Source organism: Zarconia sp. (assembly GCF_057467645.1).
Genome location: NZ_JBRJXU010000134.1, coordinates 1 through 47,217, shown reverse-complemented (window position 1 = coordinate 47,217; position 47,217 = coordinate 1). Strand labels below are relative to the sequence as shown.

Genomic DNA, 47,217 nt, shown 5'->3' with positions numbered 1-47,217 from the left:
TGGATGAGCGAGTTGGGTCTGGAGTGGGCTTACCGGTTGGCGAGCGAACCCCAGCGGTTGTGGAAGCGTTACTTGCTCGAAGATTTGCCCATCTTTGGATTGTTGCTCCAGCAGAAGTTGGGATTGTATCAAGCGCCTTTGGCGGCTCCTATGCAAGCTCCTATGCAAGCTCCTTTGGCGACTCAAGCCGGTTAATTGACCGATCGCATGCAAAGCATTTACCGAACTGACCTTGAGCCGAACATCCGCAACCATCAAAGCTAAAGACAGACTCAACGTTTGAGATCGCCGAGAGTTAATAGAATCAGGGTGAAACTCTCCTCGTTAACGCTAAAATATCTTGATTCACTCGCAATGCGCATCAGTCGCGATCGTCAAACCGGGTCCCAATGGACGAGACTTCCTACCCTCAAACATCTACCCATACTGCCAACGTCACACACACATTTACCGCACTGGCTCTGCAACTGAAATGCCAGGGGGTGAATCGAGCCAGAAACCGAGAAGAAGCGCGATCGACGATTCGCAAGACGATCGAATCCCTGAGTCCGCAACTGGCTGCTGCCCGAGCTTTTATTGGAGACGACTGTCGATTGGTGCTGCTACCGGAGCATTGGCTGGCGGGGTTTCCCATCCACGAATCCTTTACCGAATGGGTCGACAAAGCCTGTTTGGCGATGGACGACCCCCTCTACGAGGCATTAGGAGCGATCGCTCGAGAGCAGAATATTTTTCTGGCGGGGGATGCCTACGAACTCGACCCGAATTTCCCCCGGCTGTACTTTCAAACCTGCTTTGCGTTCGATCCGTCTGGGGAGATGGTTTTGCGCTATCGGCGCATCAATTCCACCTTGACGCCAACGCCCCACGATGTCTGGGATGCGTATCTGGAACAGTATGGTATTGAGGGGGTGTTTCCAGTAGCCGAAACCGAGATTGGCAATTTGGCGATTCTTCCGGCTGATGAAATTCTGTTTCCCGAGGTGGCGCGATGCCTGACGTTGCGCGGGGCGGAAATTCTCCTGCATCCCACGTCGGAAGTCTCTGGGGATGTGGCTCTGGAGGCGGCAAAAATTGCTCGAGCAGTGGAAAATAGCGTCTATCTGGTGTCTTCTAATACGGCCGGAATTGCCAATACTCCCATTCCCGAGGCTTCGGTGGATGGGGGTTCTAAGATTGTCGATTATCGAGGATTGGTTGTAGCGCAAACTGGTTCCGGGGAGAGTATGGCGGCCTATGGGGAAATTGACCTGGCTGCATTGCGCCGCTATCGACGTCGTCCCGGCTCGAAAAATCTCCTCTCTCGCCAACGGGTGGAGGTGTATGCCGAGTTGTATCGTCAGTCATCTATTTATCCGGCGAATACGATGTTGGAGGGGAAGATAGAACGAAGTCACTTTCGCCAACATCAACAGGTGGCGATAGAACGGATGAGGAATTTGGGGATGATTTGAGGTTTCTATTGCCTTGGGCGAGCAGGGGGTGAATCGATCCAGAAATTGAGAAGAAGCGAGATCGATTATTGACTCGCTCATCACAATCAAGGTAGTAGTCTGTCAAGATGCAAAAAAAGACTAATTTGGATGGGGAGACACTCGAGAAAGTTATCCCTCAAAACTAAACTGGCACAGTAGTCGGAAAAACCTTTATATATTAAGGGTTTCAGGCATTTACGAGCGGCGTTGTGAATAACTAGAGTTTAGACAAAATCTCGCTCGAACCGGCTACAAGCCTTACAGGGTAAGCGTTTTATTTTTTCGAGCGTCTCCTCACTCGTTCAACTCTCAAATCGTCTCGGAATAAGGGTTTGACGGTTTGAGCCATTAAATTTGTCTAAACTCCAATGAATAATCCAGGCTAAGCTTCTGAGAAATACCCGAAGCCTCCGAAACCCTCCGAAGCTTCCAAAAAGCCTCCAAAACCTCTCCCAAATACCCGACTCGAGGTACGATCGGGACTTGAACTTATCGCGGATGGGAGTGATGCTGCGGGCTTTAATTTTTGATGTAGATGGAACCCTCGCGGAAACGGAACGAGATGGTCACCGCATTGCTTTCAATTGGAGTTTTGCCGAAGCGGGACTGGACTGGAATTGGTCGAGCGAGCTATATGGGGAGTTGCTGGCGGTGTCGGGGGGGAAGGAACGGATTCGATATTATCTCGATCGATATCGACCCGATTTCCAAACATCCCTTCAACCCCCGATCGATTTAGATACGTTTATCGTCAACCTCCACGCCGCCAAAACTCAGCATTACCGGAACTTACTCGATCGAGGGGCGATTCCGTTGCGGTGGGGGGTGCGGCGACTGATTGACGAAGCCCGCAACGGGGGCATACGATTGGCGATCGCTACCACCAGTGCTTTACCTAATGCCATGGCACTGCTCGATCGCACCCTCGATCCAGCTTGGTTTGAAGTCATCGCCGCGGGAGATATCGTTCCGAAGAAAAAACCCGCACCGGATATTTACTATTACGTCCTCAACCAGATGCAACTTGCACCTGAGGAGTGTTTGGTTTTTGAGGATTCCCATCACGGCTTGCAGGCAGCAGCCCAGGCTGGGTTAAAAACCATAGTCACATACAACAATTACACTCAAACTCAAGATTTTTCCGAGGCGGTACTGGTGCTGAATCACCTCGGAGAACCCGATCGACCTTTTACGGTTCGGGCGGGAGATGCGGGCGATTGTCGTTACTTCGATCTGGCGTTAGCCATCCGTCTGGGGGTATAAATAGGGTTTTGGGTTCGAGATGAAGAGGATGAAAAATGTGAGGTGAGTTTCTAGGCGGTGAAGTCCGCATCCGGACTTCACGCAAACTCGAACGAGTCTTCCTAGCGCCGAAGCTTGTCCTGCTGGCTGATAAAAATCAGACCGACTGTAGCTGGGATAACGACAATAACCGTACCGGCTAGCAGACTGTAGAAAAAGTTCGTTAAAGAAGGTGTAAGAGCTGCTAACAAGCTGTAACAGTTGGTTAAATCGGGTGTCATAATTGGTTTTCTTTCAATCCCTAAATGATTCTTTAGATAATTTTAACGATGAGCTGCACGCTTGAGAAGTCGATCGGGAGATTCAATGGGAGAGATCCGACGAAACTTCCACCCACCAACCCTTAGAATAAAGATGAAATTCAGTTACAAAGCTTCATAAACCATGAGTACTCTAATAATTTCCACTTGGACTCTGGGCATATTTTTTACCTTAATGACCCTGCTATTCATCTTCCGCATCGTCCTGACTTGGTATCCTCAGGCAGAGTTGAGTCGATTGCCCTTCAGTTTGGTCGCTTTCCCCACCGAACCGTTTTTAGCTCCCACCCGCAAACTCGTTCCTCCCATTGGCGGCGTGGATATTTCCCCCATCATCTGGGTGGGCATTTTTAGCTTGCTGCGCGAAGTTCTTTTGGGTCAGCAAGGTTTGTTAACGCTGATGATGCATTAGTTTGGAGCATCGGAAACTTGTGGTGAATGGAAGGCTTCCGGGGCCGCAGAGGTCTGGGAAAAGTCGACCGTACGGAGTGGGAGTATCTTGCTCCCGTTTCTGCTAATCTCCCCCTTTCATCACCCCATCACTCCATCACTGCGTCTTCCCAATTCCCAATTCCCAATTCCCAATTCACTTCCCTCACGAATTCGCCATCATTTTCTCGACGAAATTGGTATAGACATCACCCCGAAGAAAGTCGGGATTTTCCAAAATTTTCTGGTGGAAGCCGATGGTGGTGGGAACACCGGTAATGGCGAATTCCCGTAACGCTCGCTTCATTCGGGCGATCGCGCTAGCCCGGTCGGGGGCCCAGACGATGAGCTTGCCAATCAGGGAGTCGTAGTAGGGGGGAATATCGTAGTCGGTGTAGACGTGGGAGTCCATGCGCACCCCAATCCCACCTGGGGGTAAGTAGCCGTTGATACGACCGGGGTGGGGGGCAAAGTTACGATCGGGATCTTCGGCATTAATCCGGCATTCGATGGCGTGTCCTCGAAGTTGAACTTCATTTTGGGTAAAGGGCAATTTCTCCCCTTGGGCGATCCGAATTTGGTGGGCGATTAAGTCCAATCCGGCGATGGTTTCGGTGACGGGATGCTCGACCTGAATCCGGGTATTCATTTCCATAAAATAGAAATTCCCAGTGCGATCGAGCAAAAACTCTACCGTCCCGGCCCCAACATAATTAATGGATTTTGCCACCTTCACCGCTGCTTTCCCCATTTTTTCCCGCAGTTTCGGAGATAGGGCCGGGCTGGGGGCTTCTTCGAGCAATTTTTGATGGCGGCGCTGGATCGAGCAGTCCCGTTCCCCCAGATGGACGGCGTTGCCGTAGCTGTCGGCGAGAATCTGAAACTCGATGTGGCGGGGGCGATCGATAAATTTTTCCAGATAGACCCCTGGATTGCCGAAGGCTGCTTCTGCTTCCCCTTGCGCCGATCGAAAGAGTTTGGGCAGTTCGCTTTCTTGATGCACTAACCGCATCCCCCGGCCCCCTCCCCCTGCCGTGGCTTTAATCATCACCGGGTAGCCAATTTCATCGGCGAGGGGAATAGCATCTTCTTCGTTTTGAATCAATCCCTCGCTGCCGGGAACCGTCGGCACGCCAATGCGCTTCATGGTTTCCCGTGCCGTCGATTTATCCCCCATTTTCAACATCGCTTCGGGGGTCGGTCCGATAAATTCAATCTGGTGATCGGCGCACATTTCCGCAAATCGGGCGTTTTCGGCAAGGAAGCCATAGCCCGGATGGATGGCGTTGGCGTTGTGGGTGAGGGCTGCCGAAATGATATTGGGAATATTCAGGTAGCTTTTACTACTGGGGGGTTCGCCAATGCACACCGCTTCATCGGCTAATTGTACGTGCAGGGCGTGCCGATCGATGGTGGAGTGAACCGCAACGGTGGCAATCCCCATCTCCTCGCACGTTCGGAGAATCCGCAGGGCGATTTCTCCTCGGTTGGCAATCAAAATTTTGGAAAACGGCATTTTCGGACTCTTACGAGGATACTGGGGAATTTTCTGGGGGAAACTGAAAACCCCCGTCATTTATAGGGGAGAGTCTCAAGTAACAGGTCGGTCGCTATCCCCTTTGACCTTAAAACTTTGCAACTTTTAGAGATTTGATAGCTTCAAAGGTCACCATTATGCTAAATTACCATAAGACAGCGATCCGACGCGCGCTTAACGCGGATGTGGTGGAATCGGTAGACACGCACGCTTGAGGGGCGTGTGGAGCAATCCTTGCGAGTTCGAGTCTCGCCATCCGCATCGTTAAATCGAAAACCCCAGAATTTCTATCAGAGGTTCTGGGGTTTTGTATTATTTGCAGGTTTTTAACTGCGATTGAGGTGGAGACGCTCCGGACGTGGCGATCTCAAATCCGGTTGACTAACCATAATTCTGGTGGATGTGAGCGGGCAATCGCGGTGGGAGAAAGTGACTCGTGGGGTTTGTATATTATGGCTAATTACCCAGATCTGATATGAGATGGAGAATCGTTTTGACTGACCCATTGTTAATTGTTCATTGTTCATTAACAAAGATCGTCAGCAAGACCGAACTGATGAGATACTGATGCTGGAGTACCGGTAGTCCTGCGTCTCGTCCCAGACGATCGCGGGCTGAATGACCGTAAAGGGTAACCCCTCCTGGAGTTAGGGAAATTTTAACCGAATCCGGACCGTAGCGAGAGGGGGCAGCATCAACCCAATGAAAGCGCCCTCCCGGCTTCAAAACCCGCTGGATTTCCGAGAAAACCGCTTCGGGTCTGGGGTAATGCAGGAAGCTGACGGTACTGAAAACCCCATCGAATTCCCCAGCATTGAAGGGTAGCGACTCCGCAGAACCGCTAACGTAAGTCAGCCGAGAACCGTAACGGTTGCGCTGTCGGGCCTGGTTGAGCATCTCGGTCGAAAAATCTAAACCCGTTCCTTGGAGTTGTGGCATCGCTTCGGCAAGGCGGGAGAGCAAGCGCCCGGTACCGCAACCTAAATCGAGAACGCGGGGATTTTCGGGCAGTTCGACGTACTCGAGCAGGCGCTGGTGTAGGGCTTGGTAAAAGACTGAGGGCAACAGCAAATCGTAGGTTTTCGCCCACACATCAAAGACTTGCTCTTTGTTTAATCCGAAGGAAAATTGGCTTAGGGGACAGTTGGGGGATATAGGGGACATGGGGTGTATTGCAAGGAGTTAGATTCACGCTCGCCGATCGAATGTGAGTTCGGGTGATTCACCTCTTTGAGCATCAGGGTTCTCTAGGAACCGGATTTGGGATGAGAGGTTTGTTTGTCTTCTCAGTTTTGAGGGGGTTTTGAGTCGAGCAACCGTCGAAGAACCTGCCCGACGATCGCGATCGCTCTATTCCCGACACCCGACACCCGCTCGCCCCACCCTAACGAGACATAGTCTGATTCCGAACGGAGGTTATTGAGGTTGTTGGCTGAAGAAAATATCGTAGTCGTAGGAGTTACCCCAGTCCCCAACCCAGATTTTGTAGCGTCCGGCGGAGTAAGCACCGGAGAGTTCCGGCAGCACCCCATTTTCATCGTCGCCACACAACTGCTCGCCATTGGGTTGCTCCACGAGCAGGGTTACATCTCCGGGGGCATCGACCCAAATCCGCAGGAAGTCAAAATCCGATTCGAGATCTAATCGATGATCGGGGGTATTATCGATTTCTCCGCATTCTTCGGTGGTGGTAGGACCACCAGATTTGCCACTACCAGCTTGGGGGTCGGGTTGAAAGCCTGGAGAGAGTTTAAAGTCTTCAAATTGAGCGTGTTGGTGGGCGTGGGAGGTTAGCTCTTGGGGAATACCCGCTCGAACGGCTGTCGGAAATAAGGCGATTAAACCCAAGCTCGTGCAACAAAGGTGCCAAGCAACAACAGATTTTGCGGCAGATTTTGCGGCAGATTTTGCGGTCGCGTTCATGGGTAACAAGTCAGAGATAAGGTTAACTCTACTAGGATGAAGGTTATTATAGCTAAGTCTAATTTTCGAGAGCATAGCTATTGTCTCTTATAGAGGATTCAGTTCCGACATGGCCATCGAAGGCGCTCGCAAATTATTCTGGCACAATCGAAAAGACCTATTATTCGTTTTCAATTATGGCTTCGACGGTGTTGATTACCGGTGCATCTCAAGGAAGCGGTCGTGCAACGGCGTTGCGCTTTGCACGGGAAGGTTACGATGTGGTGTTGGCCGCACGAGGGCGCGATCGATTAGAAGCCGTGGCCCAAGAGGTGCGCGCTCTGGGGAGGCAGGCTTTGGCTCATTCTACCGATGTGGGGGATTCCCAACAAGTGAAGGGGTTAGTAGATGCAGCTCTCGATCGCTTTTCGCGGATTGATGTACTGGTCAACAACGCCGGCATTTGTCTGAGGGGAAAGATGGAAAAAACGACGTTAGAGGATTGGCATCAGCTCTTTCATACTAACTTTTTCGGCTACGTCTATACTATCGATGGCTTGCTGCCTCATTTTTTAGAACGCGGTTCTGGGGCGATCGTCAATGTTGGCTCTTTTGGCGGGAAAGTGCCTTTACCGAATATGACGGCTTATTGTGCGAGTAAGTACGCGGTGACGGGATTGACGGAAACCTTGCGTTTGGAATTAGAACCCCAAGGGATTACCGTTTGTGCGGTGCATCCGGGGGTGATTAATAGCGATTTCCTCGAACGGGCGATGTTTCGGGGGGACGATGGTGCGGAGTCTGAAGAACGCCGCCAGCAAATGAGCGAACTGCTCAAATCCTCTTGGGTCTCTCAGCCGGAGGACATTGCGAACGCGATTTGGAAAGCACTGCGGAACCGCCAGGGGGAAGTTGTTGTCGGTCCGGTTGTTTTGGCAACAGAAGCCTATCGACTGTTGCCAAAAGCGGTGGAGTGGTTATTTAAAATGCAAAGCTAGTGCTGCTACGCAGAATTAAAAATGCCCAATTAAAAATTTAAAATGCTTACTCTACATCGCTTTGCTGCGTTTGAGAGCTAGGTCGTTATTTCTGGGGCGCTGCACTAGAAAAATCGCGATCGCCAGGCAGACAATGAACCCTGAAGGCGGATACTGGGAGCCTTGGATGTAAAGAGGCCGGTGTTCGAGCGGACTTTCATAAACAGTCGTGGCGACGACTACAATTGCAATTTCGATCGAACTTTAGCCGGCCGAAAACTTGGTAATCAGTGCATTAATAAAATTAAAGCTCAAAAAAGATACGAACAGAAATAAGAACACAAATAAGGTAATGCTAAAGGTTGCTCTTGCTCGACCGATTGCGCGACTTTTATTTCGGCTCATCAGAAACATAACTCCAACTAATTAAAACACTATATTTTTTAAAATACAGATTCTGAAATTATATTTCTTCTCTCGAATCATCAGTTTCGTTCTTTACATTTTTTCTGGTTTTTGGCAATATTTCTTAAAGTTAGGATTCAGAGATGGGTCATCCGTCGTCAGCGATACTCCTTTGAAGTCGGCTTACGAATGGCTTTAGATTCTGAGAACCAGCTACAATTTCAGGAATTTTGGCTTGGAAGAGGTGCAAGCTATAAGCTCGATCGAAGTTTTAAACGAACGACTGATGATTGCTCGCTAAATACTTAAACAAAAACGACCTACTCTATAAATTTGTAGTGCCTAAATGATTAGACATAAAAATAATAAAAGGAGATCGAACAAATCGACCGCCTTTTAAATAATTATCTCAAAAATTGAATTAAAAATTGAGAATTTATTTCTTTTAGGGTTACTTTTTGCGGGCAGATTTGAGCATGTCGACTAAGGTATGGTGCGCATCTTCTGCATCTTTAAGATCGCGTTCGAACTTGACGCGAACCGGGAGAGTTTCACCATTCGCCTGCACTTGTAAATTCATCCCCTGAGAATCGATCGAAACCATTGTCGCTTCTGTTGCTTCAGCACAGTTTCCATATGCCGTCGCATAGAGAACCAAGGCATCGGCATGATCTTCATTCATATGCTTGCAAATGCGATCGCTGACGGCTTCAGGAATCGTATTGGTCATGGCAAAGCACTATCCTTATCTATGAATTTTCAGAGTTTCCGTATTGTACACCGTTGGAGTCTTGTCATAACTCTACCTGTTGAAGTCAGGCACAAATCCAGCAAAAGTCAGGCACGATCGATCGCTCCACCGTCACGAACTCCGACAGAGATTCACGAAGATATAGATATCGAATTCAACGCAAAACAGATGAAACTCAACAACCGACAAACCAATGGCTTTCAATTCTTTACCGGTCGTGCCATCGTCGATGAAGCCATCGAACCGGGCAAGCGGGGACGGGTGCGATTCCGGGGTTCTTTTTGGTTCGCTTTGTGCGACTGTACCCTAACCCTGCGTCCGGGTACCACCGTACAAGTAGTGGGTCGCAATAAAACCACCCTACTGGTCGAACCCATGCCCGTGACCCACTTTCCCTGTGCCGGATAAATGGCAGTTCGTTCGGTTTCTCGAGACAGGCGGTTGCCAACAATCGCCCCCAGAAAGACTCTAACGAGGGTCATTGATTCTGTTTCATTCTAAATCTCTAGCTTCTGACCCCGCATCGATAAATCTAACAATTCGATCGGGTGTTTTAGGGGAATCTCTTTCCCTTGCAACTGTAAATGTTTTTGAATTTGCAGAGAACAACCGGGATTCGCCGACGCGATTAAATCTGCTCCCGTATTCGCTAAGTTGTCCACCTTTTGTTGTCCGAGTTCGTCGGCCACTTCCGGCTGCAGCATATTATAAACCCCCGCACTGCCACAACACAGCGATGCGTCGATGGGTTCGCGTAATTTCACACCGGGAATTTGCCGCAGGAGTTGGCGCGGTTGGGCGCTAATTTTTTGCCCGTGCAGCAAATGGCAGGCATCTTGATAGACAAGGGTTAAATCCCGATCGCAAATGGGGTGTAACTGGGCGGTTAATCCCGCTTCCACTAAAAATTCATTCACATCTTTCACCTGGGCGGAAAAGGCAATCGCTCGATCTCGATACGCCTCGTCATCCTGTAAAATATGACCGTACTCTTTCAGGGTATGCCCGCATCCAGCGGCATTGATAATCACCGCATCCACATCAGTTCCAGCGAAGCTATCGATAATTTGACGGGCGAGGGCTTGGGCTTGTTGTTCTTGCCCCTGGTGGGCGGGTAAAGCAGCACAACAGCCTTGGCTTTTGGGAATCACAACTTCGCAGCCATTCGCCGTAAGCACTCGGACTGTCGCTTCGTTCACTGGGTGGAAGAAGAAACGCTGGACGCAACCGAGCATCATTCCCACCCGAAATCGTTTCTCCCCTTGTGCTGGAATTACCTCGGGAAAAGTGGCGTTCATTGCCCCCGATGAAATTTGCGGTAAAATCGATTCCATTGCACCTAACCGGGCAAAAAGTTTGGAGAGCAATCCACTCGATCTCACCAGTTTTTGCAACCCAGATTTCTGATAGAAATAGAGGGGAAGCAGGGTTGCTTTCAGGCGGTTAGGATAAGGGAATAAATTGAAAATAAGGGTGCGCAAAAGACGATCGTCTGTCGAGCGAGAAACGTTGCGTTCGACCTGGGGGCGGGTGGCGGCAATCAGCTTGTCGTATTGTACCCCCGACGGGCAGGTGGTGACGCAAGCCAAACATCCCAAACAGGTATCAAAATGTTCTGATGCCGTCTCTAAATCTGCCTCCCCTTTATTGATGGCATCCATCATATAAATACGCCCCCGAGGGGAATCCATTTCTGTCCCCAATACTCGATAACTGGGGCAAGTGGACAGGCAAAATCCACAGTGAACGCAAGTATCGATTAAGGATTGTTTGGGGGGATGTTGTGTATCGAAATTCGTGGTTGCCAGGTCTTCAAAATGGGGGTTTTGCCCGAGAAAGTTGCTCTCTTTAGCGGGCTTGAGAGAGTTTGTGGCAATTTTATTTTCAGAGGATTGCATTTTTGTCAAGAGTTAATCTCGTTTTTTCGATTTTTTTTAAACTGAATCTGATTTCGATCGCATGATGCATTTATATTATTGAGTCAATGCGATCGGCTATATAACAGTTCGTACCCTTTTGATTACAAATGTTCAGTCATGGGGAATAGGAAATAGGGAATAGAAAAAACTATTTTTTCCATCGTGTAAACAAACCAGTGCGAAGCGGTACAGATTGTCAGGTTTGAGCTGAGAGCTGACAGCACGAAAAATTTGCCTACACTAAAAATCGATCGGGATTGAGAATGTTTTGCGGATCGAACTTCTGTTTGATGGTTTTCATGATACCGATCGCATTCCCGCTATAGCCCCAAAGATCGAGTTTTGGCTTAACAGAAATTGGAGCTTCCAGAACGCTCAAAAATCCCCTTTTCCCCTCCAATGCCGATCGCAACCTGGAGATTCGATCGAGATAAAATTTCCCGTTCTTGCCGTTCATTTGTACCCGTCCCAACCCACACCCGCCATGAACGATGCCAATGGCATTTTCGGGTAAAATCTTGTCGAGTAAGGTCAAAATAGAAACCGCTTCAGTGGGGATAACTCCTATTTTGCCGGTAATTTGAGTGTCTCGATCGCCCGATTCCATTAGAATTCGCGATCGCTGCCATAAGTCCGTCTCCGCATCATCCCGAAAAGTTTGATGTTGCAACTCTAATTTGTTAGCAACTTCCAAAACGCGATCGGACTGTTCCGTTACGCTTTCAGGTAAACTTTGAAAGCGCACCATCAACCCCATGGCATTGCCTACCCCCAAACCAGTTGCAAATCCGGTGGAAAGGAGGTCAACGGCGGTGGGAGTGAGGGCGGAGGAAAGAATCGTTTGCGCGGCAGAAGCGATTGCATTACCCGTTCCCGTCAGTACCAACGTTGCCGACGCTTCTGGAATCGGATAAACCCGAAACGTCATCTGGGTGACGATTCCCAGGGTGCCGTAAGACCCCGTCAGCAGCTTCATCAAATCGTATCCGGCAACGTTTTTCACCACCCGTCCCCCGGCTTTGACAAGTTCGCCATCGTGGCGGCAAAATGAAATCCCCAGGAGTTGGTCTCGGACGCTGTTGTAGCGATGTCGCCAGCTTCCGCCGTCCCCCGTCGCCATGATGCCGCCAATGGTAGCTTGGTGTGCGTAGGCCGGATCGATGGCTAAAAATTGGTTGTTCTGTGCCAGCAGGTTCTGAATATCGGCAAACTTCATCCCAGCTTCCACCGTCAGGGTAAACTCCTCCACGGCATAGTCGATAACCCGGTTCAACCGCTGAGTACTGACGACCAGATTGGCACCTTCCGCCAATCCCCCCCAGTGGAGTTTGCTGCCTTCCCCCGTGGGTAACACCCGCCATCGATTGCGATTCGCCAGTGCCATCACTTTTCCCAGTTCCGCTGGGGTTTGGGGAGAAACCATCAGTTCCGGTTGTACTCCAGGGGTAACAGCTGCCAAAATCTGCTGGCGTTTCTGTAATGGCAAGTCTTCCCAATAGCAGAGGCGATCGCGATCGAGAATTTGTGTCAGTTCTGTCAGTTCTGCGGCTATGGCACCCATGCTGTCCCTTATCCGATGTCTTTGAAGCTAATACCATCATCCTACAGGTTTTGGGTGGTTCGGGGTTTTGGGGAAGCTTTGGGGACGATCCCAGAACCGTGAATTTTTAATTGTTAATTCTTAATTCACGCGGTGTGCGCTCTTTTTGCACTCGAAAGGATGGTGAGCGAGTTGAAAAGTCTCCCTTTTCCCCTTTCCCCCGTGGGAGAGGATTTTGGAGAATTAAGTTGCACATGGCGTTAATTCTGCATTCTCAACTCTCGGGAAAGATCGAATGGATCGAGCAAGATAATGTCAGCATTCAGCTATCAGCCGTCAGCTATCAGCTTGTTTCACCTCTCAACTTCTGGGATTTCAATGGGTTCAGCTACCACTGAATCCTAATTCCGCTCTGATAACGATAACTCTAATTCCACCCAGGCGAGGGGGCGTTTTCTGACCATCGCCGATCGCTGATAGCTAAGTGCTGAATGCTTACAAGATAATGATAAGCTAGAGCGAAGATAAAGGGGGGTTTCAAACCGTTGTTTCGGATTAAATTCAGACCCCAATCCCGCCCTCAGAGTCGCGCATCGCATTCTTGTCCACTCAATTCTCTCAATCGCAAATTTGGAGTTCGCAAATGAGCATTCGCTTTGACGTTTCCGAAGCATTTATGGCCGTCGGAATTACAATTATTTCCGCAGACGAGCGCTGTACGGCTAAAGAAACGGCGATGATGCTGGAAATGTTTAAAAGCCTCGATCTTTTGAGGGTTGACCCCGACGAAGACTATGAAGAAGCCTGGGAAGCCCTATTCGATCGCACCTTAGCAAAAATCGATCGTTTGTTTCCCAATCGCGATCTATCCCTGAGCGATGCTCAACTCACCCTACTCATTTCAGTCATTTATCAGTCCGTCCCTAAAGATCATGCCGACATGCTCTTTCGCCTCGCCGTTGCCGTTGCCGTTGCCGATGGTATAGAACCCCGAGAACTCGATATCATCAAGCGGTTGAAAAAAGCGTTTAAAATCGATCCGGAACTGACGCGGAAAATTGTCGCCGAGAGTAAGGCGATGGCATTGAAATCTTAGCAGGAATTTGGAAAGGAGAGGGGTTGAGCCAGGATTGATTCAGACTTCTACTTAAGCATTCAGCGATTGGCCGCCAGCCATCAGCTTCAAAGGGGTCTGAAGAGCTGACTATTTAGCTCTTCGAAGCCGCACGATGCGTTATTGAGGTGAGAGAACTTCAACGAATACTGACGGTGTTGAATTCAAACGTCGATCGCTGACGGTTCAATGCTGACCTTCGACTCATCCCCTCCAATACCCGGTACTTTTTAGAGTTGTTCGTCGGTATTCTCTAAATTACAGCACTCGACGAACGGTTCTCGAGCAATCGTTGCCAAACCCACATCTTCCGATTGAAGTAAGTCTTCCCACTGCTGTTGAAGCTCGATGTTATTGGGTTGAGAATCGATGAGGTCGGCGAGAATGGCGATGGTTTCGTGCCAAACCCCTTTCGTACCGTATGCGACCGCTTGTTCGAGGGGAGTGGCATTTTCTAAATTCCCCACCAGTTCCGAATCCGCTTCCATCCGTTGGATGCTTCCTGCAGCAAAGGGGAAGCGCACGTCGATTTCACTCGACTCATCCAATGCCAAACTCACATACCATGAATAAGTCTGACCCACTTCGAGCGGGGGTCGATCTTCAGGTAGTTCTAACTTTACAATTCCCGGTGCGTTCGGGATTGCAAATCGGGTTTCGTACACGATTTCCTGGTCGCCATCCTCTTCATACAGACTGAACTCGGCATAATTGCAATCCGAGTCGGGAACGTAAACGAAAAAAGCCGGATGAGAGTCAACGGTCAATCCCACACCATTTTGAGGAAGCAGGAGCGTTAGTCCGGAACTCGAACGCCGGTTGCAAACCTGAGAACTACGGGTTCCTCCACCGACTGAATTACTCGGCACGCTGTCACCGCCATCAGGAGACTCAAAAACCACTTGGTATGCTAACTCATCGAGATGCCGTTCGAGTCGGCCATTGGGAAGCGTATCGAGACCACCCGCAGACACTGGGAAACCCATGGTTCCCCCTAATGCTAGAACGGCCAAACCCATTGGCAAGTGCAAGCGAATTTTTTCGATCGACATAATCTTACTTTTCTCCCTAGTGAATCGTCACGGTTCTAGAATTTAGGATGTAGATGGTCTTTGTTGGGGTTTACGGAATTTGTTGAGTCCGAACCAATGAAACTCTAAATTATCCGTTATCTGTGCACCTTCCCCCCCATTCTCAGTTTACCGATAACAACTCAGTCTTCCAACCGGGTTGATAATAAGTCCGGTGTAAAATGATCACTGCAAACAGACAAAAAATATTCCTCAATTCGATTCTATCAGCTTTATTTTTCTCTAAGGTACCCGACCGGGGTACTATAAAATTTAAAACTTTCAATCGCGATCGATGTTCTGGAGCGTCAAACCCAAGAAAAATCGAAATTGCAAAATTTACCAGATTATTCTGGCGGTTTCGGAATAAAAAAGATAAAATGTTCCCTCAAATGAAAAAAATAAATTTCAATCGTTATATTTAAAGTCTAAATCAAATTAATCCATTCACTTTCTGGGATTAAAGTGCACTGGGCAATCGTCAATTTAGTCAGTCCATCACCTCGCATTTGAGAACGACTCTCCTTCGATTTTCCAACAATTCAGATCCACTCCGCTTTAGACATCCCACAATCGGTCATGAGATAGCAGTTGCCAGCAGGGGGAGGACTCTCCTCTTCACAAGTGTAGGTTTTTTACTCAGGGGTGAGTCGGTACTTTCTGAGTGGGCAGAAACGATGCTCAAACAACCATGATTCGATCGCCCTCGAATAATTCACGGAGAAAATGTCAATGGGAAGCGAATGAAAAACCTTGATTTGAGCGACTTTGGTAAAAAATCTACACTTGTCAGGGACTCTCCTCCCCCACTCCCCTTGCAACCCCGGCTCCCCCTGCTCCTCTTGAGCGTCTATCAATTCGTAGAACTATGGCCATAGATGGGGGAACGAAAAAATTTTGGAAATTACGCTCTTCAATGTAAGCAAACCGAGGCGATTGTGAGACACTATCCACAAGGGAATTGCCAAATTCCTCGCGAGCCGTTTAGATTGTGCGTTCATGCAACTAAAAACCCCCCTGCGTCGAACCAAAATTGTCGCCACCATCGGCCCGGCAACCAGTAGCCCAGAAGTCTTGAGGGCGCTGATTGGCGCTGGAGCAACCACCCTGAGGCTAAACTTCTCCCACGGGACTCACGAAGACCACCAGCGCAGTATTCGCTTAATTCGCCAAACCTCCTTCGAGCTAAACCAACCCGTCGGCATTCTCCAAGACCTGCAAGGTCCGAAAATTCGTCTGGGACGCTTTGAAAACGGCTCCATCCAACTCAAAGAAGGAGATCCGTTCACCCTGACCAGCCAATCTGTTGTCGGCACTCAAACCATCTCCTCTATTACATACGAACCCCTGGCCCGAGAAGTTCCCGAAGGGGCGATGATTCTGCTCGACGACGGACGGGTGGAAATGCAGGTGGAAAAAATCGATCGCGCCGCCGGAGAACTCTACTGTCGGACGGTGGTTGGGGGGAAACTCTCCAATAACAAAGGGGTCAACTTTCCCAAAGTTTACTTGTCGGTGAAAGCCCTAACGGACAAAGATCGTAAGGATTTGATGTTCGGACTCGATCGCGGCGTAGATTGGGTGGCCTTGAGCTTCGTGCGCAATCCCCAGGATGTCCTCGAAATTAAAGAACTCATTTCCAGTGCCGGGAAAAACGTGCCGGTGATTGCCAAAATCGAAAAACACGAAGCCATCGAGCAAATGGAGGAAGTTCTCTCCCTATGCGACGGGGTGATGGTGGCACGGGGGGATTTGGGGGTCGAACTCCCGGCAGAAGATGTCCCCATCCTACAAAAACGGCTGATTCGGACGGCGAATCGTTTGGGAATTCCGGTGATTACCGCCACCCAGATGCTCGATAGCATGGTCTCCTCACCCCGGCCGACGCGGGCGGAAATTTCCGACGTGGCTAACGCCATTCTCGACGGTACCGATGCGGTGATGCTCTCCAACGAAACCGCCGTCGGGTCTTATCCCATTCGCGCCGTAGCAACGATGGCCCAGATTGCCGTGCGCATCGAAAAGGAACAAATTACTCAAAATATTACTAACGTCGATGATACGGGGCGATCGGTTCCCAACGCCATCAGCCAAGCCGTGGGTCAAATTGCCTCTCAACTGGAAGCCTCGGCAATTATGACCCTCACCAAAACCGGTTCGACGGCTCGCAACGTCTCCAAGTTTCGACCCGATCGCCCCATTCTAGCAGTAACGCCCCATATGGACGTGGCGCGACGGCTACAACTGGTTTGGGGAGTCAAACCGTTGTTGGTGTTAGATTTGCCCTCCACCGGGCAAACCTTCCAAGCGGCACTCAGCGTCGCTCAAGAAAATGAGTTGCTCTCGGAAGGGGATTTGGTGGTGATGACGGCTGGAACTTTACAGGGGGTCGCCGGTTCGACGGACTTAATTAAAGTCGAAGTGGTGACGGCGGTTCTGGGTCAAGGCATTGCCCTGGGTCAAGGCTTAGTCAGCGGTCCGGCACGTATCGCTCGCAGCGTTTTGGAAGTCGGAAGCTTCAATCCCGGCGAAATTCTGGTAACCCCCCGCACCAGTGCGGATTTTGTGGATGTGATTCGCAAGGCCGCTGGAATCATTACCGAAGACGACAGCCTCAAGAGCCATGCGGCGGTCATCGGCTTGCGGTTGGGGGTTCCGGTGATTGTGGGAGTGAAAAATGCCACCCAACTGATTCGCGACGGCGCGATTCTCACCCTGGATTTGGAGCGAGGATTAATTTATTCCGGTGCCCTAGGGGGGTAGGGAATTCGGAGGCGCGGAATTATCGCCATATTCAGTGACCTTAGGACAATTTAGTGCGAATGCGTGCGCGTGTGCGGAGCATACAAACATCTTGCTCGCATTTCCAATCGATCTGGCCAAAAAATATCCTAACCCGTCTGAGTACCGCGATAAATTAGAGATGGGGTGACATTCCAGACGGGGTGAATCGCGAGTCGTCAATTTTTTACGATCGATTCACTCTCCCTAATGCTCCCCCTGCGTCCCCTGCCCCCGCAACCTCCATTGCCGATGATGAATTTAGAATTCGATCGCGCTGAAGCATTTATGGCATTGGGTTTAGCGATCGTCGCTGCCGATGGCGAAATTTTGGCAGCAGAAACGGGCTGTTTGCAAGAGGTCTTTGAGATGCTCGCTCCGATTTCTGCCCAAGATAAAACAGAATTTGAAAACAAGTATTTAGAAATATTTGAGTCAACATTTGAAAAGCTTTATAGTGCCTTTCCAAACGAAAACTTAATCCTCAACGAACCGGAACTCGATCGCTTAATCTTGGCAATTCTAACGGTGATTTCCGAAGCAGAACGAGGTCAATTACTCGAACTAGCCATGCGAGTGGCTCTAGCTGACGGTTTAGATCGGCGAGAAGAAAAGATTATCGATCGACTCCAACAACATTTAAAAATATCACCGGAAGTCATTCGTCAGATCCGGGAAAACTGTGAGTATCCAATTTGTTAAAAATTCCCGATTTTTCGGTAAATTCTGTTAAAAATAATAGTAATACACTCAAGAGACAATTAGTCCGCAATCGATGACCGAAGACGAACGAAAGATGGCTCCCTACGGAGCCTGGAAATCTCCCATTACCTCAAGCTTAATTGTATCGGAAACCATTGGTTTGGGGGGAGTGGCAACAGATGGAGAGCGGGTCTACTGGCTTGAAGGCCGACCCGCAGAAGGGGGACGGAACGTGTTGGTAAGCCGCACCCCAGACGGTCAGACCCAAGATATCACCCCAAAGGGTTTTAACGTGCGAACCCGCGTTCACGAGTACGGTGGCGGCGCGTTTGCCATCAAGAACGAAACGGTTTATTTTTCTAACTTTGCTGACGGTCGACTGTACGCCCAAACCCCGGACAGCGAACCTAGAGCAATCGTTGGGGACGCCAAACTGCGCTACGCGGACATGCGGATCGATACCCCGAGAGATCGCCTCATCTGCGTGCGAGAAGACCATACCGGAGACGGGGAAGCACTCAACACCATCGTTAGTATCGATCGGGCAACTGGCAAAACCGATGTTCTGGTTTCAGGCAACGATTTTTACGCCTCCCCCTCCTTGAGTCCCGACGGATCGCAACTAGCGTGGTTGACCTGGAACCATCCCTGTATGCCTTGGGATGGCACCGAGTTATGGGTAGCGACCATTGGGGAGAATGGGACAGTTGAGAACCCGCAAAAAGTCGCCGGTAGCAAGACCGAATCGATTTTCCAGCCTCAATGGTCTCCTGATGGGGTGTTGTATTTCGTCAGCGATCGCACGGATTGGTGGAATCTCTATCGCTGGAGGGACGGGGCGATCGAACCCTTGCATCCCATCGCCGCGGAATTCGCCACTCCCCAGTGGGTGTTCGGAATGTCAACCTACGCCTTTGCTGGAGACGGGCGTATCGTTTGTACCTATACCCAGCAAGGATTGTGGCATCTGGCAACGATCGATACGACAACGAAAGAATTTCGCCCAATCGAAACCCCTTACACCCAAATTTCCGGCATCACCGCAGCGGGCGATCGGGTGCTGTTCCTGGGGGGATCGGCCGATCGGGCGACGGCGATCGTTCAACTGGATTTAGCCACCCAGACAAGCGAAATTCTGCGGCAATCGACGCAAATCGATCTCGACCCCGGCTATCTTTCGACGCCCAAGCCGATCGAATTTCCCACGGAAAACGGTACCACGGCCTTTGCCTTTTTCTATCCCCCCACCAATCGAGACTACAGTGCCCCCGAGGGAGAAAAACCGCCGCTGCTGGTGAAAAGTCACGGCGGCCCCACCGCGAGTACTTCTACCAGTCTCCGTCTCTCGATTCAATACTGGACCAGTCGCGGCTTTGCCTTCCTCGATGTCAACTACGGCGGCAGTACCGGCTACGGACGGGAGTACCGCCAGCGGCTGCAAGGCAATTGGGGAATCGTCGATGTCGATGACTGTGCCAATGCGGCGCGGTACGTTGCCAAACGCGGATGGGTCGATGGAGGACGACTGGCGATCGCCGGTGGCAGTGCGGGGGGCTACACCACCTTGGCTGCCCTCACCTTTCGAGATGTATTTAAAGCGGGGGCAAGTTACTACGGAGTCAGCGATTTGGAAGTTCTGGCAACCGATACCCATAAATTCGAGTCGCGCTACCTCGATGGTTTAATTGGTCCTTATCCGGAACGCCAAGATTTGTATCAGGCGCGATCGCCGATTCATTTTACCGATCGCCTCTCCTGTCCGACGATCTTTTTCCAGGGTCTCGAAGATAAAGTGGTTCCCCCCAACCAAGCCGAGATGATGGTGGCAGCTTTGGAGAAAAAAGGGCTACCGGTGGCTTACGTTCCCTTCGAGGGGGAACAGCATGGATTCCGCAAGGGGGAAAATATCAAGCGTGCCCTCGATGGTGAGTTTTATTTCTACTCCCGCGTCTTCGGTTACCAACCGGCAGAGGATTTAGAACCGATCGAGATTGCCAATGGTTAATTGAGGTGAGTGAAAATCTACGGAATCCGTGTTCGAGAAGGTAGATCCCAGCTGAAAACGGAGTAGATATTTTCAGGGTGGGTTGTTTTTGGTGCGGGGATTAGACTTGCCATGACTAACGACCCACCTACTTCGGGCTTGCTGAATAAGTCAGCCGCCCCTTGCTCACTAGCTCATAAATCATCCCGCTCCCTAGCTCCTATGGTTATGTGTAGGTTGAGGGTGCAAAAAAACGATTTTTGCGGAAACCCTTGATACATCAAGACTTCGACTGAAAATAACTGTGATGACCTGCCGAACCTGGCTTTCAAGGGTTGTTCAAGGCACGATCTCCAAGTTTTGTCCTGTACTCAGGTCGGGGGCGATAATTTCTCCAGAACCGGAATTGTCAGTATTTCACCGAACTCGATCTTACTTCTGCCAAATCACCAAAATCACCCCGCAGATAATGAACCCCAACCCCACCAAACGAATCGGGGGAATGGTTTCGTTGAACACAAAAAACCCCAGCAGCACCGAAATCACGTAAACTAAAGCGATCGCCGGTCCTGCCACGCTGAGGTTCACCTTTGTCAGCAAGAGAATATAGGCGAGTGCCCCTACCCCATAACAACACAAACCACTGACGAGTTCGGGGGTCGTGACGATACTCCAGATATAGCCGATGGCATCGCGGGCGTTAACGGTTCCTAACTTCAAAGCCCCGGATTTGAGAAGATATTGCCCCACAGCGTTGGTTAATATTGAAATGAAGAACAAACCAAATTCTTGGGGGGTCATATCATATCAGGATAGCGACGGGTCTTGGGGTGGATGAAGCGATCGCACGGGAAGGCAGCCCGATCGCAGTTTAATTTTGGCGATCTCCTCGACCGTCTTCGGCTTGCCCGCCAGACAATCGCAGTATCTTTAAAAATACACTTCACAAAACATCATTATAGTTGAGACCCACGAAACTTTTATGACCGGTACCGTTAAATCCTCTTATACTGACGAACAAACTGCGGCATGGCTGCGGGGCTTGCTAGCGATTGCCTGGGCAGATGGCAACTTCGACGAAGAAGAGCAAAAAGCGATCGCTGCTCTCACTCAAGAAGAGATTCCCTTTGACCTGGCCAATCTCAAACCCATTTCCCCCGAAGATTTGGCAGCCGTTCTCGGTTCGGATGAAACGATCGCCCAAAACTTCCTGAGAACGGCGGTGATGGTAGCCCTGGCCGATGGCATCTATACCGCTTCTGAGGACGAAGTGCTGCACCAATTTTGCGTCGCCCTCAACCAAAAAGTCGATGCGATCGATTCCCTGCGCCATACCCTCGAAGATATTCAAAAAACGGAGGCAACCGATGCATCTTCGAGTGCTGCAAGTCCTCTGCGCCCCCCCCAGGACGGACCCAGAATCAACGTTTTAGCGCCGGTTCGGGAATGGCTGGATCGTCTAGAGATGGAAGATCCCAAGGTTGCCCGATTTTTGTGTAAAATGATACCCTCTCAATGTCCGTTCGAGCGGGATGTCAAGCTGTTCGGTCGCAAGATCGTTCACATTCCCCCCATGTGTAAGCTCAATCCCCTTTACGAACAGTTAGTGGGTTTGCGCTTTCGGGCCCTGTCCTATCTCGCTGATGAATGCGAGGAAGATGTTACGCCTTATCTGTAACGAGAGGTCGGGGGAACGCTCGTTATCCCTCTCAAAACGCTGACGGGTTACCCCATAACGCCACGTGCTACTCAATTCTCCCACACCCCATCGAGCGGGAAAAGGGGGAATCGATCTGCTCGGTCACTCCGTGACTTGGCATTCAGTTGTACGTGGGGTCAACAAGAATAGACACATTACCGATCGCAGACCGTTGAATCCAAACCATAAGTTCGCCGTACTGCGCTCGGTAATTTAAGCGAGAAAACGATGCAATTTATCGATCGGGTTGAAGTTGAAGTCGAAGGTGGAAAAGGCGGCGATGGCATCGTTTCCTTTCGCCGCGAGAAATACGTGCCTGCTGGCGGTCCTTCCGGCGGTAATGGCGGGCGAGGGGGGTCTGTGGTTCTGGTGGCAACCGAACGCCTGCAAACTCTCCTCGATCTAAAATACGCCCACCGCTTCAAAGCCGATGATGGCAAACGGGGAGGTCCGAGCAATCGTACCGGGGCCTCGGGAAACGATCGCATCCTCGAAGTGCCCTGCGGAACCATGGCCTATAATGCCGAAACCGGCGATGTCATCGGCGATCTAGTCACACCCGGTCAGTCGTTGTGCGTCGCGGCTGGGGGCAAAGGGGGGTTGGGCAACAAGCATTTCTTGAGCAACAAAAATCGAGCACCCGAACATGCCCTACCCGGACTTCCCGGCGAAGTTTGCCAACTGCGTTTGGAGTTGAAACTCCTGGCAGAGGTGGGGATTATCGGACTGCCGAATGCCGGTAAATCGACGCTGATTGCCGCTCTGTCTGCCGCCCGACCGAAAATTGCCGATTATCCTTTCACCACCTTAATTCCGAACCTCGGTGTGGTGCGCAAGCCTACGGGAGATGGAACGGTGTTTGCCGATATCCCCGGACTGATCGAAGGGGCCCATTTGGGTGCGGGGTTGGGTCACGAGTTCCTGCGCCATATCGAACGAACGCGCCTGTTATTACATATAATTGACGTCACCACTAAAGATCCGATCTCCGAATATCAAGTGATTCGAGACGAACTTGCATCTTACGGTCGGGGGTTGACCGATCGCCCGCAGATTATCGCCCTCAATAAAATGGATGCAGCCGATCGCGACGAAGAAGAAATCGATGCGATCGCGACCCAGTTGCACGAACTCACCGGCGATTTGGTGTTTCGAATTTCTGCTGTTTCCCGGCTGAATCTCGATGCTCTGTTAAACGAAATTTGGCAAGGTCTCGATGCATTGGCTGAGCGAACTACTGTTTAAGGACGCTCCGGAGGCTCAGAGGGGGAGATGGGGAAAAGCATCGCAACAGACCCATTGTCAATTGTCAATTGTCCATTTCCCCGTAGGAACTCCGCTGCCGATAATCACCGCAATCGATCGCATCTTCCGACATGGCAATCGTCGGGTTCACCGGGCACTTGAGGCGATGGTCGTTGGTGAAGAAGATACAATTCGCACAAGGAATTTGGTGCATCTGTTTGGCCTGTTCGACTCCCGAGGAAATCGCCGAGTGCAGGTTCATCACCAGGGTGGCGATCGCCACCCAAGCACAGACAAAGCAGATGGGAACCAGGAAGGGTTCGAGGGTCTGAAGAAGCGGATGTAGCATTAAGAGAAACTATCGGTAGGAGTCCACAGCGATCGTCGTTGGGTTTTCGACCGATACGGTTGGCTTCTGAGCCGCAGTACTTTATCTTGTTACTCGATCGGCAACCCATCAGCAATTCTAATACACCCGATTAATAAATTCGATGAACATTAAAAAGAGCTAAAACCCGATCGGTGAACCGTAGTTTTGTGAGATCATTGAAAACTGCAACTAAAAAATGTTCCTAATTTTACAATTTTCGGAGACCTAACTTATGGCCCTTCAACTCGGCGATAAAGTCCCTGATTTCACTCAAGACTCCTCTCAAGGCACCATTAATTTTTATGAATGGGCTGGAGATAGCTGGGTCGTTTTATTCTCCCATCCCGCCGACTACACCCCCGTCTGCACGACGGAACTCGGGGCAGTTGCCAAACTCTCCTCGGAGTTCGAAAAGCGTGGCGTTAAAACCATCGCCCTCAGTGTCGATAGTGCCGAATCTCACCAAGGCTGGATTGGAGACATCAACGAAACCCAGTCCACAACAGTGAACTATCCGATTTTGGCAGATCCCGATCGCAAAGTCTCGGATCTTTACGGTATGATTCACCCCAACTCCCTCAACAACCTCACGGTTCGTTCTGTTTTCATCATCGATTCGAGCAAGCGGCTGCGTTTGACGATTACCTACCCTGCGAGCACCGGACGCAATTTCGATGAAATTCTGCGCGTCATCGACTCCCTGCAACTCACGGACAACCACAGCGTTGCCACCCCCGTGAACTGGAAAGATGGCGATGATTGCGTCGTCGTGCCTTCTATCTCTACGGAAGATGCGAAGCAGAAATTCCCCAAAGGTGTCGAGGAAATTAAGCCCTATCTGCGCATGACTCCGCAGCCGAACAAGTAAGACTGGGCTGACGCTAGTCGTACCGATAAAGCATGATGGGTCGGGGCGAATTGTATTCGCCCTTTTGTTTGAAAAACTTTTCGTCCGAGTGCGCTTAAATACTGGAGTTTAGACTAAACGATGGGATCTCCGTCGGAATCCACCTCGCCTGTGAGTAAATAGACACTCTGGGCAGTTGCCGATCCATTCTAAACAGCCGAATCAGGGACATCTTGCCCAGATGCCCCTAGAAAATTCAATTCGAAGATTCAACCAGCCCTAACCCTTCGGCTTATTCGGTTTAAACGTCGAAGCCACGTGCAACTCCTTCAACTGCTTGGCATCTACGCTAGCCGGCGCATCTGTAAGCAAACACCGGGCTTGCTGCGTCTTCGGAAAGGCGATCGCGTCCCGAATCGATTCTTCCCCTGCCATCAGCATCACCATCCGATCCAAACCGTAGGCAATACCGCCGTGGGGTGGGGTTCCGTACTCGAAAGCTTCAAGCAAGAATCCAAACTTAGCGTTGGCTTCCTCTTCCGATAATCCGATCGCCTCAAATACCCGTTCCTGGACCTCTCGCTGGTAAATTCGCAGGCTGCCGCCCCCGATTTCCGTGCCGTTGTAGACTAAATCGTAAGCTTGGGCGCGGGCGGTTTTTAGGTCGTCGATATCTTCGGGATAGGGGGCTGTGAAGGGGTGGTGCAGGGCTTCGAGGCGCTTCTCGTCGGCGTTCCACTCGAACATCGGAAACTCGACGATCCACAGCAAATCGATTTTGTCATCGTCGATTAAGCCTAACTGCCGGCCGATAACCAACCGTAAGCGATCGAGGGTTTTATTCGCCGTTGCTGCATCTCCTGCCGCAAACAGTAGCAAATGACCGGGTTGCGCACCGGTTCTGGCGAGCAATTCATCCTTTTGTTCGGCACTTAAATTATCTTTAATCGCCCCGATGGTATCGATTTCGCCGCCTTCTTTCACCCGAATATAAGCCAGTCCCCGCGCCCCGGCTTCGCTGGCTTCTTTAAATAAATCCCCACCCGGTTTAATCCGCACGTTGGAAATAACCGAATCCGCGCCGGGAATCGGCAGAATTTTAACGATGCCCCCGGCTTTCACCGCATTGGAAAATACTTTAAATCCGGAATCCTTCATCAAATCCGACACGTCCACCAGCTCCAACCCGAACCGAGTATCCGGCTTATCGGAACCGTAGCGATCCATGGCTTCGGCGTAGGTGAGGCGGGGGAAGGGACGGGGAATATCAACACCTTTGACGGTTTTGAACAGATGACAAACCAGGGCTTCGTTGAGTTCGAGAATTTCCTCCTGGGACATGAAACTCATTTCCATATCCAACTGGGTGAATTCCGGCTGGCGATCGGCCCGCAAATCCTCATCCCGGAAGCATCGGGCAATTTGATAGTAGCGATCGACCCCCGACACCATCAACAGTTGTTTGAACAGTTGCGGCGACTGCGGCAGGGCATACCATTCCCCCCCGTTGACTCGCGACGGCACCAAATAATCCCGCGCTCCCTCAGGAGTCGATCGGGTTAGAATTGGAGTTTCCACTTCCATAAACTGGCGATCGTCTTCTAAAAAGCGGCGGATGGATTGAATAATTTGGTGGCGCAGTTGGAGATTTTTCGCCATCCTCTCGCGCCGCAAGTCCAAATAGCGATACTTCAGGCGCAACTCTTCTTTAACCGATTCCCCCTCAGCAGTCGAAACCTGGAACGGCAATTGTTTGCCTACCCCGTTGAGAAGTTCGAGTTCGTCGGCATAAACTTCAATTTCCCCGGTGGGGAGTTTGGGGTTGAGGGAGTCTTCAGGCCGCTGGGTCACCCGTCCCGTCACCCGCACTACGTACTCGTTACGTAGGGCTTCGACTTTTGCATAGGACTCGGGGGTGCGTTCGGGATCGCCGACGATTTGCACCACTCCCGCGCGATCGCGCACATCTACGAAAATCACCCCCCCGTGGTCGCGACGGCGATCGACCCAGCCACAAAGGGTGACGGTTTCGCCGATATGTTCGCTTCGCAGTTGTCCGCAATAGTGGGTTCGCATGGGCCGTGCCAATCTTAAAGAATTTCGATATCGTTGGGGTCAAACCTATTTATTATGTAGCATTTTCGATCGAATTCGATCTTCGATTGGCGACGCCTCGTAACGCTTCGGTGCAACTTGATTTCTGAAACCCTTGATTTTCCGTTTTCACTCGCGAGAATTTCCCAATATCGAGTCGCTCGAACCACGTGAATTCAAGACCTCAGCAAAAGTTGCACCAGCCGTTAGTATTTATTGAAGTTTGGACTATTCGATAAACAGCAACCGCAGCACGTCGGCGGTAAATGGATCTTCTCCCGCTTCGAGGGCATCGATCCAGGATTGACGTTGAAATTTGCGAGTATCGTTTTGGGCTCCTTCAACAAAGGTGGTGAAGTCGTCGATGGCACCTTCTCGATCGCCGCTCAAAGCCCGCGCTAAACCGCGACTGTCGATAATATTAATATTGTCTGGAGCCAGCGCTACCGCACTTTCGCAGGCATCGAGCACATCGCTCGCATAGCCCCAAAGACTGCCGTACCAACACAGCTTGTTCCAAGAATTCGCGCCGATGCCAAAAAATCCGTTGAGCATTTGCACTTCTTCGTAGGCAGCCAGCGCCTGTTCGATTTCTCCAAGCAGTACCAGACGCTCCGCTTCCGCCAGCAGTTCCGTCGGGGTGCGGTATCGTGCCGTGCGCGCGAGTTCTCCTTCTGGTATCTCTCCTCGTTGTCCCCGATTGGAGTCGGGGTTTTGGATCTCCTCGACGGGAGAAATTTCCCCATCTGTGGCGAGAGTTTGACTCCACGGTACCAGAGCCATCCCCGGAGCGGCTAACATTGACAGCACGATCGCGCTAAATTTTTGACGGAAACGATCTACACGAATTGCAAATGGAATTTGAAGCAACATTAAAACTGTTTCCCACATCACACCAAATCTAGACTAACGTAATGCCGCTTGGAGCTGCTTTACCCAAATTTCGGATGTCGAAGAGTTATCTAAAATCAAATTGGCTCGATCGCATTTGTCGACCGTTGGCATCTGCGACTCGATTCGGGCAGTGGCTTCTTCTAAGGTGAGGCGATCTCGTTTCATCAGTCGCTCTTTCTGCTGGTTTAGCGAACAAGAGACAACCCAAATTTCGCTGACTAAATCGGTCATTCGAGCTTCAAATAATAGCGGAATTGCCAACACGATCGGCTTTAGGGAATCACCGGCTTCGCGACGTTGGCGGTCATCGGCGATCTCCTCTAAAAACCGCCGACGCACGTAAGGATGAATCTGTTCTTCAAGCCACTGACGTTCCTGGGGATGCTCGAAGACAATACGACCGAGTTGACGGCGATTGAGAGTTCCATCAATCTGTAAAATTCTATCGCCGTAGTGCTGATGAATTTGCGCCAAAATTGGAGAAGGCGGTTGTACGGCTTCGCGAGCGTAGATATCCGCATCCAATATGGGTAAGTGATAGGTTTGGGCTAAATAATTAGCAACCGTAGATTTTCCGGTGGCAATTCCCCCCGTTAAACCGATAATCCGATCGAGGCGATCGTCTTTGCAACCCGAATTAGGTTCTAAATCGATTCTGTTCATTTTTGGCGAATAGTCAATGACGAATTGGGAAAAAGTCAATGGACAATTGACAATGAAAAATCGGTGATTCGTTATTCTCCACGTTCCCCCAATTCCCCCAATTCTCCCCTTTCCGAATTCCGAATTCCAAATTCCGAATTCCAGAGTCCCCCTTGAAGTAAGATCGTTTCAGTTAAGGTTTCGGGGGTGCGTCATATGTTTCATCACAGAGGAGAAAGAAGAGTTTTATGTGGGTATTAATCTTACTGGCAATTTTCATGGTCGTGTTGGTTGCTCTGGCTTTGGGAAATATGTTCCGAGGCAGCGATCGGCAAGACGTACGCCGTCCTTTACCCACTCCTCCCTCACCGCCACGACCTCCGAGACCTTCATCACCGCCAACATCGCCAGTCAGACCGGAAGGCTCCTCAGAGGAAAACCGTCCTAGCTCCCCTTCTTCTGGAGTCGATCGCATCCCCACATCTACCCCCGATCGATCGCCGGCACCCTCTCCAGGGCAACCCCTGCCCTCTAACTTTAACGATAATTCTACTGCCTCTGAGCCGAGGCAACCCCTGCCCTCTCCCTTCGCGGAAAATCGCCCGACATCGGGTCAGAATTTTCCCATTCCAACACCAACTCCATCAGTTCCCTCTCCGGTACCGGAACCAACCATTGAAGAAGTTCCACCGACTCCAGTCGTTCCCACCCCGGAACCGGAACCGGTGGCACAAATGGAGGAAACCCCATCCACTGAAGCGGTAACTCCGGCACCGGAACCGGAAGCAGAAGCGCAAAGCGAGGAAACCCCATCCACTTCACAACCAGCAGTTCCCACTCCGGAACCCGAAGCAGTAGCGCCAATCGAGGCAAAGCCATCAATTCGAAAACCGGTAACTCCCACCCCGGAATCGGTAGCGCCAATCGAGGCAACGCCACCAACTCGAGAACCACTCACTCCGGAACCAGAACCGGAATCGGTAGCGCCAATGGAGGAAACCCCATCCACTCGAGAACCACTCACTCCGGAACCGGAATCGGAACCGGTGGCACAAATCGAGGAAACCCCATCCACTCGAGAACCACTCACTCCGGAACCAGAACCGGAATTAGTAGCGCCAATGGAGGAAACCCCATCCACTGAAGCGCTCACTCCGGAACCGAAACCGGAACCGGTGGCACAAATCGAGGAAACTCCTGCACCAGAACGGGTAACTCCCACCCCGGAACCGGAATTAGTAGCGCCAATGGAGGAAACCCCATCCACTGAAGCGCTCACTCCGGAACCAGAACCGGAATTAGTAGCGCCAATGGAGGAAACCCCATCCACTGAAGCGCTCACTCCGGAACCGGAACCGGAACCGGTGGCACAAATCGAGGAAACTCCTGCACCGGAACGGGTAACTCCCACCCCGGAACCGGAACTCATAGCGCCAATGGAGGAAACCCCATCCACTGAAGCGCTCACTCCGGAACCGGAATCGGAACCAGTGGCACAAATCGAGGAAACCCCATCCACTCGAGAACCACTCACCCCATCACCGGAACCGGAACTCATAGCGCCAATGGAGGAAACTCCATCAACTTCACAACCAGTTGTTCCCACCCCGGAATCGGAAACGGTGGCGCAAATAGAGGAAACCCCATCAACGGAACAATCAGCAGTTCCCACAGCAGACACCGAATCCCTCATACCAGAAACCCAACCCACCCCAGAACCCGATCGCATCGCAGTTGCTCCCAGCTTTCCCCAATCGGATTTCAGCGATTTGGCAAGCGAGATGGGGGTGGACTATACCAAGCTGCGAGACTTACTCGCCGCACAAAATTACAAAGAGGCAGACGGTGAAACTCGGCACCTGATGGTGAATATCATCCGTGCGATGGAGCGCGATTATGACGGAAATCAAACCTTCGAGAATTTCCCCTGTACCGATTTGCGGACGATCGATCGCCTATGGGTACAATACAGCGAAGGGCGCTTCGGGTTGAGCGTGCAAAAGCCAATCTACGATGAAGTCGGGCAAAGTTACGAAGCTCTCGGCGATCGGGTCGGATGGCGAAAAGACGCTCAGTGGCTCAACTACCACGAACTAGCCTTTGACGCGCAAGCACCCACCGGACACCTACCGCGGGTGTTGTGGGTGAAAGTTTATGGCTATTGCGGTTGGGAACCGTCATCCCTAGCCCAAAGGCTGGCTAGTTGCGATTTTTAGGCAGCGATTTCCAAGACGCTTTCTTAGAATAAAAACTCTGAGAATAAAAAAAGCGCGATCGCTTCCGGGTTCGGACGAAAAGGCGATCGCGCATCTTTAAGCTAGGGTAGAAAGTTTATCGGGTCGAAAAAAGCCTGTGACTCCTCAAAGGTGAGTTTCAATTGACTTGCAAGAAGCACGTACTCAGGGTTCGGACGAAGGTTTAGGCGTCGTAGACGACGTTCACCACCCCCGCATTGGTAATGGTGTTGCCACCATTGGTAATGTCTTCAAAGGGCACTCCGACGCCGAGGTCGTCAAAACCGTCACCGTTGTAGTCTCCAGCCGTCAAGCTGTGTCCGAAGTTATCGAAGTTCTCTGCCGCTTCGCCGCTCAAATCCAAGGTATTTTGGGAAATGAGGCGATCGTTCTTGTTGCTCAGACGACCGGAGGAACCGCGCAGGATATTCACGCTGCCAGCATTTGCAATGCTACCCACATTCTCGAAAGGAACTCCCACGCCGAGGTCATCGAAACCATCGCCATCAAAGTCGCCTGACGTTAAACTGCGTCCGAAGTTATCGGAGGACTCGGCAACCCCTTGAATTCCGAAACTATTCTGATGCCAGAACTGGTCGTTGATGTGACTCGGACCCGTGATGGTTCCGTAGAGAACGTTAACGGCTCCCGCATCTCCTGCATTGCCGATATCCTCTAAAGGAACTCCAATGCCAAGGTCGTAGAAGCCATCGCCATTATAGTCGCCCGACGTTAAACTGCGTCCGAAGTTATCGAAATTTTCTGCGACATCGATGACGCCAAAACTATCTTGGTGCCAGAATTGATTGCCCGTTGAAGTCAGCCGACTCGTCGAACCTTTAATCACGTTCACCGCACCCGCGTCGATAATGGCGGTGGTACCGGTTGTAATATCTTCAAAGGGAACGCCAATTGCTAAATCGTCGTCGCCATCGTTGTCAAAGTCTCCGGCCGTCAAGCTGAAACCAAATTGGTCGAATGCTTCAGCGCGATCGAGAATGCTACCGGAGTCTTGAGTCCAAATCTGGTTGCCCGTTGCATTCAGACCGTGGGTGGTTCCGTTACCCAGATTCGAACCGTAAATGACGTTGACTGCTCCGGCATCTGTTATTGTTCCCCAGTCTTCCGTCGGCGTACCCACTGCTAGATCTTCGAAGCCATCATCGTTGAAATCACCGGCAATTAGACTACTACCAAAGGCATCACCGGTTTCGCTCGAAGACCCCGATAGGAGATCTTGATACCACAGTTGGTCGTTAGTAGAACTCAAGCCGCTCGCACCTCCATAGAGGATATTCACCGCACCGGCATCGACTATCGTTCCAATATCTTCACCGGGAACCCCGATCGCTAAGTCCTCGAAGCCATCATTATTAAAGTCACCAGCGGTGAGGCTGGCCCCGAAGCGATCGCCATTTTCTGCTCCACCAGCGACTCCCGGACTATCCTGAGTCCAAAGCTGGTTGTTCGTCGAAGTCAAACCACTCGCGCTGCCGTAGAGAACGTTTACCGCACCCGCACTGAAAATCGAACCGCCTCCTCCGAGTTCGATGTCCTCGTCGGGAGAACCCACTGCTAAATCCTCATAGCCATCGTTATTAAAGTCTCCAGTGGCGATGACGGTACCGAAATTATCGAAGGCTTCTGAAACCCCTAAAATGCCAGGGCTGTTCTGAGACCAAAGTTGGTCGTCGGCCGGGAAGCTAATCGTCGGTAAGGCCAGATCCGGATCGAGAAGTGTGGGGTCTGGAAGGACGATCGGGGTGAGGTCGGGGGCGCTGATTTCTGTAACTGGGAGTAAATTGGTATCGAGTGTGGGTTCTTCCCCCGTTCCATCGGCAATCGTCAAGCCGGTAAGAGGATCGCCGCTCGCACTATCTGTGGTGTCGGTGACGAGGGCGACACCGGGATCGTTTCCGAGGATAATTTCGTCAACATCTTCGCTGGATGCGTTGGTCTCGTCCGTTCCTCCCGTATTGCCTGCATCTGTTGGTAGAGGCATCGGTTCCATAACCGGATCGATGGCTCCACCGGTCATTTGGGCGTTGGGGGTTGTGTTTTGTAAGGGATCGTTCTGAGGAACTGAAGTGGGATCGAGAGAAGCACCGAGATCTAGAGAAGTTTCGTTCGGTAGAAGTTCCATTCTGAAATACTCCAACGAATTTTAGACTGAGACTAACGACGACGGTTGAATTTAACTTTCCGTCTTTCTACTTCTTACTCAATCCAAAATTGCCTCGATTATGCAAAATCCCAAAAATTAATATTTGTAAATTTATGCATAATCAAGCGTAAAAACGATTGCAACAAATATTACTTTGACAAGAAATGGTATGGAAATAGACCAGCGAGCTCGTTTAAACCCAAACTGACGGTTTTAAATTGAGGTGCGATCGATAGTCTTGCAGAGTCAGGCTTCTCTTCATGGTGAGTCCCGTCAGGTTAACGATGTGAAATCGTATCCTTTAAAAATCTGACCACCTTACGAGTCCGATCGATATTATCTTCAAGTTCCTCGATCTTTCGTTGCACAACCTGTTTGCCGTTATCGCAACCCCCTTGCAGCGCCTGAAATATATCTCGCAGGTCAGCCACAGACATACCAGCATCGCGAGCCTGGCTGATGAAGTTTAACTGCTCGACTAGCTCATCCGGGTAGTTTCGGTATGAATTGGTACCGCTTTGACTGGGTTCTGATGAAATCAAGTGATTTCGTTCGTAAAAACGGATGGTGTCTCGACTCAACCCTGTTTTTTTTGCAAGTTCGCCAATTTTCATTTTATAAACCATTGACCATTGTCCATGGTCTTGTGTTAGATTGTTGTTTGTAACGGTCGTATCTAGCATAAAACTCAATCTAATTGTTGAAACAACAAGGGATTACATGATGCAAAAACGCATTGTTATTGTTGGAGGAGGGGCATTTGGGATGGATCTGGCATGGGCGCTGGAGAAAAAAGCAGATGTCACGCTCATCGAGCAACGCAGCCACTTTGTTCACACACCAGCCATGGTACGTGCGGTGCTCGATCCTTCGTTGCTGGACCTGGCACTCATCCCTTACGACAACGCATTGAACCATGGCCAGATCGTTCGCGGGCGAGCCACCAGAATCGATGGTTCGGGTGTCGATCTCGCGGATGGATCGCGCCTGAGTGCGGATTTCATCGTGGTAGCCACTGGGTCGGCTTATCCGACTCCGTTCAAAGCCAAAGGTGATGACATTGACGGTCTGCGTGCCATTAACGAACGCACCCATAAAGCCGTCCTGGATGCAAAAACCATTGCCATCGTCGGAGCGGGGGCAGTTGGCATCGAGCTGGCTGGGGAAATTGCCTATGCCATGCCAGACAAGAAAATCGCGATCGTCTCTAGTCAAACAACGCTTTTCCCGGATTTGCCGCCAAAATTTGGTCGCGAATTGCTGCGGAAGCTCAAAGAGATCGACGTTGAAGTGATTTTGGGGCAAAAAGCGGAAAATCTAGCCCACCTCGATATGCCCTATGCGGGGACTCTGACACTTTCCAATGGACGGAACATTAAGGCTGACCTCATTTTCCCGGTCATTGGCGCGCGGGCGAACTCTCAAATTCTTTCAAGCTTACCGGGTGTTCGGATTGGACGTTCCAACCGAGTCAAGGTCGACCCGTGGCTGCGTCCCTCGGAACTCCCCAATGTGTTTGCGGCTGGGGATGTAGTCGACACCGGCGATCCGATGACCATCAGCAGCGCGTCTCGTCAGTCCCATTGGCTGAAAAAGGCGTTATTACAAGTGACGACCGGAAAGCCGGTTAGAACCCTAAAACCCTATAAACCTTGGAAAATCGCGCCCATCGGTATTCCGCTTGGACCCAAGAAAGGGAACTCATACATCTTTATGACTTTCGGAGACAGAGTCACCTCATTGCTCAAAGGGCGACTGTTTCTCGGTCATAAGAACAAAGCATTTGGACGGATTGTATCTGAGAGGGATGAAAGCTCCTACAAATACCAAAAGAGTTCGTTGGGAGCGAATAAATAACATCCTGACTAGCGTTTCGTAACGAACTGTTGCGATCGCACAGAGCACTCATCTAGCAACCTACTCTGGAGTCATATAATGAGCCTCGAACAAACCACTACTTCCAAGAAACTCCCTCGTCCGCGCATCCAAAATCCAAGAGTGCTTAAGGATGGCATCGCTTGGCTCAGAGTTTTTCAGCGTCGAGTGGAAGCGTTCGAGGCACCTTTCTATGGCGTCAACATTTGGCGGGTAAAGAAGAAGAACCTGCCCCGTTCCATCGGTAAGATGATTCAGTTAGCAGGTCCGGGCCTGACTGGAATGTTCGGGCAGGTTCACTTCTTAGAGTTCTATCGGGATGATGATGATAAGACCTTTACCGTTGTCCTTATCTATAAATGGAACAGTCTCCCAGTAATCAGGACCGGAGTGCCTCCGGTGTCGATTATCCCGACGCACTTTTCATTCATCGGAATGGTGGAGGCGTACAACTGGAATCTTTTTAATACGCTGGAAGTGGAGCCGTCAGCGTACGCATTGAAGTTAAACGACCAATTTTACGAGGACCTCTGTGAAGACGGATGATTATCCTTTTGGAACTCAATCATTTTCTAATCTAACGTTAGTTTTGGATAAGACTGTTTCGGGTGAGAGTGGGGAATGGGGAATGGGGAATGGGGAATGGAGATAGAGTATCCTCTGAACCCGCAAGAAGATTTACCTCTGTGTTGTACGCTCGCTCTCGATATGCCCACCGATAGATATCGTCTCCTCGAATTTCTAGCCTGCCGAACGTCACCGAGAGTCAGCATTGGGGCGAGTATATTGACAATCAGAAAAAGCGCGACAACGCGGTCTTGGGGGTTTCCCCCATGAGCGATTTTCGTAAGAAGCCGTCCTAGAAGAACGGGGCTTGTATCCCATTGTTTTCGGTCAAAAGTAACAATTAATAGAAAAGGAACTACATTTGATTATGGTTTCTATCTCCAAAAAATATGCAGTCTGGATTGTCGCCTTATTCCTGACTATCGTTATCGTTGTTTGTTTCTACGTCAGTATCTCAGTGATTAGCAATAGTAGTATTAGACCATCATCAGACTCAGAAAAAATATCAGAAGGATTTACTTGTCCTCGCATTCAACATCCCAACTTCTCTGATTCATTTACATGGTCAAAAATATTTAATGTGCGATTCAATGAAATGGGAACGCCATTATATGGTGTAAATATCTTCCAAGTGCAAGAAAAAAATCTAGCTGCAATAATCAAGAATGAAGTCGACCAAGGAGTGATAGGTCTACTTCAGAGATTTGGTCAGATCCACGCCATCCAAACCTACCCAGTTGAAAACAGCGATCTGTATACAGTTGTATTTATTTATGATTGGCAGAAAAATCCTTGGGACCTTATCGCATCGAAATATACAAAACTCGTACAAACTTGGGAAGTATTTAACTTTTTTAGGATGGCAGAAGCCTTCAACTGGGTTGGCACAAAAAATATCGAATCAGACTTATCTGTTTATACTGGTATGCTAGATCGAGAATTTCACGCAGATCTATGTAGCGCAGAAATCTAACTCAAATCATGTAACTCTTTTCCGGGCTTTGCAAGATGTTCGATCGTGAAGTTGCACTGAAGAGTTATTACTGATTCCGTTCTTTCAAAAGTGGCTTGAGGGTCGAACCCGTATGACCCGTCGTCACCCATAATACAGCCCTCGCACCATCGCGAACGGTTTTAAAGATCGGTTCTGGCGATCGCCCCGAAGGAACGGAGACGGAGCGAAAACTAATACCTCGACTCCCCAGAACGATTTCGCCGATAACGCTAGCGCGACGCATGTGATCGTCCGAGGTAATGAGATAAATATTCTGAATGCCCCTGGCTTTAAATTCATCGGCTAGGGTGGTGAAATTGGTGACGGTATCGACAGCTTGATAGTCCAAATACAGGCGATCGAGTTCGATTTGAGCCTCCTCAAAAACCCATTCGGAATACTCCGGGTTGCTACCACCAGAAACCCAAATGGGCAAGTCGGGATGCGATCGGGCAAAATTCGCCGCAAAAATTTCTCGGGTTCGAGCGCCACCCAACACTAAAACAGCTTGTGGAGTCAACAGTTGCGAGCGCACCTGCCGATACCCAGACCACAACACGATTCCCCCTAACAGACATAGCAAAATTCCGGCAATCGGGCGCATCCGCGTCAACGCTCTCCTTTTTTCCCTTGAAGGGGGATTCCACAGCATGTACTCACAATGGCAACATCACAGTACGGAAGTCACTGCCACCAAAGAATGTACCGCGCTCGGTGACGGGCAGCAATGTTCCTTACTATAAGCAAATTCACCCTGTAAAGAAAGGAATCGGGATGACAAATCGGATAAATCGATCGCACCTTGCACGAGCAACCGGTCGAGCGGTAGGTTGTTATTTGCATCAACTTAAATCGGTTTGTATCCAAAAATACGGACAAAAAAATTATGGAAGCGCTGCCAGAGACCCAACAACGCCTAAAAGATAAAGTCGCTATCGTCACCGGAGCCTCGAGAGGCATCGGTCGCGCCGCAGCTTTAGCCCTCGCCGCAGAAGGTGCGAATCTCGCCGTCAACTACGCGCGCTCTAGTGTGGCAGCCGATGAGGTGGTCGCAGAGATTACCGCAGCCGGTGGCAGCGCGATCGCGATTCAAGCAGATGTCTCCCAAGCAGAAGATGTCGATCGCCTCGTGGGGGAAACCCTTGAAAAGTGGGGTCGGGTGGACGTACTGGTGAATAATGCCGGGATTACTCGCGATACCTTGCTCCTGCGGATGAAACCCGAAGATTGGCAGGCGGTCATCGATCTCAACCTGACGGGGGTATTCCTCTGTACGCGGGCGGTTAGCAAGAAGATGATGAAGCAGCGCTCGGGGCGTATTATCAATATTGCATCCGTCGCCGGTCAGATGGGTAACCCCGGTCAAGCCAACTACAGCGCCGCCAAAGCGGGAGTGATCGGCTTTACCAAAACCGTCGCCAAAGAATTGGCCAGTCGCGGGGTGACCGCCAATGCCGTGGCCCCCGGATTTATCGCCACGGATATGACCGAAGATCTCAAAGCCGATGAGATTCTCAAGTTTATTCCCCTCGGGCGCTACGGACAGCCTGAAGAAGTCGCCGGCACGATCCGATTCCTGGCCGCCGACCCCGCTGGGGCTTACATCACCGGACAAACCTTTAATGTCGATGGCGGCATGGTGATGGCGTGATGGCGTGATGGCGAATTCGGAGTTCGGAAAATTGAGAGAAACGGGGGAATCGGGAGCTTGGGTAGATCGGGAGGATAAGGAAGATAGAAACGCAGTCACGCGGGATGGGAATGCGGTAACGCGGGGACGCGGTGAGCAGAAGAGAAACGAGAGAAGATTTAGCCCCCGAGACCTCCGATGACCCGATGCCTCCGATGCCCCCGAGAGCTACCGTGATGTGCTAGCTTAAATCCCATCTCTTTGATTTTTCTAGTATCATTCATGCCCAAGCAGCCTATTGCGATTCCCCTGTCAACAATTTTGCTGATTGCGGCGAGCGTCTTAGCGGTCTTTGTTCTGTGGCAGCTCCAAAGTCTGATTGTCGTCTTGATGATTTCGGTGGTGCTCGCAGCAACCATTGCCCCCGTCGTCGATTGGATCGAACGGTATCGCGTACCCCGATGGTTGGGGACGATTTTGGCATATCTCGGTCTGATTGGCGGGTTTTCCGGGCTTGTCCTCCTGGTGGGACCGGCAGTTTTCGAACAAATCGAACGCTTGACCCGTCAGCTTCCGGTGTTCGTCGACAATCTGGTGCAGTTGTTCGAGAATTTGGCCATGCGCCTCAACGACTCGCCGCCGGAGTTGCTCGCCCAACTCTTTGACGCTCAATCGGTCACCAAATGGGCGATCGGGTCTTCTCAGCAGCTCGTCTTGCGCTCCTACAGTATTACCCGAGGAATTCTCGGGGCCGCCTTCAGTCTCATTCTGTCCCTATTTCTGTCTGGATACATGGTGGCCGACAGCCGCGCTCTCAGTGAAGGGTTCGTAGATCTATTTCCCAAGCCCTGGGACGAACGCCTCTCCACCCAAATTCGCCCCGTCGGAGAGCGGATGGGGGGATACATTCGAGGTCGGGTGCTGGTTTCGACAATTTTGGCAACCGGGACGGCAACGGGATTGAGTATTCTCGGTCTTCAGGACTACGCCTTGGGTTTGGGGGCGATCGCCGGGATTACCAATTTAATTCCCTTCCTCGGTCCGATTTTAGGGGCAATTCCGGCGTTGGTCGTTGCCCTTTCCCAAGGGGGATTGCTGGTGGTATGGGTGCTGATTTTGTTCGTAGTAGTGCAAAATCTGGAAACCTACGTCCTCGATCCTTTACTCGTTGGCACCTCCGTCGGCGTTCACCCCCTCTACCAACTGCTGGCCGTTCTCGGTGGGGCGCAGGTTTTGGGGATTATCGGCGCTTTGATCGTTCCCCCCTGGTTTGCCGGGGCTGCCGCTTTAGTGGAAAATCTCTACCTGGTTCCCAAACGAGAACTTAAAAGTGCTGGCGAGTCGAATCTCTAACCCCACCTCAGTTCGGGATCGAAAGTTTCGGGTAACGGTAGGATCTGGGGTAGTTCTTCGACCCATGACTCCAATCCACATCGCTTCTAGGACTTTCAAACACCCTGAACCCGTATCTGACACTAACCTCCAACCCTCTTTGACATCCCGCTCCATTTAACTTAACAATGGAGAACAAAAAAGAGGAGTGAGTTGCCATGCCCAGTTGGGAACAGACGATGGAGTGGGCGCGTTTGGGATGCGAGAGTCCCGCCGAAACCCTGCGAGAACGGGCTTGGGTAGAAATCGATCGCGCTGCACTCGCCCACAACATCCGTCAAATCGATCGACTGCTATCTCCCGATACCGACCTGATGGCCGTGGTGAAAGCTGATGCCTACGGTCATGGGGCGGTGACGGTTGCGCGCACGGTTCTCGATGCTGGGGCGCGATGGCTGGGGGTGGCGACGATTCCCGAAGGTATCGAACTGCGACAGGCGGGGATTGCCGCGCCGATTTTGGTTCTGGGGGCAACCTACACTCGGGCCCAATTGCAAGCCTTGCTACACTGGCGGCTTCAACCCACCCTGTGTTCGATCGAGCAAGCCTTTACCTTTTCCGAAATCCTCGCCGGGCGGGATGCCTCGTTGCGGGTTCATCTAAAACTGGATACGGGAATGTCTCGTTTGGGGGTTTCCTGGGAAGATGCCACCGGGTTTGTCCAGAAGGTGCGGTCTTTGCCGGGTTTGAAGATTGCCAGTATCTACTCTCACTTTGCAACCGCCGACGATCGCGACTCGACGGTGATGGAACGACAACACCAACGATTCGATCGCGCCATCGCCGAAATTCGATCGACCGGTTTTGAACCCCCCCGCCTCCACCTATCCAATTCCGCTGCAACCCTGAGCGATCGAACTTTACATTACGATATGGTTCGAGTGGGTTTGGCAATTTACGGCCTCTACCCCGCCCCCCACCTCGAAGAACGGGTCGATCTCAAACCGGTCTTGCAAGTGAAAGCCCGAGTTACCCACGTGAAAACGATTCCGGCCGGAACGGGTGTCAGTTACGGCTACCAGTTCGTCACCCGCAAGCCGACGCGAATTGCCGTGGTGGGTATCGGTTACGCCGATGGGGTTCCCCGCAATCTCTCCAATCGAATGCAGGTCATTTTAGGCGATCGATTGGTGCCTCAAGTGGGAGCGATTACGATGGACCAAATGATGCTCGATGTCAGTGCCTGTGCTGACGTGCAGCCGGGAGATGTGGTGACGCTGCTGGGTTGCCAGGGAAGCCATTGCATTGGCGCAGAATCTTGGGCTCAGGCATTGGGAACGATTTCTTGGGAAATTCTCTGTGGGTTTAAGCACCGCTTGCCTCGGATTGCGAATGGATTGGGAGAATTTTAGATTTTCGAGTCCGTCACGCCTGCCAAAGCGCTCGTTGCCTCCAACCCTCCCAAGAGCGACCGAAGACGCCATTGCCGTTAAGATGAGGAAAGGCTTAGCCCAAAACCGATCGCCGTTTGAGCGATCGCGCCAGCCAAATCTGACAGCTCTGGCAAGGAACACCCATGCAAAGTCCTACGGCAACCCTTCACTGTCCCAATCCTTCGTGTCACGCTCCCAATCCCGAAGGAAACCAGTTCTGCCAGAAATGCGGTACTTGGATTCCCAAACATTATCTATGGCCCGTGGGCAACAAACTCAACGCCCAACCGGGTCAGCTGATTGCCGATCGCTACCTTCACAAGGGCAACGGGATTCTCGTCGACACTCACCCCGGTCTGTTACCGGAAATGACCGAAGAGATTCCTGATTTTATCGAGTCTTATCTCAAACTCTTCGTCCACCAACTCCACGTCCCCCTGGTGTACGGACTCATTTCCCCGAAAGCGGGGGGGCAAAGCCGAGATATCTGGCTGTTGGAGCGCGGTCCCATCGAACCCCTCCCCAATGCCATTCAACTGCGACCGTCGATCGAGCGTCAGTGGGGTAGTGCCGATCCGGCGGTTCAGTTGGGGTGGTTGTGGCAGATGGCGCGGCTGTGGCAGCCGTTGGCCGAGGTGGGGGTGGCAGCGACGCTGCTGCAACCGGAACTGTTGCGAGTGGAAGGGTCGTTGCTGCGCTTGTTGGAACTGGCCCCCGATCGTTCCGGTCTCAATCTGGCCGAACTCGGAACCGTTTGGGGGGCATGGGTCGATCGCACTTCCACCCCATTAAAAGAGTTTCTCGATCGCCTTTGCGCTCAGTTGCGCGACCGTCAGGTGCAGAGTGCCGAACAACTGATAATATTGCTCGAACGAGGCTTGCGGGTGATCGATACCACTCGTTCTCGCCAGGTGCAAATTGCTACGGCAAGCGATCGCGGTCCCAGTCGCTCCGGAAACGAGGATGCCTGTTACCCCGACAGCGGCACGATACAAACCGTCAAAACCGATGGTCTGGCGATCGTCTGCGATGGAGTGGGGGGACATGAAGGGGGGGATGTGGCTTCCCACATGGCCATCTCCTCCGTCCAAGCACAGCTCCAGTCTTTACTCGACGATTCGGACGAGCTCAGCTCCGATGCGATCGCCCGGGAACTCGAACATGCCGCCTACGAAGCCAATACCAGCATCGGAGCGAGAAATAACAGCGAACACCGACAGGGTCGCCAGCGCATGGGAACCACCCTGGTGATGGGATTGACCCACGGTCACGAAATTTATCTGACCCACGTCGGCGACTCCCGTGCGTACTTAATTACCCGCACCGGCTGCTATCAACTCACCCTCGATGACGATGTGGCCAGTCGCGAAGTGCGCTTGGGATACGCCCTTTATCGCGACGCGCTGCAGCAGGTGGCTTCTGGCTCGTTGGTACAAGCGCTGGGGATGGGTCCGTCGACGACTCTTCATCCGGCCATCGAACGTTTCGTCCTAGGAGAAGATTGCGCGTTCTTGTTATGTTCCGATGGATTAAGCGATTACGATCGGGTCGAGCAACATTGGGAAGAGGAAATTTTGCCCCTCCTGCACGGGAAAACTACTCCCGGCGAGGTGGTACGGCGATTGGTGGAAATTGCGAATACCGAAAACGGTCATGATAACGTCACGGTAGCTTTGTTGTCCGTACGAGTCGCCCCCAAACGGGGAATTCAGGTTTCGGTCAAGTCTCTATGCGATCGCCTCGAATCTCTTCCACCGCTACCGTCGATGGCCCCTGAAACATCCACGACCCTCTCGGGAGATGATACGGCAACCTTAGAAGAAACTGCCGATTTGAGCTATACGGAAAATCTCGCTCCTAGAGATGAAGAGGTCGCGACCACTCTAGCTCCCCCAGCCCAAAGCTCGGCCGGCACGAAACTCTTACTCGTCTCGCTCTCGTTTTTAACAACCCTGGGTATTGCGGCCGCACTCGCCTACCAATTTGTCGATCCAATTCGGCAACAGGTGGATGGACTGTTGGGTCGCCAATCTCCACCATCGGTTCCCATTCCCGAGGAGACGAGCGAACCTGCACCCGTTGCCGAGGAGGTCCCCGTGGTGGAGACGCTCGGTACGAATGCTTTGATTCGCAACCAGAAGGCGATCGTCCTTCAACCCTACACGGAAAAGCTCGAAGTCCCACTCACCGACTCCAAAAACCCAGAACAACTCGAAGTCCCGCCGCAGAGTCTTTTACAGGTGGCGAACCGTCAGGAAATAGCAGGAGAGATTTGGTTGCAATTCCAGGTCTGTCAAACCTCCGCTCTGCCTTCTGAAACGACCAAGCCAACGCCTCCCGCTGCGACCGAATCCCCAACAGTCGAACCGGTCTCCAAAAACGAGATCGATGAAACGGCAACGCCAACCCTGAAGCCGGAATGGATTCTGCAAAAGGACTTAGAAGCGGCTGGATTTGAAGCGATCGATAGAGCCCTCGCGCCCGAACAAATGGGTCGTTGTCAGTCTCCAACACCCACTTCACAGGAGGAGAAAGAAGACGCACTCACACCGTGATGGGATGAGGTGGTGAGGGGGAGAATAACCAACCCATTCTATTCCCCACACCCGACACTTGCCTGAAACTGAGGTTATAAGAGCTTGTTTTCGTTTTCACCGACGCGGGGTAAGCCCAGGCTGTAGTTGGCTACTCGACTGTTGAGGTTATAGCTGATTTGACCGTCTGTCAGGAGCGATCGCACGAAATGTTCTAAATCCGAACCGATCCGACGAATGTTGTACTCCGTTAAATCTTGACCGTCGGAGGCTTTGACCAGCTCCTCGAACTTGCGGTAAACCGATTGCAAAGCCTCGTCGCTCCACAGCAGTTCGTTATCGGGATCGACATCGAGGGTAAGCACGCCATCGTTGGGGATGAGGTCTCGATCTTGAACTTCGGCCGTAAAGATATGGATGTGGCGGGTTGTAGATTTGAGTAACATAGGGTCTCGAGCGCTAAAATTTTGAGTGGGTCTTGAGAGATTACCATTGATTGTAAATGTCTGTAACTCAAATTCTCAAGGCATTTGCTCTGTAATTAATGGTATTCTCTTATAGCAAATCTGCAAAAACTGCCAATCTCCTCTAAATTTAGATGATAAAGTAGTGGGTCAACATGGAGCAGGCAGAGTCCCTCGCAGCTCTAGACGTACACCTTGTTATCGATATGGTAGATCCCGTGGATAATATCGCCAAGCAAGCCCATCAGGGGAGCATTGCAGCGATTATTCAAGTTCTCAACGAAAAGCTAGCGGACTCTGGGGTAAGAACCCGGGCGATGTTAGCCGATGGCATGTTGCAACTTCTGTGCGAAGCCAATAGCGCCGAGCAGCTCGAACAAGCAACGCTCGTGGCGCGCATCCAGGACATTTTAAATGGCATTGCGCCGCGCAACATTCACCATGTCAATATCAACAGCCGTATTGCCCGAGAGCAGCAGCTTCTGTGGCTCGAAGAAATTAAGCGCGATCCGGAAAACCAACTGCTGTGGTCGGAGCAAATCGCCATTTCTCGACCCAATATCTTCCAGCGAATGGCCACTGATTTCAGCGATCGCCAGGCAGAACGTAGCAAAACCCCCCTCCCAAAAAAGCTGGAAGCTTCCCTTCCCAAGCGCCCGCGCAATAACTTTCAAAATGGTATCGTTTGGGGAAGCGGGTTGAGCTTGGTGGTTATCGTCCTGGGCTGGTTGCTCTACCGTAACTGGTTGGCTCCCCAACAGGCTCTCGACGCTTCGACTCCAGCGACGGCGTCGGCTCCATCGACGACCAACCCCACATCGAATCCGACCGCGGACCCCGATCCCTTTGCCGAAGCGGTTACCCTGGCCGAACAAGCCGCCCGAGAAGGACAGGTGGCTCAAACTCCCGCTCAGTGGCTCCAACTCGCTGCTAAGTGGCGCAAGGCATCGGATTTGATGGCTCGAGTCCCTGCAGACGATCCCCGCTACGAAACCGCTCGAGAGCGAGTCGAACGTTACCGCCAGTACAGTCAAACGACTCAAGAGAAAGCCCAGAGCAGCGAGTAGTTGGAGAAAACCGCACCCGCTAGAATGGTTTTCACGGTTCCCCCATTTCGATCGATCGCTCGACTCCTAAAACCCTAGAGACCTTGCGGCTCGATTCTCGAGCGCCATTTCCTTTGAATATCTTGGCAATCCACCGAGCCAGACGAGACAAAGTGCCCACGATCGATATCGATCGCGAAGACCGATCGGAGTCAGGATTGGAGTGGTGTTCGATGTCGTGTTCGATGTCGTGTTGCAAACCCACCAGACTCCAGTGAAGTTTCAAAAATTGTTGCAACTCCGGGCTTTGTGCGAGTTGGCTGCGGTGTTTTTGGGGAATGCGCTCGTAGATATTGCGATCGAGGGCGAGCTTGGCTTCGAGTTGTTCTCGATTCAAGTGCCAATCCTGGGAGGGAGTCGGTCCGGCTTGGTAATAACTCAGAGGTTGGTTGATAAAGATCGCATCCCCGTACTGGCTCATTCGCGTCCAGCTATCCATTGCTTCGTAGTTCAAAAGATTGAGAGAAGACCAGCCTCCCGCCCGAAAAAATGCATCTCGACGAACCGCCACTTGGGCCGGACAACCAAAGGAGAGCCGGTTGACGAGCATCTGATAGTGAATGTCTTTCTGGGAGACGCACTCCACCTCCTCGTTACCGAAGGATGGCGTGCGATGCATATGGGCATCGAGACTCATTTCGATCGCTTGGCAAGATACGAGGGCGGCTTTGGGGAAGCGTTCGATGGCGTGCTTTATCCGTTCCAAACAGCTCGGTTCGAGTCGCTCGGCATCGTTGAGAAATTTGATCCAGTTGCCTTGGGCTAAGTCCACTCCAATATTGAGGCTGGCTCCATAACCGAGTCGGACGCGATTGCGATAGTAGGTGATAGATGTGCCCAAGCTCCGTCCGTAGGTCTGCGTACCATCATTTGAGCCGTCATCGACGAGAATCACTTCGCAGGGAATGGTTTGTGCGAGTGCGGATTCGATCGCCCGTTCGAGTCTTGCGAGACCGTTATGGGTGGTCGCGACAATGCTGAAGGTTACGTTCACAGTTTTAACCCCGATTGTGAGTGTCTGATGATTCGAGAGATCGTACGAGCGCCGACGGGCGATTTATTTTCGATGGAGATGCGGGGTAAGCTCCCTCGGATGAGACCCACTTGCACCCGAAACAAGAGCTTTCTCTGGCCTCCCTGACTCTGAAATACCTCAGATACGCGATTGAGTTTAAGGCTTGAAGAGATGGTTAGGGACTTGTAAGGAGATAAGAGACATGCCTTTCAAAGATATGGGGTCGGGAGCGAGGGCGCAGTCATACCCTCAAGCGATCGGACCCTTAACTCCGACGGTGGGTCTGTTATTTTCCCGCATATTCCTCGGTTCTTCGGCTTGCGGTATTGCTTTTTCGATGACCTCTGGTAAGTTGCGCCAGGTGAGAACATCGCACCCAAGTATTTCTTGAAGTTTCTCTAATACCCGCTCCGGATCGCGTCGCGATCGAAGGGGGGTGGGAAAAGATGGAGTTTTCTGTTGTGCTTCGCGAATACCCCGAGTCGCCGCGCGGGCAATGATGTCCGCTAAGCTGGTGGTGGCTCGTTGGTGATGCCAGTACCATCCCTCTTGGGTGGTGGCGTATAACGGGGGCAGGCGATTGAGAGCGTAGGCAATTGCCCGATCGCGATCCGTCCCTCGCACCACCTCAGATGGGTGGTTTTCGAGTTGTCGTTTGACCTCTCGGGCTACAACCTGCTCCATGACATTTTGATAAGTCGAAATTTGGTTTGATGTCCCCATAATTCGCGATCGCAAAACGATATTTTCAAGGTTCTCAAGACCTCGACATAATCAGTCGTTTGTAGCACCAGGGTTCTTGACCCAAAATGAAAAATGTTCGGAAATCAATTTGACTTCCTGAATCTTGACGTGGGTCGAGGAGTCCTTAATGAAAACCCTCTTTCTTCCGAAGATGAAGAAGTGTCATGTAAAGTTTTTCTCACCTTAAGTTTAGCGCGTGCCGCAGTCGGCTTAGACTCATGCGTATATTTACTGAATCTACGCTCTGAATCTTAATAGGATTTTCCAAAAATTGCAAGATATTACCGATAAAAATCTAGAGTTTTACTCAAAATTTACAAATAGATTCAAGTTAGCAAAGTCTAGATGAAGTTAACTTCCACGCTATACAACCGGCTCGAAAAAATCCTAGTCTTAATATCGCCCTCACCAGCATTCTTCATGAGGTTCGACAAAAATCCCTCAAAGCCTTGCAAGATAAGCTAACGGGCAAGTTACCCGAAAAACAGTGGGTTTTGTGAGGTTCCCTCGCGAGGGTGACTTTAGCATTTGGTGAATAATCTAGGCTCAGCCTTCAGGGATCGGCGATCGGTTAACGGGCAGCACACAAGCTGTTCTAACAGCCAACTCCTTTATATTTCTTCGTTGTCGCTTTGTAAGATATCTTAACATGCACCCGACCGGGTTCTATTTTGAGGAAAAATGTTAAAAATCAAACAAAAATATAAATTAAACGCGAGTTTGGGTGAATGATGTTGAACGATCGGTTTGAGACGGAAATAACGCCAACTCATTCCCGCAATCCTGAAATAGACAACGAAGGAATCAGGATTTTAGCTTAACCCGAACCGATCTGAAATTGAACGGGTATTAAGATTCCGGATTTCGATGGGCGATCGATGTACTTTGAAGAAATTAGCGTGATGCGCAATCATTCAGAGGCGAGGCACCAAATTCTCCCATAAAATTGAAAGTAGATTACAGCAATGCAAGAGCGGGTAACGAGAAGGATTAAACCGACAACTGCCACTGTAATCTACATCGACGGCAACGAGGAGACGATCGCCGAACCTCATGTCAAATATCGTTTCTAATGAGATGCGGTATCCTACACCGCAGTGATTCTGGGGTAACGCTCCATCCTCTAAAATTAACGTCAGTTCGGAATCAGACTGACCGGCGAGGGTGGGTGTGGGGTGTGGGGTGT

At 51.1% G+C, this 47,217-nt stretch carries 43 protein-coding genes and 1 tRNA gene; 24 read left to right on the top strand and 20 right to left on the bottom strand.

From position 1 onward, the window contains the following. The 3 genes from AC2215_RS20845 to AC2215_RS20835 all read left to right on the top strand — a co-directional run. On the top strand, window positions 1-195 hold a 195-nt coding region (locus AC2215_RS20845; RefSeq protein WP_486811932.1), incomplete at its 5' end, for a WecB/TagA/CpsF family glycosyltransferase. Window positions 196-389: 194 nt separating this feature from the next. Then, complete coding sequence (locus AC2215_RS20840; protein ID WP_486811931.1) at window positions 390-1,454, top strand: nitrilase-related carbon-nitrogen hydrolase; 1,065 nt, start codon at window positions 390-392, stop codon at window positions 1,452-1,454. A 528-nt stretch (window positions 1,455-1,982) separates the two neighbouring features. Continuing rightward, complete coding sequence (locus AC2215_RS20835) at window positions 1,983-2,738, top strand: HAD family hydrolase (RefSeq protein WP_486811934.1); 756 nt, start codon at window positions 1,983-1,985, stop codon at window positions 2,736-2,738. Window positions 2,739-2,839: 101 nt separating this feature from the next. Here the strand turns inward: AC2215_RS20835 and psbX are convergent, their stop codons facing one another. Beyond that, complete coding sequence (gene psbX / locus AC2215_RS20830) at window positions 2,840-2,968, bottom strand: photosystem II reaction center protein PsbX (protein WP_486811930.1); 129 nt, start codon at window positions 2,966-2,968, stop codon at window positions 2,840-2,842. A gap of 193 nt (window positions 2,969-3,161) precedes the next feature. Here psbX and AC2215_RS20825 point away from each other — a divergent pair, with 193 nt between their 5' ends. Next, complete coding sequence (locus AC2215_RS20825; RefSeq protein ID WP_486811929.1) at window positions 3,162-3,449, top strand: YggT family protein; 288 nt, start codon at window positions 3,162-3,164, stop codon at window positions 3,447-3,449. 183 nt (window positions 3,450-3,632) lie between these two features. Here the strand turns inward: AC2215_RS20825 and accC are convergent, their stop codons facing one another. Further along, entirely contained in the window at window positions 3,633-4,982 is a 1,350-nt protein-coding gene (gene accC / locus AC2215_RS20820; protein WP_486811928.1) for an acetyl-CoA carboxylase biotin carboxylase subunit, read from the bottom strand. A gap of 200 nt (window positions 4,983-5,182) precedes the next feature. Between accC and AC2215_RS20815 the strand changes: the two genes are divergently transcribed. Further along, window positions 5,183-5,264: transfer RNA gene (locus AC2215_RS20815), tRNA-Leu, on the top strand. 255 nt (window positions 5,265-5,519) lie between these two features. Here the strand turns inward: AC2215_RS20815 and AC2215_RS20810 are convergent. Both AC2215_RS20810 and AC2215_RS20805 read right to left on the bottom strand, forming a co-directional pair. Next, a complete protein-coding gene (locus AC2215_RS20810) occupies window positions 5,520-6,167 on the bottom strand; it encodes a class I SAM-dependent methyltransferase (protein ID WP_486811927.1) in 648 nt (215 codons plus the stop codon). Window positions 6,168-6,419: 252 nt separating this feature from the next. After that, the gene (locus tag AC2215_RS20805; protein WP_486811926.1) at window positions 6,420-6,926 is read right to left on the bottom strand and encodes a hypothetical protein; all 507 of its coding nucleotides are present in this window, start codon (window positions 6,924-6,926) and stop codon (window positions 6,420-6,422) included. Between the two features lie 176 nt (window positions 6,927-7,102). On the opposite strand from AC2215_RS20805, the gene AC2215_RS20800 reads away from it, so the two are divergent. Continuing rightward, window positions 7,103-7,903 (top strand): SDR family NAD(P)-dependent oxidoreductase, encoded by an 801-nt coding sequence (locus AC2215_RS20800; RefSeq protein WP_486811925.1) that lies wholly within the window; start codon window positions 7,103-7,105, stop codon window positions 7,901-7,903. Window positions 7,904-8,738: 835 nt separating this feature from the next. Here the strand turns inward: AC2215_RS20800 and AC2215_RS20795 are convergent. After that, window positions 8,739-9,017, bottom strand: coding sequence for a DUF2470 domain-containing protein (locus AC2215_RS20795; protein ID WP_486811924.1), 279 nt, complete (start codon window positions 9,015-9,017; stop codon window positions 8,739-8,741). Between the two features lie 189 nt (window positions 9,018-9,206). Here AC2215_RS20795 and AC2215_RS20790 point away from each other — a divergent pair, with 189 nt between their 5' ends. After that, on the top strand, window positions 9,207-9,446 hold the full coding sequence (locus tag AC2215_RS20790) for an NfeD family protein (protein ID WP_486811923.1): 240 nt from the start codon (window positions 9,207-9,209) through the stop codon (window positions 9,444-9,446). 89 nt (window positions 9,447-9,535) lie between these two features. Here the strand turns inward: AC2215_RS20790 and AC2215_RS20785 are convergent, their stop codons facing one another. Together AC2215_RS20785 and AC2215_RS20780 are read right to left on the bottom strand one after the other, a co-directional pair. Then, window positions 9,536-10,936 (bottom strand): (Fe-S)-binding protein, encoded by a 1,401-nt coding sequence (locus AC2215_RS20785; RefSeq protein WP_486811922.1) that lies wholly within the window; start codon window positions 10,934-10,936, stop codon window positions 9,536-9,538. 256 nt (window positions 10,937-11,192) lie between these two features. Next, window positions 11,193-12,518: an FAD-binding oxidoreductase gene (locus AC2215_RS20780; protein ID WP_486811921.1), complete on the bottom strand. Its 1,326-nt coding sequence runs from the start codon at window positions 12,516-12,518 to the stop codon at window positions 11,193-11,195. Between the two features lie 233 nt (window positions 12,519-12,751). On the opposite strand from AC2215_RS20780, the gene AC2215_RS20775 reads away from it, so the two are divergent. Together AC2215_RS20775 and AC2215_RS20770 are read left to right on the top strand one after the other, a co-directional pair. After that, the gene (locus tag AC2215_RS20775; RefSeq protein WP_486811920.1) at window positions 12,752-12,895 is read left to right on the top strand and encodes a hypothetical protein; all 144 of its coding nucleotides are present in this window, start codon (window positions 12,752-12,754) and stop codon (window positions 12,893-12,895) included. Window positions 12,896-13,140: 245 nt separating this feature from the next. Then, window positions 13,141-13,593: a TerB family tellurite resistance protein gene (locus AC2215_RS20770; protein WP_486811919.1), complete on the top strand. Its 453-nt coding sequence runs from the start codon at window positions 13,141-13,143 to the stop codon at window positions 13,591-13,593. A gap of 248 nt (window positions 13,594-13,841) precedes the next feature. On the opposite strand, the gene AC2215_RS20765 is transcribed toward AC2215_RS20770, so the two are convergent. Continuing rightward, window positions 13,842-14,663: a DUF928 domain-containing protein gene (locus AC2215_RS20765; protein ID WP_486811918.1), complete on the bottom strand. Its 822-nt coding sequence runs from the start codon at window positions 14,661-14,663 to the stop codon at window positions 13,842-13,844. Between the two features lie 1,017 nt (window positions 14,664-15,680). Between AC2215_RS20765 and pyk the strand changes: the two genes are divergently transcribed. From pyk to AC2215_RS20750, 3 genes are all read left to right on the top strand, one after another. Next, window positions 15,681-17,444, top strand: coding sequence for a pyruvate kinase (pyk, locus tag AC2215_RS20760; RefSeq protein ID WP_486811917.1), 1,764 nt, complete (start codon window positions 15,681-15,683; stop codon window positions 17,442-17,444). Window positions 17,445-17,714: 270 nt separating this feature from the next. Beyond that, a complete protein-coding gene (locus tag AC2215_RS20755) occupies window positions 17,715-18,164 on the top strand; it encodes a TerB family tellurite resistance protein (protein ID WP_486811916.1) in 450 nt (149 codons plus the stop codon). A gap of 73 nt (window positions 18,165-18,237) precedes the next feature. Next, window positions 18,238-20,169, top strand: coding sequence for a S9 family peptidase (locus tag AC2215_RS20750; RefSeq protein WP_486811915.1), 1,932 nt, complete (start codon window positions 18,238-18,240; stop codon window positions 20,167-20,169). A gap of 411 nt (window positions 20,170-20,580) precedes the next feature. On the opposite strand, the gene AC2215_RS20745 is transcribed toward AC2215_RS20750, so the two are convergent. Beyond that, a complete protein-coding gene (locus tag AC2215_RS20745) occupies window positions 20,581-20,949 on the bottom strand; it encodes an EamA family transporter (RefSeq protein ID WP_486811914.1) in 369 nt (122 codons plus the stop codon). Between the two features lie 181 nt (window positions 20,950-21,130). Here AC2215_RS20745 and AC2215_RS20740 point away from each other — a divergent pair, with 181 nt between their 5' ends. Together AC2215_RS20740 and obgE are read left to right on the top strand one after the other, a co-directional pair. Next, the gene (locus tag AC2215_RS20740; RefSeq protein WP_486811913.1) at window positions 21,131-21,826 is read left to right on the top strand and encodes a Mo-dependent nitrogenase C-terminal domain-containing protein; all 696 of its coding nucleotides are present in this window, start codon (window positions 21,131-21,133) and stop codon (window positions 21,824-21,826) included. A 249-nt stretch (window positions 21,827-22,075) separates the two neighbouring features. Continuing rightward, a complete protein-coding gene (gene obgE / locus AC2215_RS20735) occupies window positions 22,076-23,092 on the top strand; it encodes a GTPase ObgE (RefSeq protein ID WP_486811912.1) in 1,017 nt (338 codons plus the stop codon). A gap of 64 nt (window positions 23,093-23,156) precedes the next feature. On the opposite strand, the gene AC2215_RS20730 is transcribed toward obgE, so the two are convergent. Continuing rightward, window positions 23,157-23,441: a hypothetical protein gene (locus tag AC2215_RS20730; RefSeq protein ID WP_486811911.1), complete on the bottom strand. Its 285-nt coding sequence runs from the start codon at window positions 23,439-23,441 to the stop codon at window positions 23,157-23,159. A gap of 253 nt (window positions 23,442-23,694) precedes the next feature. Between AC2215_RS20730 and AC2215_RS20725 the strand changes: the two genes are divergently transcribed. Continuing rightward, window positions 23,695-24,330, top strand: coding sequence for a peroxiredoxin (locus AC2215_RS20725; RefSeq protein ID WP_486811910.1), 636 nt, complete (start codon window positions 23,695-23,697; stop codon window positions 24,328-24,330). Window positions 24,331-24,588: 258 nt separating this feature from the next. Here the strand turns inward: AC2215_RS20725 and aspS are convergent, their stop codons facing one another. The 3 genes from aspS to coaE form a co-directional block, all read right to left on the bottom strand. Beyond that, window positions 24,589-26,385, bottom strand: a complete 1,797-nt coding sequence (aspS, locus tag AC2215_RS20720) for an aspartate--tRNA ligase (protein ID WP_486811909.1) — start codon at window positions 26,383-26,385, stop codon at window positions 24,589-24,591. A 246-nt stretch (window positions 26,386-26,631) separates the two neighbouring features. Continuing rightward, a complete protein-coding gene (locus tag AC2215_RS20715; protein ID WP_486811908.1) occupies window positions 26,632-27,213 on the bottom strand; it encodes a tetratricopeptide repeat protein in 582 nt (193 codons plus the stop codon). Window positions 27,214-27,309: 96 nt separating this feature from the next. Continuing rightward, window positions 27,310-27,960, bottom strand: coding sequence for a dephospho-CoA kinase (coaE, locus tag AC2215_RS20710; protein WP_486811907.1), 651 nt, complete (start codon window positions 27,958-27,960; stop codon window positions 27,310-27,312). Window positions 27,961-28,187: 227 nt separating this feature from the next. Here coaE and AC2215_RS20705 point away from each other — a divergent pair, with 227 nt between their 5' ends. After that, entirely contained in the window at window positions 28,188-30,155 is a 1,968-nt protein-coding gene (locus tag AC2215_RS20705; protein WP_486811906.1) for a GUN4 domain-containing protein, read from the top strand. Between the two features lie 202 nt (window positions 30,156-30,357). On the opposite strand, the gene AC2215_RS20700 is transcribed toward AC2215_RS20705, so the two are convergent. Together AC2215_RS20700 and AC2215_RS20695 are read right to left on the bottom strand one after the other, a co-directional pair. After that, entirely contained in the window at window positions 30,358-32,316 is a 1,959-nt protein-coding gene (locus AC2215_RS20700) for a hypothetical protein (RefSeq protein ID WP_486811905.1), read from the bottom strand. A 299-nt stretch (window positions 32,317-32,615) separates the two neighbouring features. Continuing rightward, complete coding sequence (locus AC2215_RS20695) at window positions 32,616-33,020, bottom strand: MerR family transcriptional regulator (RefSeq protein ID WP_486811904.1); 405 nt, start codon at window positions 33,018-33,020, stop codon at window positions 32,616-32,618. Between the two features lie 37 nt (window positions 33,021-33,057). Here AC2215_RS20695 and AC2215_RS20690 point away from each other — a divergent pair, with 37 nt between their 5' ends. The 3 genes from AC2215_RS20690 to AC2215_RS20680 all read left to right on the top strand — a co-directional run bounded on the left by AC2215_RS20690 (window position 33,058) and on the right by AC2215_RS20680 (window position 35,752). Continuing rightward, window positions 33,058-34,194, top strand: a complete 1,137-nt coding sequence (locus AC2215_RS20690) for an NAD(P)/FAD-dependent oxidoreductase (protein ID WP_486811903.1) — start codon at window positions 33,058-33,060, stop codon at window positions 34,192-34,194. Window positions 34,195-34,272: 78 nt separating this feature from the next. After that, window positions 34,273-34,758 (top strand): hypothetical protein, encoded by a 486-nt coding sequence (locus AC2215_RS20685; RefSeq protein ID WP_486811902.1) that lies wholly within the window; start codon window positions 34,273-34,275, stop codon window positions 34,756-34,758. Between the two features lie 388 nt (window positions 34,759-35,146). Then, complete coding sequence (locus AC2215_RS20680; RefSeq protein ID WP_486811901.1) at window positions 35,147-35,752, top strand: hypothetical protein; 606 nt, start codon at window positions 35,147-35,149, stop codon at window positions 35,750-35,752. A 67-nt stretch (window positions 35,753-35,819) separates the two neighbouring features. Here AC2215_RS20680 and AC2215_RS20675 read toward each other — a convergent pair whose 3' ends face one another. After that, a complete protein-coding gene (locus tag AC2215_RS20675) occupies window positions 35,820-36,377 on the bottom strand; it encodes a YdcF family protein (RefSeq protein WP_486811900.1) in 558 nt (185 codons plus the stop codon). A gap of 282 nt (window positions 36,378-36,659) precedes the next feature. Here AC2215_RS20675 and fabG point away from each other — a divergent pair, with 282 nt between their 5' ends. The 4 genes from fabG to AC2215_RS20655 all read left to right on the top strand — a co-directional run bounded on the left by fabG (window position 36,660) and on the right by AC2215_RS20655 (window position 42,723). Next, a complete protein-coding gene (fabG, locus tag AC2215_RS20670) occupies window positions 36,660-37,424 on the top strand; it encodes a 3-oxoacyl-[acyl-carrier-protein] reductase (protein ID WP_486811899.1) in 765 nt (254 codons plus the stop codon). A gap of 261 nt (window positions 37,425-37,685) precedes the next feature. After that, on the top strand, window positions 37,686-38,756 hold the full coding sequence (locus AC2215_RS20665) for an AI-2E family transporter (protein WP_486811898.1): 1,071 nt from the start codon (window positions 37,686-37,688) through the stop codon (window positions 38,754-38,756). Window positions 38,757-38,974: 218 nt separating this feature from the next. Then, the gene (gene alr, locus AC2215_RS20660) at window positions 38,975-40,147 is read left to right on the top strand and encodes an alanine racemase (protein WP_486811933.1); all 1,173 of its coding nucleotides are present in this window, start codon (window positions 38,975-38,977) and stop codon (window positions 40,145-40,147) included. Between the two features lie 164 nt (window positions 40,148-40,311). After that, on the top strand, window positions 40,312-42,723 hold the full coding sequence (locus AC2215_RS20655) for a PP2C family protein-serine/threonine phosphatase (protein WP_486811897.1): 2,412 nt from the start codon (window positions 40,312-40,314) through the stop codon (window positions 42,721-42,723). 74 nt (window positions 42,724-42,797) lie between these two features. On the opposite strand, the gene ndhM is transcribed toward AC2215_RS20655, so the two are convergent. Beyond that, the gene (gene ndhM / locus AC2215_RS20650; RefSeq protein ID WP_486811896.1) at window positions 42,798-43,148 is read right to left on the bottom strand and encodes an NAD(P)H-quinone oxidoreductase subunit M; all 351 of its coding nucleotides are present in this window, start codon (window positions 43,146-43,148) and stop codon (window positions 42,798-42,800) included. 173 nt (window positions 43,149-43,321) lie between these two features. Between ndhM and AC2215_RS20645 the strand changes: the two genes are divergently transcribed. Continuing rightward, window positions 43,322-44,233, top strand: coding sequence for a hypothetical protein (locus AC2215_RS20645; protein WP_486811895.1), 912 nt, complete (start codon window positions 43,322-43,324; stop codon window positions 44,231-44,233). Window positions 44,234-44,264: 31 nt separating this feature from the next. On the opposite strand, the gene AC2215_RS20640 is transcribed toward AC2215_RS20645, so the two are convergent. The 3 genes from AC2215_RS20640 to AC2215_RS20630 all read right to left on the bottom strand — a co-directional run. Further along, window positions 44,265-45,266, bottom strand: a complete 1,002-nt coding sequence (locus AC2215_RS20640; protein WP_486811894.1) for a glycosyltransferase family 2 protein — start codon at window positions 45,264-45,266, stop codon at window positions 44,265-44,267. Between the two features lie 270 nt (window positions 45,267-45,536). Next, window positions 45,537-45,971, bottom strand: coding sequence for a late competence development ComFB family protein (locus AC2215_RS20635; RefSeq protein WP_486811893.1), 435 nt, complete (start codon window positions 45,969-45,971; stop codon window positions 45,537-45,539). Between the two features lie 974 nt (window positions 45,972-46,945). Further along, window positions 46,946-47,217: hypothetical protein (locus AC2215_RS20630; protein WP_486811892.1), on the bottom strand; the 272-nt coding region annotated here is incomplete at its 5' end.

Coding starts and splice junctions, on each gene's coding strand:
- AC2215_RS20840 (WP_486811931.1), top strand. CDS start 390: ATGGACGAGACTTCCTACCCTCAAACATCTACCCATACTGCCAACGTC.
- AC2215_RS20835 (WP_486811934.1), top strand. CDS start 1,983: ATGCTGCGGGCTTTAATTTTTGATGTAGATGGAACCCTCGCGGAAACG.
- AC2215_RS20825 (WP_486811929.1), top strand. CDS start 3,162: ATGAGTACTCTAATAATTTCCACTTGGACTCTGGGCATATTTTTTACC.
- accC (WP_486811928.1), bottom strand. CDS start 4,982: ATGCCGTTTTCCAAAATTTTGATTGCCAACCGAGGAGAAATCGCCCTG.
- AC2215_RS20810 (WP_486811927.1), bottom strand. CDS start 6,167: ATGTCCCCTATATCCCCCAACTGTCCCCTAAGCCAATTTTCCTTCGGA.
- AC2215_RS20805 (WP_486811926.1), bottom strand. CDS start 6,926: ATGAACGCGACCGCAAAATCTGCCGCAAAATCTGCCGCAAAATCTGTT.
- AC2215_RS20800 (WP_486811925.1), top strand. CDS start 7,103: ATGGCTTCGACGGTGTTGATTACCGGTGCATCTCAAGGAAGCGGTCGT.
- AC2215_RS20795 (WP_486811924.1), bottom strand. CDS start 9,017: ATGACCAATACGATTCCTGAAGCCGTCAGCGATCGCATTTGCAAGCAT.
- AC2215_RS20790 (WP_486811923.1), top strand. CDS start 9,207: ATGAAACTCAACAACCGACAAACCAATGGCTTTCAATTCTTTACCGGT.
- AC2215_RS20785 (WP_486811922.1), bottom strand. CDS start 10,936: ATGCAATCCTCTGAAAATAAAATTGCCACAAACTCTCTCAAGCCCGCT.
- AC2215_RS20780 (WP_486811921.1), bottom strand. CDS start 12,518: ATGGGTGCCATAGCCGCAGAACTGACAGAACTGACACAAATTCTCGAT.
- AC2215_RS20775 (WP_486811920.1), top strand. CDS start 12,752: ATGGCGTTAATTCTGCATTCTCAACTCTCGGGAAAGATCGAATGGATC.
- AC2215_RS20770 (WP_486811919.1), top strand. CDS start 13,141: ATGAGCATTCGCTTTGACGTTTCCGAAGCATTTATGGCCGTCGGAATT.
- AC2215_RS20765 (WP_486811918.1), bottom strand. CDS start 14,663: ATGTCGATCGAAAAAATTCGCTTGCACTTGCCAATGGGTTTGGCCGTT.
- pyk (WP_486811917.1), top strand. CDS start 15,681: ATGCAACTAAAAACCCCCCTGCGTCGAACCAAAATTGTCGCCACCATC.
- AC2215_RS20755 (WP_486811916.1), top strand. CDS start 17,715: ATGATGAATTTAGAATTCGATCGCGCTGAAGCATTTATGGCATTGGGT.
- AC2215_RS20750 (WP_486811915.1), top strand. CDS start 18,238: ATGACCGAAGACGAACGAAAGATGGCTCCCTACGGAGCCTGGAAATCT.
- AC2215_RS20745 (WP_486811914.1), bottom strand. CDS start 20,949: ATGACCCCCCAAGAATTTGGTTTGTTCTTCATTTCAATATTAACCAAC.
- AC2215_RS20740 (WP_486811913.1), top strand. CDS start 21,131: ATGACCGGTACCGTTAAATCCTCTTATACTGACGAACAAACTGCGGCA.
- obgE (WP_486811912.1), top strand. CDS start 22,076: ATGCAATTTATCGATCGGGTTGAAGTTGAAGTCGAAGGTGGAAAAGGC.
- AC2215_RS20730 (WP_486811911.1), bottom strand. CDS start 23,441: ATGCTACATCCGCTTCTTCAGACCCTCGAACCCTTCCTGGTTCCCATC.
- AC2215_RS20725 (WP_486811910.1), top strand. CDS start 23,695: ATGGCCCTTCAACTCGGCGATAAAGTCCCTGATTTCACTCAAGACTCC.
- aspS (WP_486811909.1), bottom strand. CDS start 26,385: ATGCGAACCCACTATTGCGGACAACTGCGAAGCGAACATATCGGCGAA.
- coaE (WP_486811907.1), bottom strand. CDS start 27,960: ATGAACAGAATCGATTTAGAACCTAATTCGGGTTGCAAAGACGATCGC.
- AC2215_RS20705 (WP_486811906.1), top strand. CDS start 28,188: ATGTGGGTATTAATCTTACTGGCAATTTTCATGGTCGTGTTGGTTGCT.
- AC2215_RS20700 (WP_486811905.1), bottom strand. CDS start 32,316: ATGGAACTTCTACCGAACGAAACTTCTCTAGATCTCGGTGCTTCTCTC.
- AC2215_RS20695 (WP_486811904.1), bottom strand. CDS start 33,020: ATGCTAGATACGACCGTTACAAACAACAATCTAACACAAGACCATGGA.
- AC2215_RS20690 (WP_486811903.1), top strand. CDS start 33,058: ATGATGCAAAAACGCATTGTTATTGTTGGAGGAGGGGCATTTGGGATG.
- AC2215_RS20685 (WP_486811902.1), top strand. CDS start 34,273: ATGAGCCTCGAACAAACCACTACTTCCAAGAAACTCCCTCGTCCGCGC.
- AC2215_RS20680 (WP_486811901.1), top strand. CDS start 35,147: ATGGTTTCTATCTCCAAAAAATATGCAGTCTGGATTGTCGCCTTATTC.
- AC2215_RS20675 (WP_486811900.1), bottom strand. CDS start 36,377: ATGCGCCCGATTGCCGGAATTTTGCTATGTCTGTTAGGGGGAATCGTG.
- fabG (WP_486811899.1), top strand. CDS start 36,660: ATGGAAGCGCTGCCAGAGACCCAACAACGCCTAAAAGATAAAGTCGCT.
- AC2215_RS20665 (WP_486811898.1), top strand. CDS start 37,686: ATGCCCAAGCAGCCTATTGCGATTCCCCTGTCAACAATTTTGCTGATT.
- alr (WP_486811933.1), top strand. CDS start 38,975: ATGGAGTGGGCGCGTTTGGGATGCGAGAGTCCCGCCGAAACCCTGCGA.
- AC2215_RS20655 (WP_486811897.1), top strand. CDS start 40,312: ATGCAAAGTCCTACGGCAACCCTTCACTGTCCCAATCCTTCGTGTCAC.
- ndhM (WP_486811896.1), bottom strand. CDS start 43,148: ATGTTACTCAAATCTACAACCCGCCACATCCATATCTTTACGGCCGAA.
- AC2215_RS20645 (WP_486811895.1), top strand. CDS start 43,322: ATGGAGCAGGCAGAGTCCCTCGCAGCTCTAGACGTACACCTTGTTATC.
- AC2215_RS20635 (WP_486811893.1), bottom strand. CDS start 45,971: ATGGAGCAGGTTGTAGCCCGAGAGGTCAAACGACAACTCGAAAACCAC.